The following is a 47,103-nucleotide window of genomic DNA, read 5'->3' as shown; positions in this document are numbered from 1 at the left end:
AAATCCGACTTCTGCACGTCGGCAAACTCGACGCCAGGAGGTGGCGCGGGAGGCTCCGGCTTCTTCTCAGGCTGGGGAGGTATCTCCTGCGTGGTGAAACGCTTGACATATATCCGGGTGGGCTTGCTCCGGCACTTATAAACCCAATTCCGATCAGATGCGGGCGCTGGGGAATACCTCTTACACATGGGCCGCTCCTGACAGCCGTTTGCAGGCGGAGCTTCTGCCGCCGTCGGAGCAGCCGTCTTACACCGAGGAGGACGCGCTCCTCAACCAGTATATGAAGCAGTCCCGCATTGACGGCTATTTTGATGGTGATACGTTCGTGCGCACTTCCTCTGAACCTGTAAAGCTGATTTTGAAAAGCGACATCTCAAAAGCGGATTTGGAAAAATTCCGTGGCGAGCTTGCCGAAAAAGGGCTTGACGCAGACATTGACTGGCAAGGTGTAAAGGAAGATTTTGTGCAAATCGGCGTCGGCTTCGATAACATTGAGCGGTTTGAGCAAAAAGCCGATTACCTCGCCTCACGGTACGCGGTTTTGAAGGACCGCATACAAAATCAATTTACAGGAGAGCAACAGGAGGCGGAGTTGCAAAAGCTGGAGCAGATTTATACAGAGGCAAAAGAGGAAATGGCGAACACCTATGCGGAAAGTATCGGCGGCTTTTTCGAGGACCTGGGGCAGTCGGGCGCGGCGGAAGATATGCGGAACAGCGTTTCGGCGCTGGTAGATCAAAAGGCCAATGCTTACACGGATTACATTGAAAACAACAGAGACTATGTGAGCATTACCGATCCCGACAAACAGTGGCTCAAACAGGACGATGCATATATGGCGGCCCAGCTCCGGCAAAGCGCCTCGTCCGCAGAATTGCAAAAGCAGCCGGTCAATGAGCAGGCCCCCTATGATGGAAAGGATTTGGCGTTTGCCGGTATCTATGCGAAAACCCTTTCCCAACAACTGCAAAATCCAACCTGGAATGTCAATGAAAGTGACGCGGCCCTGGGCCAGCACCTTGCGGAGCAGTACGGCGCATTGAAAACCAGCGCCGGGAGCGCCGGTATCAGCGAAAAGCTGTCCAATATGCTTAATTCCTCCTTTGACCCGTTTATGGACCGGCTGATGGACTCGCTGGACGCGCTCATAGACCAGAACCGGGGATGGGTGGCGGAAAAGCCCTGGATGTCCGGCACGATTAGAACAAATTATATTGACCGGGAAAGCGTTTATCGCTCTTTCCAAAACGCGATTACCAAAGCGTAATATCCAGATTTCATAAGCCATTTAGCCGCCAACGGAAACGGCATATAAAAAAACCGTTGGATGGGCGGCTGTCTATTAACGCGCTCTGAATAAATACCAAACGGCGGTTTTGAAACAACGATTTCAAGACCGTCGTTTTTTACTGACACGGCGGCAAAAGGAGGTTATGCCGTGCCATTTTATATTATTTGTCCCCTTGATCTGTCAAAAAAAGCCCTCCCCCTCTAAAGGGAAGCCCTGACCGCAAATGCGAAAATTGTAAAATCCTGTCGCCCCGACACGTCCGTATGGCCTTGCGCCATGCGGACATTTTTATACCCCGGAGCCTCTGGACACCGTGTCCAGAGGCCCGCTGTCGTTCCCCGCCCTCCATTTCGATCTGTCCCTTTCCGCCCCGTATCGAAATGGAGGTTACATATGACGACCATCAAATTGAACAACTACTACCCCCATCTGACCGAGTGCGTCACCCTGGAAGTGTCGGAGGAGATTGCCGTGACCCTCTCCATTGGGGGCCGTATGTGCGACAGCTACAAGCGGCGCAAGCGGGACCATGACGAGTGCTCCCTGGACGGGACCCCCGGCTTTGAGGCCGACGTGACCTATCCCCCGCTGACCCCGGAGGAGATCATGGAGCTGGCCGAGGACCGCGCCGCCCTCTATGCCGCCCTTGACCGCCTCCCGCCCGTCCAGGCCCGGCGCATCTATGCCCACTATATCCTGGGCAGGAGCAAGACGGGAATTGCCAGGGCGGAAAATGTGACGGAGAACGCCGTCCGGGACAGTATCAGCCGGGGCATGGAAAAGCTCAAAATTCTTTTGGGGAATTTGCGCTGACCCTCTGTGAAATTCCCATAATTCGGCCCGCATGAGCGTATAGCCGTAAACATGAAAAACTGGCCTGGAGATTTGCTCCAGACCAGTTTTTCCTATGCTTTCATATCTACGCCCTGGCGGTATTCATCTAAGATGCTGGTGTCAAAGGGCTGCCCCACCTGCCAGCCGGGAACACGGGATTTTACAAAATCCTGTAATCTGACGGCCTCCTCACGATGGATTTGATTAAGTGTATATCCTGCATTAGCCCTATCCTTGGGAGGGAGTGTCAAGACATACGCTTTAATTGTATCCCCCATATCATTTCCGCTTGATGCAGTCATGCCGTAATATTTCTTCATATTATTAAAAGTCATATCTCTGATTCGTGTCTCTACTTCTTTCGATACTGGAATGATCTTAAAATCAGATTCTTTCATCCCAGTAATATCCATACCTTCGGGACAATAGGGATTTACATGGCCTTTTGGGGGGAGTGAACCATTGGGAAGGTTTGGTGTCGCGCTTTGCTGTTGATACCGGTCTCTGTTTACCATCATTCTTGCAAGAGCATTGATTGTCATATCGCCGCCTCCTTTTTGTGCTGATTGCAAGCCTATTTTTTATTTATATCGGCAGATTTAGGAAAAAATAAAGTCCTTTTCCAAAGAAAATTTGAGTTTTTAGAAATTATTTAGATGAAATTTTTTGATATTTTGTTCCATTGGCGTCACGGCCTTTCCAGATTATAAAAACACTCAAAATTCTTTTGGGAATTTGCGCTGACCGCCTGCGAATTGTGCTTATAACCCGCCTGATAGGTGAGGAGGGACAAGTCCCTCCCGCCGACAACTGAATATACAGTATTCCAGGCACAAAACCCGCGTGAATAGCGGCAAAAGGCGCGCCGCCAGGATGGGAGCTCCGAGGAGGTGAACAGGGAGCGGACCGAGCGATCAACGCGAACCTTTGACCCGGCTGTGGCAGGCCGGGCGCGACGACAGCGCGGGGGATTATGAAACTTGCTCACGCCCTCCCACGGACTTGCGGGGGAGCCCTGCGGTACGCGCCAGCCATAAAAGGGTTCCCAACGGATCAATGATCCGTTGGGAAGAGCCGGAACAGCGAAATGAACGAATTTTCGCCGCAAGGCGGAAATGAGCGATATGGAGCTTGTGACGGCGAGGCAGCGGTGCTGTGGAGCTATGACAGCCGGAGCCACCGGCGGCCTGGAATACTCCCCGCGCTGGGGGTGCGTGGCAAATACAGCGTACAACAAAAACTATGGGGGCCGCCCGCCTGGGGCCTGTCTGTCTTACGGCAGCCCAAACTTCCCCCGGCGCGGCGGTCCCGTTCGTGGATCGAAATGGAATACCCTGCTGGCCTCTGGACACCGTGTCCAGACGTGGAGCAAGGTTGAAAGGCAGCACTTCCAGGTGCTGCCTTTCTGCGTTTCCCCACTACCCAGCGGGAAACTTGTACGCATAGGAACCCCCGTTTTACATAGGAGGGCAGATTATGGCACACACGAGGACCAGCTACCACAAGGAAGTGAAAACGGCCTCTTTCCAGGGCCGGACGATTACCGTTGAAAACCTGACCCCTATTCTCGCCCCCAAGGTGCGGGACAAGCGCAGGCGGGAGATCGAGACGGGGCTTTATTCCGTGTTCCGCAAGTACGCTCCAGGCCGCGCGGAAATGCGCTGACCGGGTGACATCCTTGTGATTTGGGGCTGTCTTTGGTATAATATACTTGTAAAGGTTGACAGCTCCATTCCGATACGGAAAGGAGCCGACAATGGAAAATCGCATTGACGCTATCTACGCGAGACAGTCTGTGGACCGTAAAGACAGTATCAGCATTGAAAGCCAGATTGAGTTCTGCAAGTACGAGCTGCGGGGAGGGAATTTCAAGGACTACAAAGATAAAGGATTTTCCGGCAAGAACACGGACCGCCCCCGCTTCCAGGAGCTCATGGCCGACATCAAGCGGGGCCTGATCCGCCGGGTGGTGGTTTACAAACTGGACCGTATCAGCCGTTCTATTCTGGACTTCGCAACCATGATGGAGCTGTTCCAGCAGTACAATGTGGAGTTTGTTTCCTCTACGGAAAAGTTTGACACGTCCACCCCAATGGGCCGGGCCATGCTGAATATCTGTATCGTGTTCGCACAGTTAGAGCGCGAGACGATCCAGAAGCGAGTGACCGACGCCTACTATTCCCGGTGTCAGCGGGGCTTCCACATGAGCGGCGCGGCCCCCTACGGCTTCAAGCTGGAGCCCACCACCATCCAGGGCATACGCACGAAAATGATGATCCCGGACCCCGACACGGCGAATATCGCCCGGTTGATGTTTGAAATGTACGCCGAGCCGTCCACGTCATTCGGAGATATTGCCCGGTACTTCGCCCAGGAGGGCATCCTGGTGTATGACAAGGAGCTGCGCCGGGGCTTCATTTCTCAAATGCTCCGCAACCCCATTTACGCCCAGGCGGACCTGGAGCTGTACGAGTTCTTCAAGGGGCAGGGGGCCGTGGTGGTAAACGAGGCGGCGGACTTCGCCGGGACCAACGGCTGCTATCTCTACCAGGGCCGGGACGTGCAGGAGCGGAAAAACAAGGACCTGAAAAATCAGATCCTTGTGCTGGCCCCCAGCGAGGGCATTGTTCCCGCCGATACCTGGCTGCGGTGCCGGAAAAAGCTGATGGCAAATATCACGTTCCAGGGCGGGCGCAAGCCGAAAAATACCTGGCTGGCCGGGAAAGTGAAGTGCGGCCACTGTGGGCGGGCGCTGAAAAGCATGGGCAACCGGGCGGGAACGCAATATCTTCGCTGTACCAAGCGGGCGGACAACATGAGCTGCGAGGGCTGCGGGACGCTTCGGACGCCGGAGTTTGAACAGTTCGTCTATGAGGCTATGGTGCAAAAGCTGTCCGAGTTCCAAACCCTGACCGCCCAGGCGGAGACGGTCAATCCCAAATTGACCGCCTTAAACGTGGAGCTGGCCCAGGTGGAGGACGAGATTGAAAAGCTGCTGAACACCCTGACCGGGGCCAGCGCGGTTTTGATGTCCTACGCCAACGGGAAGATTGAGGAGCTGGACGCCCGCCGTCAAGGGCTGATAAAGGAGATTGCCGCGCTGAACGCCGAAAGCGTCTCCCCGCAAAAAATCGAGTACCTGTCCTCCCACCTGGGAAATTGGGACAACATCGACTTTGACGACCGGCGGCAGGTGGCCGACATCATTCTCTCCCAGGTCCACGCCACGGCTGACCGTGTGTCGTTTGAGTGGAAAATCTGATTTCTTACCCCCAGCGCCCTATTCAATGGTGTGTTTACCATTGTCAAGCGATGTTTGCGTTTTACAATGGCCTCACCAAAGAAAGCGAGGTGCGGTCTATGAGAAAAATATTGCTGGTTGACGACAGCAGCGCCATTGCACAAGAACCGGCAAAACTATTGAAGCGCAGAGGCTATGGGGTGCAAACAACAGTTACCGTGGCCGGGGCCAAGGAGGTCATTGAAAAGGAGCGGCCTCTTTTTATCAGCTCCGACCTTGATTTACCGGATGGTTCCGGCCTGGAGCTGTTGGACATGGTTCAGGCTGCTGACGCTGATTTTCCATCATCTCACCTCTCTTTCTTCGTGTCAATAGAAAAATGAAATAAATGAAATATTTGTCTCTTTCTATTCCGGGTGCTTCGGAGTGACCATTGCAAAACATTTCGTGACATTCAGAGAGCATTTCATAATAAACAGGCGGATGGCTGCTTGCCAGTGCAGGACAGCCGTAGTATAATATTTTGTCATAATAATATGGGAGCCCTGCAAACAAAAGTCAAGCCCTAAAACGAGAAAATTTTAGGGGGATGAAAAAGGGGCCAACAAACTAAGCCTGCAAAGTCGGATTTTTGCAGACCGAAATATGCAGCTTCACAGTTCCAATTACGGTTAAGCGGTCTCCTGGTTGTCAGCGGCGTTGAGGCATTCTTTGACCCTGGCGTAATAAATGCGCAGGAACTGGTTCTCGGCGGCGGTCATGTAGACGAAGTAGGGCTTGCCCTTGGAGCGTTTCTTGTTCAGGAACTGGTAGACCGGCTCTCCAAGAGTAATCCAACCACCAAGCGCGGCTCTCCCCATCTGCGCAAGACCTTGTACCAGATCGTCTGCACCCATCTGCGCAAGGCCCCCTCTGACGAGCCGCTTGCCGGAGTCATCCACGGTCGGATCAACGCCGGCGAAAGCGGAGATAGAGCTGCGCTGGGGAAAACGGCGCACATCGCCAATCTTCGCAATCAGCGGAGGAGCGGTTTTCTCACCCACACCGTATATGGCCCGGACGGTATCATACTCCGGGAGCTGCCTAGCAAGCCTGTCCATCTCAGCGCGGAGAACGGCCAGTGCGGACTTGGCCGAGGCCAGTTCTTTCGCTGCGGTGGTGATGAGCAGCCTGGTATTGCTGTTCCTGGGTAAGGTGGTGATATGACCTGCGCTGTCCATATACAGTTCCGCCGTTTTCTGTGGGCTGAAATGGTAGCCCTTCCGTTTGCACCACTTGCGGCAGCGCTCGGTGAACGCGGCTTCGCTGGCCAGGTTGATACACTCGCAGTGCCAGAAGGTCATGACAAAATCGACCCATTTCGCACTTCCGTCTGCCCGCTCCGGGCTGGAGAACAGTTCGTTCACCCCCCGGAAACACCTTGTCGGTGAGAGGAATGAGGTTGTTTGTCAGCGCCGCCGCCACCGGCTCATGATACCGGCCTGTGGCCTCCATGACCGCCCAGGTATCCTCCCCCAGCGCAAGAATAGCAAGCGCCATCTGCTCCAGGCCAGCCTCGGTATGCGGATACTCTTTTGTCCGAAGAGCAACTTCACCCATTGGCCGCAGAGCCGCCATCATGCTCTTTCCTTTTGATACGTCGATTCCTACTGCGTTCATGTTTTTCCTCCTGTGTGATTGGATATGGCGTCCGCCTCTTTTTCTCGCCGCTTGTTCTATCTCCTGGTTGACACGAGCGCACCAATATCGGGGCCCCCGACGAGATGGCTCTGCCTGCGCAAATCGAATGCTGCGAATGAGAGAGACGGCTGACGGACTCCCATGCGGGCGTGTTAGCCCAAGGTGATTTGTGTCAGGCCATTTATTCTCCTATTCTACAGCTTCAGCTTTGAGACGACAAAAGACACGGCTGGCTGCCGTGCCTTATACCGTAATCTATATTGTAGGAGGTGGATTACCCCATGCTGCGTATTGCCATCTGCGACGATGACGGCGCTACCGTCCAATCCAACCGAAAAATTGCTGAGGACTGCCTGAAGCAATGCGGAAGCGCCGGCGAGATCGCCGCCTACACCCACAGCGACAACCTGCTTTACGACATCACCGAGGATGGATTTTTCTTTGACCTAATCCTGCTGGACATCGAGATGCCCGGCAGCACCGGGATGGAGCTTGCCGGGAAGATCAGGCCCGTTTTGCCCAATGTGAAGATCATCTTCATTACCTCCCATGTGGAGTACGCCATCGACGCCTTTGAGCTGTCCATCTTCCGGTACGTTCCCAAGAATGACATCGCCCGGCGGCTTCCCGGGGCAATCTGCGACGCCATTCGGCTGATCGAGCTGGAGGAGGGGCAGTTCTATACCATCCAGACTAACAGCCGTCTGGAGAAAATTCCATACAAGGATATCCTTTTCCTCTCGCGGGACGGGAAAAACACCAGCATCACCACCGCAGGCGGCGCGGCAAAGGTGCGCAAGAGCTTACAGCAGGTCTATGAGGAGCTGGCCGCAGAGGAATTTATCTTCATCGACCGGGGCTGCATCGTCAACATGATCCATGTCATGCAGGTCAGGGAGGGTACGGTTGTGCTGAAAAACGGCGCCGCCCTCCCCATCAGCCGCTCCCATCTGCAAGAGGTAAAGGCGCAGATCAACGCCTACTGGGGGGCGCACATATGACGGATGTGTTTCTGCTGCTCTCCAGTATGTTGACCGGGGCGGTGCGTGTGCTTGTGGGACTGACTCTCGTTCACCGGCTGCTGTCCGTAAAGAGGCCAGACCGAAAAAGCATCGCGGCAGGGCTGGCCGGGGCGCTGGCCCTCACGGTTCTGCTGTCCCTGCTCCATGCGCCGGATTTCTACCGGATGGCCCTGGAGGCGGTTCTGATTGCCGCCTGCGCCCCCCGGCTGCAAGGGGCCGGGCTGAGAATGGGCCTGTTTGTCGGTATCTTTTACGAGATTGGCGTCTCCTTCTGGTCGTTTCTCTTATCGGCAGGGCTGGGTGTGCTGCTCCGCTCCCAGGATTTCCTCAATACCGGAACGCTGGCCGGACAGTCCGCCCTCTGGCTGCTCCACGGGCTCCTGACCGTTTTGGCGGTCTGGCTCTCCAGAGGCCGGGAGATCAACCGCAAATCCGCGTTCCGGGCCGTCTCCGCGCTGACGCTGGCGGGATTCCTCGGGGTCATCACGCTGTCGGAGCAAACCGTTCTGGCGATTCCCGACGATACCCTCTATATGTGGACCATCCTGGCGGTGGTGCTGATGATGTCGGTGCTGGTGTTCAACATCAACCGGCAGTACGAGGTGGAAAAGGAGCTGGCAAGGCTGAAATCGGAGCAGGCCGAACTGCTGGAGCGGGACTATACCGCCGTCAACCGGGCCTATCAGGTCAACGCCAGGCTGTTCCACGACTTCCACAACCACATCGGTGTCCTGCGGCAGTTCCTCACCCATGAGAAGTACGGGGAGGCTGTCCGCTACCTGGACGAGCTGCAAGCCCCTGTGCGGAACCTGACCGCCGCCGTCTGGACAGGGGACGAGACGGCGGACTACCTGATCAACAGCAAGGCGGCCGCAGCGGAGGCTGATGGTATCCGGTTCCAGGTCCAGGTGGAGTTTCCCCGCCGCACCAATATCCGCAGCGTGGATCTGTGCGCGATTTTGGGCAACCTGCTGGACAACGCCATCGAGGCGGCCCGGCAGGTAGAAAACCCAGAGAGGCGCACGGTGGCCCTCACCATCCGCCGCATCCACCAGATGCTGGTCATCAAGGTGGAGAACAGCTTCGCCGGCGCCCCTGTCCAGGAGAAGGGCGAACTGAAAACCACCAAGACCGAGGGCGGTCTCCACGGCTGGGGCCTGAAAAGCGCCCAGACCGCCGCGGAAAAATACGACGGAATGGTTCGGGCCGGTGTCTCCGGGGAGGTTTTCCGGGCGGTGGCTACACTGTCCTTTCAGGGAATGGAGGATATTCATGAGTAAATACGACGCTTTGTGGACCTATGTGCAAAAGGATGGAAGCCCGGCCCGGAAATTGACCTTCGGGCAGATCCAGGAGATCGCGGGGATACCCATTGACCACTCTTTCCTGAAATACAAAAAGGAATTGACGGACTACGGGTATCAGGTTGGGAAAATCTCTATGAAGGAGCAGACGGTTGTTTTTAGAAAGATTTAGCGGAGGAACTATATGATTATTTTAATAATGGGAGCATCACACAGTGGAAAAACAGTTCTTGCTCAGAAGCTGCTCGAAAAATATAAATATCCCTACTTATCAATAGACCATCTGAAAATGGGGCTGATTCGGAGCGGACATACGGAGCTTACTCCACTGAGCGCGGATGCTGACCTCACGGCATATTTATGGCCCATTGTTCGCGAAATGATCAAAACCGCCATCGAGAACAGACAAAACCTTATTGTCGAGGGATGCTACATTCCCTTTGACTGGAAAAAGGATTTTGAGGGGAAGTATCTCGACCACATCAAATATGTTTGCCTGATTATGAGCGAGAACTACATAAGAAATCATTTTCCCGATATAAAGGGATACGCAAGTGTGATTGAAAATCGTTTGGATGATGATGGCTGCACAATGGAGGGTGTGCTTGCCGACAATGCACGGATGCTGGAACTCGCTCAAAAATATGCGGTGAACTGTGTGCTGATCGACGATGAATACGATATTCCCCTGGAATTTTAGCCTGCCGGGCGCTTACCCTCTGCGGGCAAGCGCCCCTTTTCGCGGTCAAAAACCTGCCGTTTGCGGACATTCCCGCACAGCGCCCGGTTTTCTGCTATGATGCAGGTACATCAAAGGAAGCACTGCTTCAAGGAGGAAACTGTTATGCGTCATGCCTATATTCGTGGTATCCTGGCTCTGATCTGGCTGGCGGCGGCGGCCGTCAGCGGCGTGTCCGGCAATCTGGAGTGGGCCGGGCTTTATGTCCTGATGGGGGCGGCCTTCGGGTTTTCCGCCTGGGCCTCCTGGAAAAAGGCGAAGAACGATAAGAGGGGGAGTTGACCATGGGCGAAAACATCCTGGAGCTGCAAAACCTCCGCGCCTGGTACAGCGAGGGGAAAAACGTGCTGTCCGGCTTCTCCCTCCAGCTGCGGCCCCATGAGGTGGTGGGGCTGATCGGCCTGAACGGGGCGGGCAAGACCACCTTCTTAAAAACCCTGTCCGGTCTCCATGAGGGCTTCCGCTGCGACAGCATCTATCTGAACGGCCAGCCGATTACTTTTCGGGACAAGGGCTTCAAGCTGTGCCGGTACACCGTCTTTGCCGAGGACAACTCCTTCCAGTATTTCACCTTTCGGGAGTACCTGTCCTATGTGGCGGCGGCATACAAAACGAAATTGCCCGATGTGGCAGAACTGGTGCGGGGCTTTCACTTTGAGGACTACACCGGCACTCTGCTGAAAGACCTGTCCACCGGCAATAAGAAAAAAGCGTTTCTGATCACCGCCTTCGCCCTGAAACGGCCGCTCCTCCTGTTGGACGAGCCGGTAAACGGGCTGGACTTCCAGAGCACGGAGTACCTATACCAACTGATCGCCGGGTACAAAGAATACGGGACAGTCCTGTTCTCCTCCCACATCCTGGAGAGTATTACCCTGACCTCCGACCGGGTGCTGGTACTGGAGGAGGGCCAGATCCGGCGGAGCTTTGAGGGTGGCGAAATCAACGCCGCCAACATTCGGGAGGCCCTGCATGATGAAAATGAGCTTTGAAGTCACCGCCAAAAAGCTGTTTGGCGTGAAATATGAGCGGCTGATTCGGACGCTCTTTCTGGAGCTGGTGGTCTTCTGGGGGCTGCACATCTCCGGGTTCCGGGTGGAGATCGCCCCCTTGATCCTGTACCTGATGACGGTTGCTTTCTCCGCCGGGGTCATGTGGCAGGCCCTCTCCGCCGGGGACAACCGGGCCAACTTGGAAAATATGTTCATGCTTCCCTTTGAGGGCCGAACCCTGGTGTTTTCCTATGCAGCCGCCCTGGGGGCCTACACCCTGCTGACCAAGACTGCCGGACTGCTTGCCGTGGTATGGGCAGTCGGCCACTGGAGCTGGGCGGAGATTTTGGGGAGTATCCTCTGCGCCCTGGCCGCCATTGTGATCGTATCCTGTCTCTACCCCCTGCGCCTGGGGCGCACGGATGCCTACGCCTTTTATGTCCAACCTGCCAGCCGCAGGCGGACAGTCAAATCCCACCGCCGTTACTCCGTGTGGCGCTACCTCTTCCGCTACCTGATGGCCCACAAGAATTATCTGGTCAACACAGCGGCCATGTGGGGCGTGGCCTGCGTCCTGCCGGTGCTGCTGGGGCAGATGGAGGCCCGGTTCGTCCTGCCCATCGGCTTTGCCATCCTCTCCCTGAACACCCCTATCTGCATCCTGCTGTCCTGCGACCGGGCACTGGAGCGGGCGGTGCGGTTTCTGCCGGGGCAGGGAAGGGCATTCTGTGTCCCCTATTGCCTGTTCATTTTCGGGTGCAATCTGGCGGCGGACATCGTTTTCCTGTGCAGCTGGCAGATCCAACTCGGCGGGATCGGCCCGCTCCATGCTTTGACGGCGGCGGCCTTCGCTCTGCTGAGTGCGGTTGGCTCCGTCCTGCTGGAGTGGTACTTCCCCCTCCGGGGGTGGAAGATCGAGAGCGACCTCTGGCACCACCCGCGGAAATATATTGTGCCCGCTGTCATGCTCCTGCTAGCCGGGCTGGTGAGTATGATTTGAACAGATTTTCTGCCTGGGCGGACGGGATCACTCAGGCAGAAATTTTTCAAAAAAACAGTCCGCTGCAACATTTTGCCGCTTTGTCTGTCCTGCTGGTGGGACTCTCAATCGCGGTTGCGGTGTGCCGGGAAGTCAGCCGGCAATCCTTTGCCGGTGAGATCGTGCCGTATCAATTTCCAATTTTGGAAACGAGCCTGTTTCTTCTGGTGCTGTTCGGTCTGGAATTTCTCCTGTCCGCCTGGACGGCCGGCCGGCAGAGAAAGCGGTCCTTGGTCGAGCAGATGCGGGAGATGGAATCGTGATTTCAAAGAACATTTCATGACATCCAGGGAGCATTTCATTACAAGAGCCTTGAAATGGCGTCCTTTGCTCTATAGACTGATAAAAGCAAAGAAGTTTCTTCGCAATTCAGTCATAGAAAGGGGACGCAAACATGAACGTACAGATGATGGATGGGCTTCTGGGCGCCAGCTCCAATATCAAGCTGTCGGGTACGCCTATGAGCGTGTACCGGCAGGCCAGCGCCGAGGGCGACACGGAAAAGATGAAGCGGGCGCTGGGCTACACCGGCGAGTGTGCCGAAAAAGCGGTCAAGTACCAGGAGAAGCTGGACAAGGGCATGAAGGCCGAGGCGAAGGCAGAAAAGGAAAAGGCAGAGCTGGAGCAGGAAGCCGCCATCGAAAAGCGCCGTGAGGAGCGCAAGCGGGCGGAGGAAGGCACAGAATCGGGCCGCCCCCAGGAAACTGATTCGGTGCAGATCAGCGAGGCGGCGAAAGCGGCGCTGAAAAACAATACGCCCGTCGAGGCGCCGGAGTCCATTGACAGTGAGCCGGTCACCTATACGCCGGCCGGTGAAATTGCCGCCGCTCCGGTGGAAACCGAACCCACAGTTTCATTTACTGCGTAACATTTCAAGGAGGAATGCGTTATGATGCCGATTTCTGGTGTAAACACCGGCGCAGTCCAGCCTCTAACAACGGCTGAGAAGGTGCTGGGAGCGCCCAAGGTCCAGAAGCCCGAAGAGGAGGGCCGTCCGCTGAAGCCCGTGATGGACGAATACATCCCGGAGGAGCCCCAGGAGCCGTCGGGCCGCTACTGGATGGGCAAGGACGAAGACGGTCAGCCCAAAATCTATTTTGACGACCCGGAGCGGGCGGCAGACGCGCCCAAGCAGCCGGAGGACGCCCCCAACCAGCCGGAGGACGCCCCCGAAGCCGAGGAACCCGATCCGGCGGGCCAGGGCGCGAAGGGCCCTGAGAGGAAGAAGGACAAAGACGAGGTCTGGGAAGCCAATACCGACAAGGTGGACCGTGAGATCGAAAAACTGAAAAAGAAGAAAGAAGAGCTGGAGCAGCGACTCAATACCGAGACCGACGAGGCCAAGATCAAGGATCTGGAGCGTCAGCTGGCCCAGGTGGACAGGGAGCTGATGCAGAAGGATAACGATACATACCGGCGTCAACACACCACAGTCAGACAGCTCTCTTAATTTTTGAAAAGCGGCGGTTTGCGCAAACCGCCGCTTTTTCCGTTTTGACACATTGCTTTAAGGAAGGCAGAAATTTTCGTTCCAGGAGGGAGAACATGTATTGTACTCCTGCAACTGCGGAAAATTCATAGTCCCCCTGCCGGCTCAAAGCGTAGGAGCTTTCCAGCCGTCGATTTTCAGCGTCATCTTGTTGCGCTCTTGCTCGGTGATGAGTCCCTTTTCATAGAGTACCCGGTTATAGTAGGACAGCCAGAGCTGTCCGGCCAGGTCCCGCCGCTGCTTTGCGCTCTTCTCGGACAAGGGCTGTCCTCCTCTCTTTGTTTGGTAGGTTTGCCAGATTTTGCTTGGCTTATACCGTTTGAGATTTCTCACATAGTCTGCTGTTGGATCTGCTCATCCTCGGACGACTTTACATCATGAAGTGATCTCGGGAAGGAATCGGTTATAGCAGGCAAAAAATTCCCCGGCCTCTGGACAGAGGTCGGGGCTGACGGGGAAATATGTGTGCTGATGGTCGGTGGGGACGGACAGGAGGAGCGTTCCCCACTCATTGACCCGGCGGAATTGAACTACGCGGTATACCGCCGGGAAATTTAGCGCCCTTATGACGAGCACCCGGTGTTTGAGGAAAGGCTGGATATCCCTGAGTCCGATTTAGAGCAGCACCCAAAAATCATGAGAAACGTTCAGCGGTCCAGAAACCGCAGGGCCGCGTTGCCGTCCTTGACGGGCGTCGGCCCGCCTGCGTCCTCCGCCTTGCCCCGCGCTCCCTGCCCCTGCTTCCTTTTTTCTTATGATTTCTGGGTACTGCCTTTCCGGACTATTTTGTAAAGGCGGGCAGCTATTTCACGCTTAGGAATTTCCCATTCAAGCCCCCGTTTCCTCAGCAAAGACCGGATCGCATCCGCAGGATCATCTGGGCGGCCTGGTACAGCTCCGCCCCCCGCTCCGCAAAAAAACGCCGGTACGCCGCACAGTAATAATTGTGTCCCGCCGCTCCCTGCGGTCCGGGCAGACGGTCTCTCCGGCAGCCATTGCGGCAAAGAGGGTAGGCGGGACACTGCCGACATGCCTCCGGAACTTGGCAGGAGGACTCGATGAAACAGCGGGCTGTGCCGCCCCGCGCCATCTCGGCGAAGGACTGCCGCCCTACAGTGCCCAGACGCCATTCATCCAGCACGTAGAAATCGCAGGGATAGACACCCCCGTCCCCCTCCACCACAAACTGGACGGAGCAGCGGCCCCGCATGCTGCACGCCTCCGGCTCCTCGCCCAGCAATATGCCCAGCCAGTTGTCCAGGTGCCGGATGCTGATGTAATCCCCTCTTTTCAGATCCTGAAACCACAGGTCGAAAAGGCGGATGAGAAATTCCCCATACGCATCGCGGGAGAGGTGGTACGCCTCCGCGCCCCGCTCCTGATCCATAGGCTCCAGGCAGGGAATGAATTGAAGCCACTTGAAGCCCTGCTTCCGGTAAAAACGGTAGATGCTCTGGATGGAGCGGGCGTTTTTTCCCGTCACTACACAGAGAATGTTGTATTCCACATGAAATTTATCAAACAGGCGGGCCGCCCGCATGACACGGTTGAAGGTCCCCTTGTCCTCCGCGTCCCTGCGGTTGCGGTTGTGGAGCTCCGCCGGGCCGTCCAGGGAAAGGCCCACCAGAAAATGGTTCTCCGAGAAAAAACGGGCCCATTCCTCGTCGACGCAGAACCCATTGGTCTGGATCGCATTGCGGACCTCCACGCCGACCCGGCGGTGTTTCTCCTCCAGAGCTACCGTCCGGCGGAAAAATTCCAGTCCCGCTAAAGTGGGCTCGCCGCCCTGGAAGGCAAAGGAACAGACGCCTTCGGCGCATTCCATCGCGGCGATAATGACTTTCTCCATGTCGGCCAGAGACAACATCCCCTCAAAGGCGTGCTCCCGGTGATCCGACACGTCCCGGTAAAAGCAGTAGGAACAGCGCATATTGCAGGCTGAAGAAGCCGGTTTGATCAGTACGTTGACAGCTGGCATGGCACACTCCTATCGCCTAGGCAAACCGCCAGGCGTTATACAGACAGATGAGAACAATCCCGCACAGGAGGCCTGCAAAGAGCTTGTCCGTGGCCTCCGCTGAGATCCGCTTGTTGACCCTGGAGCCCAGAATACCGCCCAGCACACCGGCTGCCGTCATCAGGAGCAGGTAGTGCCAAGGGAAGACCGGAATGGTCCCCTGGACGCAGGAAGTGAGGAAGCTGGAGAACTGGGAGAACATGATAATGTACAGGGAGTTGGCCGCCGCTTTTTTGGTATCCATGGAGAAGGCAAAGTATAACACCGCCAGATTGACGGGGCCCCCGCCAATCCCCAAAAAAGCGGACAGCAATCCCATAATCCCGCCGATCCCCACGCAGGCCAGCGGATTTTGCACCCGGAAAGAAGGCAGGCGGTCCCGAAGGAAGGCGCTGTACACCAGCGTCAGCAGGGTCACCAGGGCCAGCACCAGAGCTTGCACCACGCCGGTGAAACGGTCGCTGCCCGCCATGGCCTTGACGGCCTGAAACGCCGCGTTGCCCGCGATGCCGCCGGCAACCGCTCCCGCCGCCAGCAGGCTCCCAGTCCCAAGCTCCACCAGGCGGGCCTTCCTCTGCCGGAAAACCGAGATCACAGACATGGATAGCACCGTCAGCCCCGACAGAAAGCTGATAGCGCTGACGCTCAGGACTCCAAGGGCATCCAGCACCGGTTTGATGATCACGCCTCCTCCGATGCCGCAGATGCCGCCGGCGGCCGAGGCGGCCAGACAGACGAAAAAAATCAGAAGCTCCATGCTCCGCCTCTCCTTAGAATAATAAGGGCCCTATGCTTCTCCCGGCACCGCTTGCTCCGCCAATGGGGGATCGAGAATTTCCTCTGGTCCGACGCGTCTTTTCTCTTTGCATTTCTCCATAAGAAACTGACCGCTCCGATACGCCATTTTTACATATTCTATCTGCAGTGTGCCATAAGCGTTGGCGGATACATTTCCGGTCTCATAATTCAGGGCCCCGTCATATCCAATGTCCGTCAGTCCCTGGACAACGTCGTCCCAATCGATGTCTCCCATATAAGGCAGTACATGCTCATCCCTGAATCCGGCGTGATTATCATTGATATGCAGGACCTTTAGCCGTTTTCCCATGGCGCGCAGGGCCCGCGACTGCCGAAGTCCCATGAGGTTTCCGTGTCCCGTATCCCAGCAGATCCCCACCTGCGGATCCGCAAAGCTGTCCACCAGCTCGATCAGCTGCTCATAATGCTGGCAGTAAACCGTGCCCAGCTTCCGGTCCATGCTGGGCGGCATGTTCTCAATGGCAGTCCCCACGCCGAGGCGGAGGCCTAAGTCGATATATTGATCGTAACAGGTGTGATTGCCGTCGAGGGACGCCCTGGTTTCATAGTTGTATTCCGGGAACGTCAAGGGGTGCAGCACCGTCCACGGTATACTCAGCATCCGGCTTGCGAGATAGGCCCTCCGGGTGCATTCAAAGAAGAACTCGGCATATTCCGGCCGTTGAAACTCCGGGCAGGTCCGCATACTGCATCCGGGAACGAAAGGCAGATGGGACTGGGCGAAAGTGATTCCCAATTTTGCGGCCGTATCGCCCACTTCTTCCACCTTGCGCTCCCAACGGTCGCCCAGCAAAATAAAATTCGGCTGGTCCAGCGAGGCTAAGGAAAGGTCGAACGTATCATACCCAATACTGCGGAGAACGGTAAGCACTTCCCCGAGCTCCCTGTGAACGCTGGAATCTCCCCGGCGCTGGTATATACCGGTAGCTACAGATAGTTTCATAAGCCCTCCTGCAGCTATATTATATGGTATATCCGCAAAGGGCTTCCACGCTCTCCCGATCCGGCATGGCGGGGATGCCGCCGCGCTTTTGGACACACAGGCTGGCAGCGGCACAGGCAAAACTGCCATAAGCATGGAGATCTTCCAGACTCAGCTCGCCGCCGCGCTTCCCGCTCTTGGATACACAAGCCAGAAACGCGCCCCAGAACGCATCGCCCGCGCCAGTCGTATCGACTACGGCGCTGACCGGGAAGCTGTCTGCCTCACACTCGCCTTGCCCGGCAGAAATATAAGCGCCCTTATCGCCAAGAGTGACCACGACGCAGGAAATGCCCTGGTTCCGCAAAATCTGGGCGGCTTTCCGATAGTCTGCGCAGCCGGTCGTGATCGCGCACTCCTCGTCCGAAATCTTGATGACATCAACATACGGGAGCAGAGAGCGGATTTGCTTTTGCGCCTCGGACGCATCCTTCCACAGCAGGGGACGGTAGTTTGGGTCATATGAGATCGTAGCCCCGGCCTTTTTCGCAGCCTCGACGGCTGTGAGCGCAGCATTCCGCGCCGGTTCGTCAGTCATGGACAGGGAACCGATATGGAAAATCCCGGTGTTTTGCACCATATCCATATTCAGCTCGTTCACATCCAACTGTGTATCGGCTCCCGGCTTCCGGGCGAAAGAAAAGGACCGCTCGCCCTGCTCGTCGATTGTGACAAACGCCAGCGTGGTGAAAAAGTCGTCCGTAATGACAAGGCCGCCGGTATCCACGCCCGCGCTTCGGATGGTCTCCTCCAGGAACCGCCCCTGCATATCCGCGCCTATCTTCCCAATGAATCCGGTCCGGCATCCCATATTGGCGGCACAGACCAGCATATTGACGGGCGCTCCGCCGGGGTTGCGCTCAAACAGCAGCATACCCGCCGGGGAACTTCCGGCTGGAGTAAAATCGATCAGGGTTTCACCCAGGGCGATTATATCATATTTTTTCATCTCGTACACTCCTTTTTTCAATATATCCCTCAAAGTGCCCGGTGCTTTTCAAGCTGCCACTGGCCAAGCTGATTCATCTTGCAGTACCACGGCGCCGCGTCGTCGTTGTGGTGGTACATCGCCGCCGCGAGACCCTCCCTCAGCTCTTGAAGCTGAGATCTGTAATTCGGATCGTTCACAAGATTCCGCAGCTCATAAGGATCCGCGTCCAGATCATACAGCTCATCCGCGCCGCCGCAGTTAAAGATGTATTTCATCGCTCCGCTCCGGTACATGCGCTGCATGGCAATCAGTGGAAAGGCGCTGACACATTCGCAGACCACGTAATTCCTCACGGCAGATCCGGGATCCTTCAGCAGCGGCAGCAGCGAATGTCCCGCCTGCCAATCCCCTTTTTTATATCCGGCAATATCCAGCACGGTGGCATAGATATCCACTGTGGACGCAAGCTGGTCCGTAACGGCGCAGCGGTTTCCGTGGGGCGGTTTGATCATCAGGGGAATCCTGGTGGTTTCGTTGTACATATGGCCGGATTTGTTTTCCATACCGTTGTGACAGCCTTGAGAATCTCCGTGGTCGGCGCAGAAGATGATATAGCTGTCGTCATAAGCGCCGGAGTCTTTCAGATACTGGAGCAGGCGTCCAATCTGGCGGTCAATGCCAGTGAGCGCGGCGTAGTAATGCCGGAGGTTGTTCTCAAAAAAGCTCCAGTCCTGTTCCGGCCGCTGCACCAGGCGGTGGAGCTTGTTCTCCACTTCTTTGCCGTCCGTGAAACTGGGCCATGGCGGAATGTCCATATCACGGTAAAGCGCGTAGTCTTCCGCCGTCACGTAATACGGTTCGTGGGGCCCCCAGAAATTCAGCGACAGGAAAAACGGGCCGCCCAGTTCCCGAAGCTGATCCGCGATCTGCCGGGCGCGCAGGGAAATAAAGTACTCCGGCGTCGTCTCCTCGCCGGACGTGATGACGCCTCCCTTGGAGTGATCGCCCGGACGGCAGCCCCGGTATACGCCAGTCAGAGTTTGTGTCAGGCCGTTTTCCCGCAGATATCTCTGAAACAGCTGCGTCCCGTGCCCGCCGTTTCCGTGTCCGGGAAAATCATCCCCGATGAATCCAACGTCCGTGGGCAGGGTGCCGCGGTCCAGATAGGCTTCCGCTCCCATGTACCCGCCTTTTCTGCGCTCCAGGAGCTCCCGGCCCTCGGGAGACGCGGATTTGTCCTTTCCAATGCCAAGGTGCCATTTGCCGGTATATCCGCAGTGAAAGCCCGCGGCGTTCAGTCTCCGGCTCAGCAAAAAAGGCGCGTCCGCCAGCTCGTGGGTGCTGCAGCCGTGCTGGTAGATATTCGTGCACATGCCTGTAACAGACGGGTAGAGCCCCGTATACAGCGCCGAACGGGCGGGGGTGCAGACAGGGGCGTTGGTATACGCATTGGAAAAGCAGAGACTATCCGCCGCAAGCGCATCCAGCGCGGGAGTCCGGCACGGCGCAGCCGGGTTCATGTAGTGCATGGTATCCAGGCGGTGCTGGTCTGTCATGATCAAGATCACGTTGTGTCCCACAGTGGTATCACCTCTCATATTCCTGTATGTTCATAGATCCACTGGAAAACGCTCGGCAAGGAAGGTCTGGAACTTTTGCACAAGTGCGGGAGCTTCATCCGTGATATTGTGCATTTCCCGCCCGTCCAAAAGCAGATCGTATAACTCCCGCCGTCCGCTTTCCAGATACTCCACATATTTGAACCGCTCCGTGATCACGCTGCGCCAGCCGGAGGGCCCCCTTTGCGTTGGAAAGGGCTCCGCCATGTCAGACCGTTTTTGGAATTCGGCGTACTCCTCATAGCCGGCCGCCGGCCCGCCGGACTCCCGCATATGTGTGTAGAGCGCCGCGTATTGATAGCCGCGCACCGGCGGGGCGCCGTCATTTGCCGCCAATGGGAGCAGACTTTTGGAATCCACATCAGGCGGCATGGACAGGCCCGCGAAGCCGGTGATTGTAGCCGCCAGATCATGCAGCTGCACCAGCGCACCGCACCTGTTGTTTTGAAGGACGCCCGGCCCGCTGATGACCAGCGGGATATGCACGGCGGGCTGATAGGGTACGGATTTAAAAAAGCGGTTCCGGTCTCCCAGCATCTCGCCGTGATCTGCGGAATATATGACGACAGTTTCCCGGCCCAGTTTGAGACGATCTACCTCGTCCAAAACCACGCCTATGCACCGGTCAATATTTTCCAGCATAGCCGCATAATTCTGTCTTACACCCGTCAGCGCGTCCGCCGGGCCTTTGAGCTCCTCTGGAATCGGAAAAGGCGTATGCTCCCATCTCCGTTTCATATCCTGGGTAACATCCCAGGGGTCGTGAGGACCGGAGAAGTTCACCATCAAAAACCAGGGACGGTCTCCCTCCGCCAGGCATCGCAGCTCCGTCAAGGCGTTCTCGGTGACCCAGTTGTCCGCGTAAGCGTCCTCTGGAATTTCCGCCGCCCAGGACCCGAGCGGGTCCTTCACCCTGCGCAGATGGTCCGCGCAGTATTCCTCCATCAGGCCCCGTTCCTGGAGAAAACTTCCATAAGGGCCCGCCCCTGTATGCTGAAAGGCCCAGACGGCGTCGCCCTTCCCCTCATTTTCCAGGGCGCGGGTAAACCCCAGCTTTTCCAGCTGGGGAATCCAGCCCTGCTCTCCCCAATACAGGATCGGCTTATGCAGGTCGAATTTTCCAACGCCGGACACCGCGTAGCCGCCCTCGCGCAAGACCCGGTAAAACGTAACACGGTCCAGAGGACAGCAAAAATCGTTGTTCCATGCCCCGCAGTGCTCATAATCCTGCCCCAGGGCCAAACAGGCCCTGGCGGGCACGCACAGCGGCGAATTGGTCGCCGCCCGAGTGAAGGTGGTTCCCCGGTCCATGAGCGACCGGATATTGGGCATCCGAAGCGGCGGCGCGTCTCCTTCCGGACTGGAGCTGGGCTGGGCATAGGGCATCCAGTCTCCCCGGTGCTGGTCGGAGAAGAAAAACAGTATATTCGGCCTGTCCGGCGCCATCGTCATTCTGCCTCCGGGTATTCATTGCACAAAAGGCGATAAGGAGCTTCGTCCTCCTCAATGGCCGGGAACCGCCCGACCTCCTCAAGAAAGCGGTTGTCCGTATTATCGTCGTTGCACTGGCTGACCTCTCCCAACAGCACGGGGCCGCTTCCAGGCTCCACCTCGAAGTCATGGTACATATAAGGCTGGATGGAGATGCTTTCCCCGGGAGTCAGGCGCACCTGTGTTCCGGCGGGCACTGCGGTCTCGCGGCCGTCTATATGGACGTGGACCTCTCCGGCTTTGTCAAGCTCCTCGCTGGGCAGAGAATTGTATACCCGGATCAGCACGTTTCCTCCGCCCCGGTTGATAATGTCCTCCATTTTAAACCAGTGGAAGTGCATGGGGGAATACTGCCCCTCTTTTATGTACAGCAGCTTCTCCGCATAAGTTTTAGAGTACTTTTCCGCCAGCTTCAAGTTGCCATTCCGGAGAGTAATCAGCGAAAAGCCAACCTTCTCAAAGCTTCCAGAACCATAATCTGTGATGTCCCAGCCCAGCATGTTCTCCCGGACTTCGTCGTAATCGTGTCCTTTCTCCTGCCATTCCTCGGGCGTGAAGCCGCAGAACGGAGGCAGCGCAAACCGATATTCCCGAATCATGGCCTCCATTTCTTTCAGCGCGGCATTGATCTCGCTGCGTTTCATAGAATAACCCTCCCTTAAATAAGATAGACTTTCCTCACCGTTTAAGGTCAAACCCATAGACGCCGAAGGGCCTGATGGAAAACTCACATATATCCCTGCTGGGTTCGCCGGCCGCCTGCCCTCGCAGGTCCGCCGGGCTGATCGTCCAGCCGGGGACCCGCAGATGGCCTTCCCGCTCCGTCAGTCCGGTGTCCCTCAGTGTCAGCCGCCATGCTTCTCTGCCACAGGGCTTTAGTCCTAAGATCTCCATTCCATCGGGGAGAAACAGCTTTGGCTCAAAGGGCTCCAGTGGAAGATAGTACGCGCCGCGGTCCAGCGCCAAGGCCCGGTCCATGATTCTGCCGTCGCAGGTCCCCTCATAGCTGAACAGGGTGAAGTCCCACCGCAAGCTCCCCCCGATCCACTGGGGGAAATTTGTACCCCACATGTTGTTGAACAGGTTGAAATAGAGGACCGCCTCTCCTGGCTGGTACTCTCTGCGGAAGCGGTAGATCCCGGTCTCTCCGATCGCGCAAAGAGGTGCGTCTCGGCTGACCACACAGACACCCGCGCCCTCGCTCTCCGCGCAAGCAAAGGCTTCCAAGCAGTACAGAGCATGATTGGCTCCGGCCACAATATCCCGGGCCGGATCAATCAGATCCCCGTTCTTATTGAACAGATATCTGGGTGCGTCCGCCGCGAGGGGCAGGCAAAGGGAACCGGATTCCACAAAGGGCGTCTCTTCCTTTTCGTCCATCTCCACCCGGAGGAACAGCTCCCCGCCTTCCGGAGGGAGGGAAACCAGGACCCGGATCTCCCGGCCATCGCCATATGCGTCAGCGGCGGAGCGGTAATGCAGGGCCAGCGTACAGCCGTCTGCCGTGTACCGAAGCAGCTTAGGATGGAATGTCCGGCTGGATATCTCCGGGTAGTTGTCCTTGCCATTGTCGCGGATTCCCCAGTCGGAAAAGCGGTAGGCGTAAGCGCGCAGATACTCCGTCATCTCCTCTGCACCGTAAATATCGTACTGATAGGAGAATACTCCCACGCCGGACCGTTCCCGGGCCAGGGCCCGTCTCAACGTTTTGTCGTAAAGCTCGGTGATCAGCCCCCGGTCCCGGTCAAAGGTCAGGCGGTAGCGGTGGTTTTCCAGGACGTTTTCCGTAGGAGGATACCGTCGGCCGCACAGAGGCGCCGTTCCCAGGGGCGGCACCTCCCGCACATAGACCATGTCCCGCCCCCCAATCTTCACGGATCCGGGAGTGTTCTCCGCTTCCACCCATCCGCTGAAGGTCCCGCCGTTTGGGTTAAAAACCCCGCCTGGACCCTTCTTTACGCAGGCCAGGGCTTCCTTCGCCGCCGCCGCAGCAGCATCCGCCCGGTCCCTCTGCTCCTGCCATGATGCTTCCATGCGGCGGTATTCGCCGGAGTTCTTGGCGGCCAGGAAATCCCGCTTTTCGTAGACCCGTTCGGGGGCCATCCAGGTTTTTACGTCCAGCCCCCAGGTGTGTTCGCCAAACAGGGACAGCGCGTCACAGGCCCGTTCATAGGCGCCGGAGAACCTCTGCATATCTCCCCCCGCCGCAAACAGCGCGGCGGCGGCCGTTACGATATCTCTGCGTGACTGGCGCACCGAACGCACCTCCGCCGGATAACTTCCGGTCCCGTGTATCCAGCTGTCCGCCAGGTCTCCTTCCACCACCGGCAGGCCGGAGAGATCACAGGCCGCCAGTTCGCGGTAGAAATCGTCCATCGTGCCGCAGACGACCTCTGCGCCGGGACAGGACTCCCGCGCCTTCGCCGTCAAGGCGCGGATCCGCTCCGCGCTCTGGGGGCCGCAGTTATCATGTGTGTGCATCAGAGCCATCCACACAGGGAAGGGCCAGTCCTCCGGCGGGGTCATGGAGGAGCCGTATCCGCCCTTGGAATACATCGTCAGCAATTGACTTTCGTCACTGCCCCGCCAAAAAAACAGCGGCGGAACATCCGGCGGCGTGGCAAAGGAATTGCAGCCCAGATGCAAAAATCTGACTCCCGCCTTTGCCAGCAGCATTGGCAGGGCCCGCCCATGCCCGGGGACGTCCGTCATCTTGGCACTAAGCGGCAGTGGGAGGCCATACAGTTCAGAGAGTCCGACGCTATACCGCAGCCCTTCGATCACATCCAACATACCGCAAAAATCCGTGTGCAGAGTATAGGGCATCGCATGGAAAGCAATTTGGCCCTCCTTTACCAGGCGGTCCAGCGTTTCCCGCTTCTCCCTGTTCTGCCGCATGACCGTTAGAGGCCAGGAGGGCATGGTCCAGACATATCGGAGAAGTCCCATATCGGAGGTGCCCTCGCAGGTCTGTATCACATCGGAAAGCATCTTTCCTGAATACTGACGAATCACATCCTCCGCCATTTGCGTAAAACCAATATCAAAGTGTGTCTTAAAAACCAGAATAATCTTCATGTCATTCACCCGCTCAGGCAAAATAAATGGGGTTGGACAGCAGGATCAGGCTGCTTCGGCGCAGCACCTCGAACCGTACGAACCTCGCGCCTGGAAAACGGCGCTCCAGCTCCAGGCGGAACGTGTCCGGCCCGCAGAGGATATCCTCGCGTTGCAGGTCCGTTATCAGGCGGATTCTGTCGCCGCCCCGAAGGCCTTCCAGCCTGATCCGTGTCTCGGCTCCGCGCCTGGCAGTCCCGCCGAGAACCGCGCCCTCCGCCTCTGCCCAAAGGACCGGGGCGCCGGGCCACGCTATGATGTAGCTCTCGCCCTGTCGCAGCGCCTCCAGAATATCCGCCGGAGAGCGGGACATGGCGTATACAGCCGTAGACGGCTGCCCCATGTGTCTGCCCGGTTCCGGGCGGTGGTAATCGCTGCCTCCGGCAATGGGATAACGCTTTCCCCGGCACAGCTGCTCGTGCCACCAGCGGAGGCATTTCCTGTTGGCCTGCGGAACCGTGCCGCCGTTGACCGCTTCGATCAAATCAAATCCCTTGTCCTTGAAGCCGAAATGCCAGCCGCAGCTGGGGCAGAAGGGATGGTTCAGTACCAGAAGCGCTCCGTTCCTTCGGGCCTCCGCCAGCTTTTCCCACGCCTCTTTGCGGGAGTTGACGCAGAAGGCGCTGCTGAGGGGACGGGAAACGCCCAGCATCCCGGCGTGGCCCTGGTAATGGGTCCACTCCGAGCCGGGCAGGACGGTCAGTCCTTCCACCTCGGGCAGCATCCGGTTGTGCGCATAGCCATTGTGGTCCGTCAGGAATAGAAAATCCAGACCCGCGTCTTTCGCCATAAGGGCTGCGGCCCTGGAGGGGAACGCGCCGTCGGACGCCGTAGTGTGAACGTGGATATCTCCTATCAGCAGCGTCCGCTCCCGATATGTAAAGGTAACTGTGTATAAAACGGATACGCCTTGGTCCGGTACTTTGTATGCACCTACGATTACCGCCCAGTCTCCGGCCCCGATCTCCGTCCGCGCATATCCCGGGGAGCTGTCCCAGGGGGAGAGATGAATGTTCCCCCGGCCGGCTCCGGACGCACCCAGGTAGTTCCCGCGTCCGTCGCGCAGCGCTAGGTCAACGACGCTCTCCTCCGTACGCAGGCATACGCCCGGGGGGGCCTCCGCTTCCCGGTAACGCCGGTATTCATAATGGATATCCAGGCGGCAGACGTTTTCCGGCACAGAAAACACGCGCTCATAATAGGAGCCCTCTTTTTCTTTGGAGATATCCTCCCGAAAGGAGATCTGAGACGTTTTCATGAAAGCACCACCCGTCTCCTGCCAGCTCTTTCCGCAGAGACCGGCATATTACTCACCGCTTCCCTCTCCGTCCGGGGACAGGTTCCAGCAAGCCGCAAAGTGTCCCTTCCCATGTTCTTCAAAAGGAGGATATTCCCGCTCACACCGGGCGGTTTTATAGGGGCACCTGGGATGGAAGTGGCAGCCGGTGGGAGGGTCGGCGGGATTCGGCACCTCGCCATCCAGCATGATGCGGCTGACTTTTACATCCGGGTCGGGATGAGGCGCGGCGCTTAGCAGCGCCTTGGTGTAGGGATGGAGCGGAGCGGAAAAGAGGTCCTCTGTGTCGGCAAACTCCACCGCCCGACCCAAATACATCACCAGCACCCGGTCAGAGATGTGACGCACCACCGACAGCGCATGGGAAATGAACAGGTATGTCAGCTTGAACTCCCGCTGGAGATCCTCCAAAAGATTGATGATCTGCGCTTGGATGGAGACGTCCAGAGCGGAAACCGCCTCGTCGCAGACAATGATTTTTGGTTGCAGGATCAAGGAGCGGGCAATGCCGATCCGCTGACGCTGGCCGCCGGAGAACGCATGGGGATACCGCCGCAAAAGCGCCTTGTTCAGTCCCACCTGTTCGGCAATTTGGTTGACGGCCTGCTCAATCTCCGATTTACTCATACCGCCGTTATAGCGCAGGGGCTCGCTGATGATATCAAACACCGTCATACGGGGATCCAGGCTGGCATAGGGGTCCTGGAAAATCATCTGGATATCCCGGCGGTATTTTTTCATCTGCTCCCGGGTCGCCTTCAAAAAGTCGATGACGCCATCCTCCGTATGAAGAAGGACTTCGCCTCCAGTGGCGTCGATGCCCCGGACGATCGAGCGGCCCAGCGTCGTCTTTCCGCATCCAGATTCTCCCACAATGCCGATAGTCTCCCCCTCGCGGACCGTAAAGGAAACGCCGCTCAGAGCTTTTACTTCCGTTTTCTTCGTCGTGTAAATCTTGCTCAGGTTTTTTACTTCCAGAATGACCTTGCTCGTATCCATTCGCTCACCCACCTTTTTTGACCAGCTCACAACGGACAAAGTGTCCGGGCTCCACTTCCACAGGCTGGGTCTCCGTACAGTCGCACTTGCCAGGGACGCACTGCTCACAGCGTTCATGGAAACCGCAAGAAGGCTTTAGTCCCACAGGCAGGGGGACCACTCCCCTGATGGCATACAGACGCTCATCCCGGTTCTGGTCCATTTTGGGGAGAGAACGCAGCAGACCGCGGGTATAGGGATGACACGCATTGTGAAAGATCTGGCGGACGGAGCCTGTTTCCACGATCTGCCCAAGGTACATCACCGCCACACGGTCGCACATGCCGGCCACCGTACCCAGGTCGTGCGTGATAAACAGGATCGACATACTAAATTCTTTTTGCAGCCCTTTCATCAGCTCCAAGATCTGCGCTTGGATGGTCACATCCAGTGCCGTCGTCGGTTCGTCGGCGATCAGCAGCGTAGGGTTGCAGCAGAGCATCATGGCAATCAGGGCGCGCTGCAGCATCCCGCCGGAAAACTCGTAGGGATACTGGTCGACGCGCCGCTCCGGGTTGGCGATGCCGACCTTTTTCATCATCTCCAGCACCCGGGCGCGGGCTTGCCGTTTATCCGCCCCCGGAGTGTGCAGCAGGACCAGCTCGGCCATTTGGTTCCCCACAGTATAGAGCGGGGAAAACGCGGTCATGGGCTCCTGGAAGATCATCGCGATCTCGGAGCCCCGGAGAGCACGGTAAACGGCGCCGTCCTTCTCCAGAGTCAGCAGATTCACGGTCTCGCCGGACTTTGTGCGGAACAGCACCTCCCCGGAGGAAGCGCAGTTTTTGGGGTTGATGCCCATAATCTCCTTACTGGTGACGCTTTTCCCGCAGCCCGATTCTCCCACCAGGCCCAGGGTCTCTCCCCTGCCCAGCACGAAATTGACGCCGCGCACGGCGTGGAGCGTATCTTCCTCCACGCGGATATTCACGTTGAGGTCCCGTACCTCCAGCAGATGATCCCCGGACATTTCCACCGGGCGGTCCGGGCCTTTTTTCTTAGTCTTTCCAAACATCTCGCACCCTCCTTACTTGTAAGGATCGGCCGCGTCCCGCAGGCCGTCCCCCAGGAAGTTGAACGCCAAGACCGCCAGAAACACAAACAGCATCGGGATTAGCTTCCAGCCGTAAAACATGATCGTCTCCAGCTGGTTGGTTTCCTGCAGCAGCACGCCCCAGCTGGTAGCGGGAGAGCGCAGACCCAATCCCAGGAAGCTCAAAGTCGTCTCACCCACGATCAGCTGCGGGATCGTCAGGGTCATATTGACGATGATATAGCTGAGGAAGCTGGGAATCATATGGCGGGTCACGATGGCGGGCGCCGGCGCGCCAGAGATACGCGCCGCCATAATGAAATCCTCCTGTTTGACGGCAAAGAACTGGCTGCGCACGGTGCGGGCCAGGTTAGGCCAGGAAATCAGCGACAAGATCACCGTCATCAGCATAAATACCTGGGCGGGTTTCAGCGTTGCCGGAAGGGCGGCGGACAGGGCCATCCACAAAGGCACGTTGGGGAAGGACCGGACCACCTCGATGGCGCGCTGGATCACCATATCCACCCAGCCGCCGAAATACCCCGCCAGAGAACCGATCAAAAGTCCAAGAGCCACGGTCATCAGCATACCGACGACCGGGATAAACAGGGATATCCGCGCTCCCAGAAGCACGCGGGAGAACAGATCGCGGCCCATGGAGTCCGTTCCGAAGAGAAAGACCTGACCGTCCCCCTCCGCCTGAAAGAGGTGCAGATTACAAGGGATCAGCCCCAGAATCTTATATTCTCCGCCCTTTCTGCCCTGGGCGAAAAAGCGGATGTGGTACACGTTATCCGTGTCTTCCGTGAATACGTTCATGTAGGTCTCAGGATCGCGTTCGCGCTGCAGGCCATAGACGAAGGGGCCCTCCCATTTTCCCTCGTGGAAAAAGTGGACCGGCGTGGGGCCGCAGTTTACATACTCACCAGAGAACTGCTCCGTGCCCTGAGGCGCGATAAAGCTGCCCAACAGCGCGCAGAGGTAGAACAGGATCAGCACGGCGGCACTGACCATGGCCAGCTTGTGCCTGCGGAATTTCTGGTACATAAGCTGCCATTGGGAGGCGTAATAGTATCGGTCATCCCGTTCAGCCTTTTTTTTGAATAAGGACATAAGCTCACCCCTTCAGATACTCCGCCCGCGCCCTCGGATCCAGCCACGCCAGCAGCAGGTCGGAAATAAACGTGCCGACAACGGTCATGATCGCCATCAGGAACAGCCAGCTTCCAGCTAAATACATGTCCTGGTCCAAAAGCGCGTTGTGCATCACACGGCCCATAGAGGGAAGGTTCAGCACGATCGCCACGATAGTAGTACCCGTAAAAATGTTCACCAGAGACCAGCCGATGGACGAGACGATCGGGTTGATCGCGGCGCGCACACAGTACTTATAACGAATAGCCCTGGCCTTCATACCCTTTGCCCGGGCGGTCATCACATAATTTTTTCCCAACTCGTCCAGCATCTGACCCCGCATGGTGCGCATCAGGCTGCATGTGTTCATCAAGCCGATAACCAGCACGGGAATGATGCTGTGCTGAAGCAGATCTATCATCTTGGCCATGGACCAGGGGGCGTTTTCCATCCCGGGAGAGTAGAGACCCAGCATAGTATTCCCTGTCAGCTTAAAGGAAATGAACATCAGGATAATGCCCATTAGGAAGTTGGGAACGGCCATTCCGATGAAGCCGACCGAGGTAAACAGGTAGTCCCCTACGGAATACTGGTGCACGGCGCTGTAAATTCCAATGGGAATCGCAATCAGGTAAGTGAATATCATCGTGACCAGAGAGAGCACCATCGTGGGGACGATATACGCTTTGATTACCGCGCTTACAGGCATGGACAAAGCAAAGGAATAACCGAAATCACCGTGAAAGATAATGTTAGATATCCATTTCCAATACTGTACGATAAAGGGCTGGTCCAGGCCGTAGTTCGATTTCAGCTGCGCGACAAGTTCCGGGGAGACCGTCTCGCCCGCTGCGGACATCCGGCCGATATAGTTGGTCAGAAAGTCGCCAGGAGGGAGGGTGATGATAAAAAACACGAAGAACGAGATCAAAAACACGGTCAATATCATGATGCCAAGCTTGCGCAAGGCAAAGCGCACAAAATTTTTATACATATTCGCTTCTCCATACCCATTATTTTCCGTCCAAAGCAGCGGTGCGGACCCACTGGCGCAGGATGGGCCTGCGCCGCCTATCCAGCTTTTGCGCCCGTTGAAAAGAGGCGCTCTGCCGGCCGCCGCCCCGCAGAAAAGCGGCGCCAGCCAACAGCCAATGCGGACAGTTGGCTGGCGCGCGGCAGATCCAGGGGCAGAACGCCGGGCCTTTTACTGCCCTATATACCAGGTATAGGGCTTGGCGTTGCCGTAAAAACGAAGCTCGTCGCAGGAAATGAAGTTGGGGTCGAAATTCTTCACCTTGTTGGACATGGCGGTATACTGGTCCGGCACGCTCAAATACCCGATGATCCAGGTGTTTTCCACATGGTTCTCCAGCAGCGCCCGTCCTGCCGCCTCCGCTTCCTCTGTGGTGGTGACGGTCTGCAGTTTCTTGGTCAACTCCACGATCTCCGCAATCTCAGAGCCCGCTTCCGGCGTCCAGGCGTCCTGATGCTCCAAGCTGTACTTGCCGATCCAGGTGCTGATGTTGCGGTTGGCCCCGACCCGATCGGGACGGACGGCGGCGTTGAAGACGTTTAGCTTCTCTTCGTAGAGAGCCATGACCTCGTCTCCGTTGACGACCTTTTCCTGCCGCTTGGGACGGGTGGTGTTGGAACCCTCCACCACCTGGATGCCGATCTCCTTATAATACTGCGCCAGCAGGGCCACCGCTTCGGCGGAGTTGCTTCCCTCGTGACCCTCGATGGTGATCAAGATCCCTTTGCCCGCGTTGCCGCCGGAGGTAAAGGTTCGGTATCCATCCGCGTTGCGGGTGCTGGAGATTATCTCGATCCCATCCAGCAGGGCGTTCGCGGCAGCGGGGTCATACTCGGTCCATTTTTCCCGGGCTCCGTCGATATACTCTGCCGTCCCCTCGGGTGCGGCGGCCTGAGCGGGAACGGCCAGCCCGGCGTAAAGGATCTCGTTCATTTCATTGCGGTCCACTGCGATGGACATGGCGTGGCGGAAGTCCGGTATGGAGAACAGTTCCGCGTACTGGGGATCCTTATAGGTCTGGTTCAGCTCCATGGAGCACACGGTCCAGTTGGGCTGGGGGCTGGTGTAGATACTATAGCCGCCCGTGGCCTCGCCGGCCTTGTAGGTGGGGAAGAGGCCCACGTCGAACCCGCCGGACATGTCCAGGTTTCCGGCTATCATCTCCTGGGCATAGAGGCCGGTATCCATAGTAACCATCTCGACCTTGTCGATATAAGGCAGCTGGCGGCCCTCCGCATCTGTCTTCCAGAAGTAGGGATTACGTGTGAAGACGTAGGACTGGTCGGTTTTTTCAGAATCCATGTTCCAGGCGCGCAGCGTGGGCCGGTCCTTGTAGTTCCAGTACATATAACCAAGCTGATTGCCCAACTGGGTATAGTCGTCAAAGACAAAGCGGGCATTCCGGGCGGCTGCGTTGGCAACAGCCTGCTCCTCGGTGATATCCGTTAGGCCCTCGCCACCCAAGACGGAGGCATCCAGACCACTCCAGTGGGGCTTGGTTGTGTCATGGGCGACGATATCCTGATACCAGTGCTTGGGGGCAAACATCCACTTGTTGTCGATGGCGATGTTTTGGAGAATCAGGGGCTTGGGGCTGTACAGCTTGATCTGGAAGGTGCAGTCGTCCACGACCGTTACAATGGCGGGCTTCGTCAGACCATCGGCGGGGTCCGTGGTCTTATACCAGTTGTAGTAATTCCCGTTATAAGATTTTGTGACCTTGCCTGTCTCATCCACGTCGGAAACCAGCATGTAATTATAATAGTATGCGCAGTCCTGAGCGGTAAATGGCTCTCCGTCGGACCATTTCATGCCTTCGCGCAGATGGATGGTATACGTCAGGCCGTCTTCGCTGACCTCGAAGCTCTTGGCCACATTGGGCGTGATACCTCCGTCTTCCGTCAGGCGGAACAGCGGCTCTTCGCAGAAGGGGCCGTAGTCCCACTCTCCCGTATGGCTGCGGCGCAGGGTTCCGCCGTATTGGGGGGCTTCCGGCGTTTTGTCCGTTTCCACCATGATGTCGCTCTCTACAGGCAGACGCTCGCTGAGCTCCGGCAGCTCTCCGGCCGCGACCATCTCCGCCAGCATGGGGGCTTCCTTGAGCGTCACTTCTTCCGCGGGGGGCCCATCAGAAGGGGCCTTGGGCGTCTGGTCTTTGCCGCAGCTGACCAGTATGCCGGATATCATGACGAGCGCGAGGGACAATGCCAACAGTTTTTTCAGTTTCATTTCCATATCCTCCAGTAGTTTATTTTGATACCCGGGCGTGAGCCGGATATTGCCACACAACAGCGGATTGAGAACGCATGGTCCAGATTCAAGTGGTGGCCTTATACGCGGCCGCAAATTTCTTGTCCCAGTTTTCCTCGAGCCCGGTGCGCCATTTTAAAGCTTTTTCCCGCATCTGTGCCGTGAGCTCCGGCATCTGTTCCGCCAAATTCGTAGTTTCACCAGGGTCGGCGGACAAGTCTGACAAAAATACAGGCGCCTGGGGCGGTTCGCCCTCTACCAGCTGCCCTTCCAGTACCAGTTTATAGGCTCCCTGCCGGATGGCGGTCTGCTGTTCCATTTCCCAGTACAGCGCCTCGTGAGGACTAGGGGCTCCATCCGTCAGGACGGAGAATATATCTTTCCCGTCCAGCTCGTATTCCTCCGGCTTGCCGCCCGCCAGCTTCAGCAGGGTGGGAAACACATCCATCGCCGCGCAGGGCTCGTCGATGACCTGGCCGGCGGGAATCCCCTCCGGCCAGCAGAAAATACCCGGAACTCGGATCCCACCCTCAAAGAGGCTGTACTTATGGCCCTTGAGCCCTCCGGGAAGACCGCCGTAATAGGGGTCGGTACATCCGTCCATCCAGTTGCGGGATTCCCGGGAGGGGCCGTTGTCGCTCTGGAAGAAGATGACGGTGTTGTCAAAGATCCCCAGCCGTTTCAGCTCGTCCGTGATCTGGCCGACCCCGTCGTCTACGGCGCTGAGCATCGCGGCCATTATGCGCCGGTCGGGCGGCAGATGAGGAAAACGGTCCAGGTACTTTCGCGGAGCGTGCATGGGATAGTGCGGCGCGTTATAGGCAACATACATTAAAAATGGATCTTTGGACGGACCCAGCTCTCGGATCTTCTCGACCGTTTTGTCCGTAACCATCTCCGTAAAGTACTTGCCGTTATCATAGAATTCCCGGTCGTTTTCCCACAAGTCATGGGACGGATTCGTCTGCCCGTCCGCCATGGACCAATAGAAAATGTGGGAATAGTAGTCGATGCAGCCCGCCATAAAACCGTAGAAATAATCAAACCCGTTTTGGTTCGGGCGACTCCGTTCCTGAAGCCCCAGATGCCATTTGCCTACCATGGCGGTATGATAGCCCAGCCTGCGCACAGCCGCGGCGATGGTAGGCGTTTCCGGTATAAGCCCAGTCGCTTTCCGGTGGCCTGCCAGGATTGCCCGCACGCCTGCATTGCCCGGATACCGCCCGGTCAGCAGGGAGGCGCGGGACGGTGAACACACCGGGCTGTTGGAATACCAGTTGGTAAAACGCGCGCCGCTCTGCGCCAGCTCGTCAATATGCGGCGTTAAAAAATCGGTATTTCCCATGCAGGATAGATCCCCATATCCCTGATCATCTGTCATAATTATAACAAAATTTGGTCTGCGATCCATTTCGCCTCATCCTCCTCCAAGCACAGCCAGCCCGTCGCGTCATGTGTGCTTTTCTGTTTATGCAAGGCAGTTTCTTCACATTGTGTGTCCGGGCACGCATTGCTTATAAAAAATTAACAACTTAATTCTAACAAACTCCCTCTGGTTTGTAAAGGAGAATTTGTCTGAATACCACAATTTCTATCAAATATCTAAAATTCTTTTTTGTTTTTTAGTACTAATCACTTGACTTTTCTTTCAAAATGCCGTATTATTATTGCGTGCACAGGCACACACGACGAGGAGGTGCAACCTTATGGCCCTTACCATCCGCGACATCGCAAAGCTGGCCGGCGTCTCCCGCGGCACTGTGGACCGGGTCCTTCATAACCGTGGGCGGGTAGACCCCGAGGTGGAACAGCGGGTCAAAGCGATCGTGCATGAATGCAATTACCAGCCAAGCCGTGCGGCCCAGCAGCTTTCCATGCGAAAGCAGAAAATCCGCATTGGCTTCCTCTCACGCATAGACCAAAACGGCTTTTGGTCCATCGTGATCCGAAATGCCAACCGGGCGGAACGGGAACTTTCCGCATATGGCATCACTGTGGAGAAGCGATATTTTGACTACTTGTCCCCCAACGCCCAGCTGGAGATGATCAACGAGCTGGTCTCGTTAGAGATCTCGGCCCTGGTGATCGTACCACTGGACGATCCAATCGTCTGCCGCCGTTTGCAGGAGCTGTCCGACAGTGGTATCTTAGTCGTGCTTTTGCAGTCTGAAGTCTCGGGTTTCGAGCCTTTCTGCTATATAGGGAGCGATTATTATGTCGGCGGCAGGACGGCTGCGGGACTCCTGCATAACTTTACTATGGGGCAGCCCTCGAAGATCTTGCTGCTGAACGGAAGCCAGTATTTGTCCAGCAATTATCTGCGCCGCAAAGGGTTTCTGGATGAGTTGGCTGCGTATGGAACTTCTTTTGATACCATTGAAAGCGGGGATATAACCAGCGACCCCGAATACGCATATCATCAGGCCCGGCAGCTTTTAGAGGACCATCCAGAAATCACGTCTGTTTATACCGTCCCAGACAGCGCGGCTTCTGTGAGCCGGGCTATTCAAGACACGGGCCGTGTCGGAAAGATCGTCCATATCGGTTTCGGCATGACGGACGCCACTCGGCCCTATATCCTGGACGGGTCCCTCAGCGCGATCATCGGTCACCGCGCCGAGCAGCAGGGCTATCTTCCGTTCTCTATCCTTCTGGATCACTTTTCAGGCGGTCTGGTCCCTGAAAACCGCCGTATTCTTATGCTGAATGACATTTTTATCAAGCAGAATAGTGTGTTTTGATAATTGCGAGGCCATGCAGCGGTTTTGTAAGCTTCTTTCTAAGCAATATTGCCTGGATCATTTGATGCTGAATCGTAGTCTTGCCTACCCGCCGGGTCCCAGTCAAGATGACGGTGCGCCGCAGGTCCGTCTGTGCCAAACGCTTCATTGCCTCATGGAAGGCAAGTCTCCGGTACGTTTTCGCCATCTGCGGGTTTACTGTGCCTGTTTTCCGCCAAGGGTTAAATGAAGTCAATACTTTCAAGATCCCAGCCTTGCTTGTAATTGCCATATCGACACCTTCCTTTGCAGGCATTGTATCTCTAAGTTTCATTATAGTTAAGAATTATTAGAAGGATACTTACTATAATTTCCTTAATTGATAAAGATCAAGGAGGTTTCCGCATTCGTGAAAACCTCCTTGATCTTTATTAATACAGCTCCGCCCGATATGTAACCGTGACCTGATGTCCTATCGCCGTCCGGTCCGCCCGCTCAAAGCTCATCGTTCGTATGGGCATCATCTTCTTAACCATCTGGCCGCCGACGGAGCCGGCCTCGCGGCTGGTCAGGTCGCCGTTGTAGCCTTCCTTCAGGTTGACGCCCACTTCGGAGGCGGCCTCCATCTTGAACTTATCCATGGCGCTGCGGGCCTCGGGGACATTGAGCTTGTTGGTGTTCTTGCTAGACATAATTGAATCTCTCCTTTTCATCAAATCATGCGTTTTTGTTTGGGTCACTGGGTATCGCGAGCATAGTTTGACTCGAAAAGGGGGGAATATGCCGATTTTTTGACGGTAATTTTTTCTTGACCGGGATCAGCCGAAATATTCCCGCATCCGGGGCCTTTTCAGCGCTTCCGGCTTGTCCAGGCTCTGCATTAGCTTTAGAGAAGGACACGGGTTGCCTTGTAATTTTTCGGGCCGTCATTTTCCGGTTCCGCTTCCCTCTATTCCATGAAGAAGGTCCCGCCAGCAAAATTCGTGCCGCGGCGAAGCGGTTCGCCTGCCTGCCGGGAAAATTCGCCGCCGGAGCGGCAGGAGAACACCTTGCCAGCGGAAGAAAAAAATGTTATAATATCAGCGCTGTGTTTGCAAACGCGAACCGTCCGCCAAAAACGGCCGCGTCCCTGGAATGCGCGCGGCTCAGGAAATCCACCGGAAGGGTTTGATGCTATGAAAAAGTATAGGTTTCTGCTGTTGTCCCTGGGGGCGCTGCTGTGCCTCTCCGCCTGCGGAAAGGAAGCTCCGCCGCCGGGGGACGTGAACCCGGTAAAGGAGAACGTGGAGCTGACCGTCTGGGGCGCGGAGGAGGACGAGGCGCTGCTTCAGGAGATATTTGCCTCCTTCCAAAGCCATTATGCCGGGGAGGCCGACTTCCGCATTACCTATCAGCCCCAGAGCGAGTCTCACTGCAAGGACGCCCTGCTGGAGGATTTGGAGGGCGGGGCGGACGTCTTCGCTTTTGCCGACGACCAGGTGGCCGCCCTGGCCGCCGCCGGAGGGCTGGACCCCATTGAAAACCCCGACGGTGTCCGGGCCGCAAATCTCTCCGCCGCCGTGGACGCGGCCAGCGTGGACGGGACGCTTTACGCCTATCCCCTGACGGCGGACAACGGCTATTTTCTCTATTACAATAAGGCGTACTTCTCGGAAGAGGATGTCCAGACCCTGGACCGGATGCTGGAAATCGCGGCGGAGTCCGGGCGGCTGGCGGTGATGGACTGGTCCTCCGCCTGGTACGTCTACTCCTTCTTCGGAAACACCGGCCTGGAGGTGGGGCTGAACGAGGACGGCCTCACCAATTACTGCACCTGGAACAGCGCCGAGGGCCCCGTTTCCGGCGTGGACGTGGCCCGGTCCATGCTGGACATCGCCGCCGGCTCCGGCTTTGAAAGCCGGACGGACGAGGAATTCCTGGCGGGGGTGCGGGACGGCTCGGTGATCGCCGGGGTCAGCGGCGTGTGGAACGCCGTGGCCATTCAGGAGGCCTGGGGCGAAGACGCCGGGGCCGCTAAGCTGCCCACCTTCACCTGCAAGGGCCAGCAGATTCAAATGGCCTCCTTCTCCGGCTGCAAGCTCATCGGCGTAAACGCCTATTCCAAGCATCCCCAGTGGGCGGCCCGGCTGGCGGAGTGGATTACCAGTGAGGAAAACCAGCGCCTCCGCTTCGAGCTCCGGGGCCAGGGCCCCGCCAACGCCAGCGCGGCGAATTCGCCGGAGGTTCAAGCTGCCCCCGCCATCGCGGCGCTGCTGGCCCAGTCGGAGTTCTCTCAGCTCCAGCGGGTGGGGGGCAAGTTCTGGGACCCGGTGGCGGAGTTCGCCGGGAACATGGCCCGGGGGAACCCTTCCGGCGCGGACCTCCAGGCCCAGCTGGATCGCTTAGTGGAGGGCGTGACGGCGCGATAGCCGCCATTTGATATTCCATCATGTTTCGGGGGGAGAGAGCTATGAAAGGAAAGCTGCAGCAGCGGCTGATTCTGCCCATTATCCTGCTGGGGCTGGTGACGCTGCTGTCCAATGTTTTGGCGGTATTCAGCATCAACAATGTCCACTCCAACGCGGGAACCATTGTGGACGAATATATGGTCAGCGAGGCGAAGCTGGAGGATATCCGGCGCTCCATCATGGACATCCACCGCTTGGCCCTCAGCCATATCGTGGCGGCGGACCACGCCACCATGATCCGCCTGGTCCAGGAGATTAAGGCGGAGGAGGCGGAGCTGGACGGGAAGCTGGCGGACTACGAGCCCTTTGTCTTTCAGGACGACGAGGCGGTCTACCAGGCCCTGCTGGCGGACTACGATGCCTTTAAGCACGCCCTGGTCCGGCTGGTCTGTGCCAGCGCCGACAGCAAAACCCAGGAGGCCTACACCATGGCCAACGGGGAAGTGGCCGACCGGAGCGAGGCGGCGGAGGGAGGTATCAACGTCCTGTCTGCCTCCGTCTCCACCCAGGCGGAGGCGGCGAAAAGCCGTCTGTTCCTGGTGTATGTCACCTCCTTGGCGGTCAGCGCCGGAACGCTGCTGGCGGGGATTCTTTTGGTGTGGGCGGCCCTGCGGATCATTCGCAAATACGTCATTGCCCCCATTCGGGGAGCCATGGACACCCTTCAGGACAGCTCCCAGCGCATCAGCGGCGTGGTGGGTGAGGTGCGGAAGCGGACCCGGACCTCCAGCGGCAGCGCCCGGGAGCTCTCCGGGCTGACGGAGCACCTCTCCGCCGCCCTGGAGGAGATTGCGGGGAACACCGCCGCCATCACCGCCAGCGCCTCCGGCACCCAGGAGGACGCCGTCCAAATGGCGGAGGACTGCGCCGCCATCACCGCCTATTCCGTGGAGATGCGGGGCCGGGCGGAGGAGATGGAGCGGTCCGCCCGGGAGGAGATGGAGACGGTCCGGGCCCGGACGGAGGAGATCACGGCCTCCCTGGACCGGGCCATCGAAAAGAGCCGGAGCGTGGACCGCATCAGCGCCCTGACCAAGGACATCCTGTCGATTTCCTCCTCCACGGATCTGATTGCCATCAATGCCGCCGTGGAGGCCACCCGTGCCGGGGAGGCGGGAAAGGGCTTCGCCGTGGTGGCCCGGGAGATTCGCCGTTTGGCGGACTCCTGCGCGGAGACCGCCAGCCATATTCAGGAGGTCAGCGGCGTGGTCACCGGAGCGGTGGACTACCTCTCCGGCAGCGCCCGGGAGCTGACGGAATATCTGGGGAAAGCCCTCCGGGACCAGCTGGAGCAGTCTGTCCGGTCCGGGCGGCAGTACCGGGAGGACGCGGCCTACATCCAAGGGACCATGGACTCCTTCAACGGTCAGGCGGAGCGGCTCCGGGAGTCCATGGAAGACGTGGCCGCCTCCATTTCCAGCATTTCCAGCGCGGTGGAGGAGGCGGTGGCCGGGGTTACCGGCGCGGCGGACAGCACCCGCGCCCTGGCGGGAGACATGGCGGGCATTACCTCCGGCATGGACACAAACCAGGAGATTGTGGGCGAACTGCAAAAGCAGGTGGACGTGTTCGCGAACCTCTGAGAAGCATACATAAGAAACGGGCGGCGGACGCTTTGCGTCCGCCGCCCTTGATTCATTTGAGTGCTGATGTAAAAGTCCCGCTGTCACGGTCTCCGGCCCGTTTCCGCCAAAACGGGTTCCTCATGCCCGACGGTTTCGTCCAGCCGGGCCTCTTCGTTCTTGATCTCCCAGTGAATGATAAAGGTCAAGGCGCCCCGGAGCAGAATCACCAGACCCAGGACCATAAGCTCGCTCAGCTCCCGGACCAGCACGGTCCGCAGCACCTCGCCGCCCAGCTTGAACTCCAGGGCCAGGGAAATGCCCTGGGCCAGGGAGAGGCGGATGTGGGGCTTGCGCTTCGCGTAGCCGATGATGCTTTTCACCGCCGTGATCAGCAGAACGGCTACGCCGGCACACTCCAGCAGCAGCACGCCGTATTGGACGATTAGCTGGAAGATCGCTTCGATTTGGTGGAGCAGCGCCATAAGCGGAATCCCCCTTTCGTAAATGGAGCGCTTGGAGCGGGACGGAAACCCTTGCGGCCTTGGGCTTATCGCCGCCCCAGCTCCCGCCGGACGGCCTTGGCCAAAAGCTCCTGCCCCTCGGGGGAGCGGAGGGCCTCCAGGGCCGCGTCACGCATCAGGGCCTGGAAGGAGGGGCTTTTCAGCAGCGCGCCGAAGACCGCGCCGTCCTCCTGCACCGCCGCCGGGCGGGGCTTTTTTGAAACGGGCGGGGCCGCCGGAGTCCGGACGGGCTCCTCTGTGGGCACATTGCCGGAGAGCCAGCTGTCTCCCCCGGCGGGGTTGTCGCTCTCGCCCCGGAGATAGGGGAGGGTGACGGAAAAGTAGTCCGCCAGCTTCCGCTGCTGGTCCTGGGTGGGCGTCTGCCGCCCGGTTTCAAACTTCTCCATGGCCGTCTTGGGGAAGCCCAGGGCGGCGGAAAGGGCGGGGCGGCTGATTCCCCGCTCCATGCGGAGCGCCTCCAGGCGCTGCGCCATTGTTACCATGATGAAAACCTCCGTTTGAGGCGCGGCGAAGGCCGCGCCTCTGGTTTCTTATCCCCGCCGGTCCGGCAGGAGGACGGCGCTTCCCGCCGCCCGGGTGGCGTTCAGGTCGATGAGCCGCTGGTTGGAGCTGCCCCGGAAGCGGAGGGAGATGTCCTTCAGCGCCTCCACAAAGCGGCCGTCCACCAGCACGTCCAGAAGGGACAGCAGTTCCTCTGTGGCCTCGCAGCGGGGATAGCTTCCCTCCGTCAGCAGCTCCTCGTAGGTGAAGCCGCTGAACGCCCAGATGTTCTTTTCCGGGTACGCCGCCCGCACCTTTCGCAGGAAGGGGAGGAGTGCCCGCTGGTTTTCCGGCTCAAAGGGCTCGCCGCCCAAAACCGTCAGGCCGCTGACATAGCTGGGGGAGAGAAGGGCGAGAATCCGGTCCTCCGTCTCCTCCGTAAAGGGCTGGCCGTAGTCAAAGGCCCAGGTTTGGGGCTGGAAGCAGTGCTCACAGTGGTTGGTGCAGCCGGAGACGAAGAGGCTGACCCGGACGCCCTCGCCGTTGGCGACGTCGCAGTCTTTGATTTCTCCGTAATACATGGCCCTTACAGGTGCAGCACCCGGTCCCGGATCTCCTGGGTCCGGCCCTGGTTCCAGTACTGGGTCCCGATGTAGCCGCAGGTCCGCCGGGCCACGTTCATCTTGTCCTGGTCCGTGTTGCCGCACTTGGGGCATTTCCAGACCAGCTTGCCGTGCTCTTCCTCAATCTGGATTTCCCCGTCCCAGCCGCAGACCTGGCAGTAGTCGCTTTTGGTGTTCAGCTCGGCATAGATGATGTTGTCGTAGATGAATTTCATCACCTGGAGCACCGCCTCCAGATTGTTCTGCATGTCCGGCACCTCCACGTAGCTGATGGCACCGCCGGGGGAGAGGTGCTGGAACTGGGCCTCGAACTTCAGCTTGTCGAAGGCGTTGATCTGCTCCGTCACATGGACGTGGTAGGAGTTTGTAATATAGCCCTTGTCGTTGATGCCCTCCACAATGCCGAAGCGGCGCTGGAGGCACTTGGCGAATTTGTAGGTGGTGGACTCCAGGGGGGTGCCGTAGAGGCTGAAATCGATGTTGTGCTCCGCCTTCCACTTCCGGCAGGCGGCGTTCATGGTTTCCATGATCTCCAGGGCGAAGGGGGTGGCGGAGGGGTCCGTGTGGCTCTTGCCGGTCATGTACTTTACGCATTCGTAAAGCCCGGCGTAGCCCAGGGAGATGGTGGAGTAGCCGCCGTAGAGCAGCTTGTCGATGGGCTCGCCCTTCTTGAGCCGGGCGCAGGCGCCGTACTGCCACAAAATGGGGGCCACGTCGGAGGGCGTGCCCTTCAAGCGCTCGTGGCGGCACAGCAGGGCCTGGTGGCACAGCTCCAGACGCTCCTCAAAAATCTCCCAGAATTTTTCAATGTTCCCGCCGGAGCTCAGGGCCACGTCGGGGAGGTTGATGGTCACCACGCCCTGGTTGAACCGCCCGTAGTACTTGGGCTTCCCGGTCTCCGGGTCCACGTAGGGCGTCAGGAAGCTGCGGCAGCCCATGCAGGTGTAGCAGTGTCCCTCGCCGTTTTTGTCCACCTTCAGCTCCAGCATCTTCTTCTCGGAGATATAGTCCGGGACCATCCGCTTGGCGGTGCATTTGGCCGCCAGCTTCGTGAGGTACCAGTAGGGGGCGTCCTCGCGGATGTTGTCCTCCTCCAGCACGTAGATGAGCTTGGGGAAGGCGGGGGTGATCCACACGCCGTCCTCGTTTTTCACGCCCTCATAGCGCTGTTCCAGAGTCTCCTCGATGATGAGGGCCAGGTCCTTGCGCTCCTGCTCGTTCTTGGCCTCGCCGAGATACATGAAGACCGTGACAAAGGGGGCCTGTCCGTTGGTGGTCAAGAGGGTCAGCACCTGGTACTGGATGGTCTGGACGCCGCCCCGGACCTCCTCCCGGAGGCGGGTCTCCACCAGCTTGGAGAGGCTGTCCTCGTCCAGGATGACGCCGATTTCCTTCAGCTCCCGTTCCACAATAACCCGGAGCTTCTTCCGGCTCACGTCCACAAAGGGGGCCAGGTGGGCCAGGGAGATGGACTGACCGCCGTACTGGTTGGAGGCCACCTGGGCCACAATCTGAGTGGCGATGTTGCAGGCGGTGGCGAAGCTGTGGGGCCGCTCAATGAGGGTCCCGGTGATGACGGTGCCGTTTTGCAGCATGTCCTCCAGGTTCACCAGGTCGCAGTTGTGCATGTGCTGGGCGAAATAGTCGGAGTCGTGGAAATGGATGATGCCCTCCTGATGGGCCTCCACAATCTCCTTGGGCAGCAGCAGCCGCTCGCTGAGGTCCCGGGAGACCTCGCCGGCCATGTAGTCCCGCTGGGTGGAGTTCACCACCGGGTTCTTGTTGGAGTTTTCCTGCTTGGCCTCCTCGTTGCAGCATTCAATGAGGCTGAGGATGCGGTCGTCCGTGGTGTTGCTCCGGCGGACCAGGGAGCGGGTATAGCGGTAGGTGACATAGTTCTTGGCCACCTCGAAGGCCCCGTGGGCCATAATCTGGTATTCCACCAGATCCTGAATCTCTTCCACAGAGGGGGAACGGCCCAGCTCCTGACACGCCAGCTCCACGGATTCCGCGATGCGCCGGACCTGGGTGGCGGTCATGCGCTTTTCCGCGTCGATGCTCTCGTTGGCACGGGTGATGGCCGATAAGATCTTGGTGATGTCGAACGAGACCTCGGTGCCGTTTCTTTTGATAACTTTCATTTGTATCCCCCTAGCAGTAATTATACACGCAGTAGTAATCGCGCCCGCGATTACCACAATACTTTGGCAGTAGGCCAAGCATAACACACAAGATATAGGGGGCGCAAGTGCTTTTTGCTACATTCTTGAAAAAAATTCCGAACCGGCGGAGGCCGTAATCCCCCAACGCCAGGCGCGGCAAGGGTTTGCGGGTTAATGGAAAAATTTGTTAATTTTTTTAGGAAAATTTTACAAATCGCCGGGCCGTTACTCGCCCTCCGCCAGGCGGTAGCCCACGCCCACCTCGGTGAAGAGGTACTCCGGCTCGGCGGGGTTGCGCTCAATCTTGCGGCGGATGTTGGCCATGTTGACCCGGAGGATCTGGTTGCCGCTTCCCGCCCGGGGGCCCCAGAGCTCCTTGATGATGGCATCGTAGGTCAGCACCTTCCCGGCGTGCTTGCCAAGCAATGCCACGATGCGAAACTCGCTGAGGGTCAGCTTCACGTTTTCCCCCCGGACCAGCACCTGGTGCTTGTTGTAGTCGATGACCAGCTCCCCCACGGAATAGGTGCCCTTCTGGGCGATTTCGTCGTTGCCGCTGGCGGTGCGGGTGTGGCGGATGGCCGTGCGGACCCGGGCCAGCAGCTCGGCGGTGCCGAAGGGCTTGGTCAGATAGTCGTCGGCCCCCTGGTCCAGGGCCGTCACCTTGTCCCGCTCGTGGGAGCGGGCGGAGACCACCACCACCGGCAGGCTGGACCAGCTCCGCAGCTGCCGGAGGATGTCCAGCCCGTCCATGTCGGGCAGGCCCAAATCCAAAATTACCAGATCCGGGCAGTGGGAGGAGATCATGGAAAGCCCCTCCGCCCCGGTGCGGGCCTGGATGGTCTCATAGCCCTGGCCGTCCAGCACGGCGGCGATGAACTGGGCGATGCCCTTCTCGTCCTCGACGACCAATATCTTTTCCCGTATATTCATGTGGATACCTCCTGCAGGGCCTGAACGGCGGTGGGCAGGCGGAAGGAAAGCTCCGCCCCCCGGAGAAGATTCCGGGCCGTGATGCTCCCCCCGTGGGCCAGGACGATGGCCCGGCAGACGGAGAGGCCTAAGCCCATGTTGCGCTTCCCGTCCCCGTCCGCCGGGCGGCGGGACTTGAGACGGCCGTCAAACAGGTGGTCCAGCTCATCCCGCGAGATGCCCCTGCCGTCGTCCCGGACGGTGATTTTCGCGAAGTCCTCCTCCGCCTCCAGCAGCAGGGCGATGTTGGCGGCCCTGCCGTGGACGGCGGCGTTTTCCAGGAGGTTGGCCAGCACCTGCTCGATGAGGATGGGGTCCATGGGGACCATCAGCAGCTCCTCCGGCGCGGAGACGGTGACGCTGACCTGGGGGAAGCGGCGGCGGAACTTCTGGGCCGCGGTCCCCAGCACCTCCTCGGCGGGCTCCGGCTCCTTGGCGATGCGGGCCTGGGCGTCCCCCATGCGGGTGATGGAGAGGAGGTTTTCCACTACCCGGATCAGCCACTGGGCCTCCTCCCGGGCGTTCTCCAGCAGCTCCCGCTGCTCCCGCTCCGAGAGGCCGGGGTTTTCCAGCACGGCGGAGGTGGACCCCACAATGGAGGTCAGGGGGGTGCGGATGTCGTGGGAGACGGAGCGGAGGAGGTTGGCCCGCATCTTCTCCCGCTCGTTCTCCGCCAGGAGCTGGGCCTGCCGCTTGGCCTGGGCGGTGAGGGTGCTGGTGATAAGGGAGATCATCAGCAGGGTGAAGAAGGTGAGGGGATAGCCGGGGTTGTGAAAGTCAAAGGCCCAGTAGGGGTAGGTGAAGATGAAGTTGACGAAGATAACCCCCAGGATCACGGAAATGGACCCGTAGAGGTAGCCCCTGGTAAGCCGGGAGATCAGCAGCACCGCCAGCACGAAAACCGGGGCGGCGAAGCCGTCGATGCTGCCCGCCAGCCAGAGAATGAAGCACAGCCCAACCGCGCAGAGGAGGATGACGGCGGTGATGAGGAAGTCCCGCCGGGAGACGGGGAAGAGAGGCGAGGCCCAGGGCTTGCGGAAGGTCATGGCGGAAGCTCCTTTCCGTTGGTTTTCTCTATTATAACAGAAAGTCCGGCAAAATTCAATCTCCCGCCTTCCGCCCGCCCCCCAGAAGGCCCCAAAGCCACTTTAGGTCCCTCCGCCCCGGCCCCCGGACCAGGGGCCCCAGGGGGCCCAGCTCCACGGAGCGCCCCAGCCGCCGGAGGCTCAGGCCGAAGTTTACCAAATGGGAGGCGGCGAAGCTGAAATAATAGCCCCCCATGCCGAACCGGGGCAGCAGCAGCCAGAGCAGGGCCACGTCCATGAGGTTCGTCAGCAGGTTGTACCGGGCGTTGGCGCTCTGCTGGCCCAGGCCCTTGCACATGGCATCCACCACAATGTCCAGATAGAGGATGGGGACCAGGGGAGCGTACAGCCGGAGGCAGGCCCCGGCGGTCTGGCTGTGGTAAAGCAGATCCCCCAAGGGACGGGCCGCGAGAAAGAGGATTCCCCCGGCGGTCAGGCCGAAGAGCCAGGAGACTCGGAGCCCCTGCCGGGCCAGATACCGGACCCGGACCCGCCCCGGGCGGCGGGCGCAGCGGGAGAATTCCGCCACCAGCAGGTCCGCCAGGGAGGCCAGGATGGCGGCGGGGAACATCAGCACGGGGAAGACCATACCGTGGAGGACGCCGTAGTCCGCCATGGCGTTCACCGTCCCGGCGCAGAGGGCCAGGCGGCGGGGGATGATGAGGTTTTCAACGGTATTGAGCCCCGCCCGGAGGTCGTCCGCCAGGCCCACGGGCAGGGACAGGCCGAAGACCCGCCGCCAGGGGGGGCGGTCCTCCCGGCCCAGGGGGGAACCCTCCTGCCGGAGGAGCCACAGGGCCCCCAGGGACAGCGCCGAGGCGGCGGAGGACCCCAGCGCCACGGAGAGGCAGGCCCGGGAGGGGTCTTCCCCCGCCCATCGGGCCAGGAGGGCAAAGGTCGCCGCCATGGCGCAGCCCTGCTCCAAAAACTCCACCGCCACCAGCGTCCGCAGCCGCCCGGCGGCGGTGAAGAGGCCCGTCATCACCCCGTTCAGGCAGCTGACAGGCAGGAACAGGGCGAAGGCCCGGAGGGCGGATTCCGCCGCGGCGTCCCCAATCCACCCCCCGGCGATTCGAGGCGTGAGGACCCAAAGCCCCGCCCCCGCGGGCAGGGCGAAGAGGAGGCAGTACCGAATACTGCCGGACAGGGCGGGCCGGACGCTCCGCCGCCGTCCCAGGGCCTCGGCGGAGAGGTAGAGGGCGCAGGTCCGGGCCCCGGAGGAGCCCAGGGTGAAAGCCAGCATCCGCACGGAGAGGATCAGCTGCAAAAGGCCCACCCCGGCGGCCCCCAGGCGGCCGGAGAGGCAGACCTGAAAGCTCATGCCCGCAAGACGCAGGGCCAGGTTGGCCCCGGTAAGCAGCAGAGCGCCGTAGAACATGGTGCTTCCCTTTTTCAAAACAACACCCCCGTCCTACACTATATGGACGAGAGGGGGCGGGTAGGACAAAAGGGGGGTTGAACCGGCGGCGGGAAGTGTGGTAAAATAAGACAAATATCGCCGTGTTACAGGGGGAAGAGGCTATGAGGCAGTACATTGCGGACGCCTTCGCGGAGGAGCTGTTTACGGGAAACCCGGCGGCGGTGCTTTCCTGCAAACAGATGCCGGACGCGGCGCTTATGCAGAGCATCGCCATAGAGAACAACTATTCGGAAACCGCCTTCGTGGTGAAAACGGGTTCCGGGGCCTATGACCTGCGGTGGTTTACCCCCGGCGGGGAGATTGACCTCTGCGGCCACGCCACTCTGGCGTCGGCCTACGTCGTCAGTGAGTTTGTGGAGGCCGGCGTTTCGGAGATGCGCTTTCAGACCCTGAGCGGGGAACTGCGGGCCACGCGGGAGGGGGAGTGGATTACCCTGGATTTTCCCGTTGGAAAGACGAAGCCCGTCCCGGTGACGGAGGCGATGCTGGCCGCCACGGACGGCCTGGCCCGGGAGGCGTATTTCGACGGCGGGGACCTGGTGCTCACCGTGGGAAGCGAGGAAGAGCTGGCCCGGTTTGTCCCCAACGACGGGTTGATTTTAAAGCTGGACGGCCTGCGGGACGGGCTGGGGCTGATCCTGACCGCCCCTTCCGCGGAGTACGATTTTGTGTCCCGGTACTTCTACCCCTGTTCTTATCCCAGGGCCCATGTCATG

General features: G+C 58.5%; 45 protein-coding genes and 3 pseudogenes (1 of these 48 cut by a window edge). 19 read left to right on the top strand and 29 right to left on the bottom strand.

What is annotated here, in order from left to right:
* Positions 1-188 (bottom strand): annotated as a pseudogene (locus tag Q1M04_RS03635) (hypothetical protein); the annotation flags it as partial.
* A gap of 20 nt (positions 189-208) precedes the next feature.
* Between Q1M04_RS03635 and Q1M04_RS03630 the strand changes: the two are divergent.
* Entirely contained in the window at positions 209-1,267 is a 1,059-nt protein-coding gene (locus Q1M04_RS03630; protein ID WP_300446549.1) for a hypothetical protein, read from the top strand.
* A 417-nt stretch (positions 1,268-1,684) separates the two neighbouring features.
* Positions 1,685-2,104 carry a sigma-70 family RNA polymerase sigma factor gene (locus Q1M04_RS03625; RefSeq protein WP_300446546.1) on the top strand — a complete coding sequence of 140 codons (420 nt, stop codon included), beginning with the start codon at positions 1,685-1,687 and terminating at the stop codon, positions 2,102-2,104.
* A gap of 92 nt (positions 2,105-2,196) precedes the next feature.
* On the opposite strand, the gene Q1M04_RS03620 is transcribed toward Q1M04_RS03625, so the two are convergent.
* Entirely contained in the window at positions 2,197-2,667 is a 471-nt protein-coding gene (locus Q1M04_RS03620) for a DUF3879 family protein (RefSeq protein WP_300446544.1), read from the bottom strand.
* 934 nt (positions 2,668-3,601) lie between these two features.
* On the opposite strand from Q1M04_RS03620, the gene Q1M04_RS03615 reads away from it, so the two are divergent.
* The 3 genes from Q1M04_RS03615 to Q1M04_RS03605 all read left to right on the top strand — a co-directional run bounded on the left by Q1M04_RS03615 (position 3,602) and on the right by Q1M04_RS03605 (position 5,749).
* Complete coding sequence (locus tag Q1M04_RS03615) at positions 3,602-3,790, top strand: hypothetical protein (RefSeq protein ID WP_300446541.1); 189 nt, start codon at positions 3,602-3,604, stop codon at positions 3,788-3,790.
* Positions 3,791-3,881: 91 nt separating this feature from the next.
* A complete protein-coding gene (locus tag Q1M04_RS03610; protein ID WP_300446538.1) occupies positions 3,882-5,387 on the top strand; it encodes a recombinase family protein in 1,506 nt (501 codons plus the stop codon).
* Between the two features lie 98 nt (positions 5,388-5,485).
* Positions 5,486-5,749, top strand: coding sequence for a response regulator (locus Q1M04_RS03605; RefSeq protein WP_300446535.1), 264 nt, complete (start codon positions 5,486-5,488; stop codon positions 5,747-5,749).
* Between the two features lie 288 nt (positions 5,750-6,037).
* Here Q1M04_RS03605 and Q1M04_RS03600 read toward each other — a convergent pair whose 3' ends face one another.
* Positions 6,038-6,772 carry a transposase gene (locus tag Q1M04_RS03600; RefSeq protein WP_300446532.1) on the bottom strand — a complete coding sequence of 245 codons (735 nt, stop codon included), beginning with the start codon at positions 6,770-6,772 and terminating at the stop codon, positions 6,038-6,040.
* 88 nt (positions 6,773-6,860) lie between these two features.
* Positions 6,861-6,965, bottom strand: a pseudogene (locus Q1M04_RS03595) (hypothetical protein); the annotation flags it as partial.
* A 362-nt stretch (positions 6,966-7,327) separates the two neighbouring features.
* Between Q1M04_RS03595 and Q1M04_RS03590 the strand changes: the two are divergent.
* From Q1M04_RS03590 to Q1M04_RS03545, 10 genes are all read left to right on the top strand, one after another.
* Positions 7,328-8,047: a LytTR family DNA-binding domain-containing protein gene (locus Q1M04_RS03590; RefSeq protein WP_300446529.1), complete on the top strand. Its 720-nt coding sequence runs from the start codon at positions 7,328-7,330 to the stop codon at positions 8,045-8,047.
* Positions 8,044-9,348, top strand: coding sequence for an ATP-binding protein (locus Q1M04_RS03585; protein WP_300446526.1), 1,305 nt, complete (start codon positions 8,044-8,046; stop codon positions 9,346-9,348). The genes Q1M04_RS03590 and Q1M04_RS03585 overlap by 4 nt, the downstream gene beginning before the upstream one ends.
* Complete coding sequence (locus Q1M04_RS03580; RefSeq protein WP_300446523.1) at positions 9,341-9,544, top strand: hypothetical protein; 204 nt, start codon at positions 9,341-9,343, stop codon at positions 9,542-9,544. The genes Q1M04_RS03585 and Q1M04_RS03580 overlap by 8 nt, the downstream gene beginning before the upstream one ends.
* A 12-nt stretch (positions 9,545-9,556) precedes the next feature.
* Positions 9,557-10,072 (top strand): zeta toxin family protein, encoded by a 516-nt coding sequence (locus tag Q1M04_RS03575; RefSeq protein WP_300446520.1) that lies wholly within the window; start codon positions 9,557-9,559, stop codon positions 10,070-10,072.
* 144 nt (positions 10,073-10,216) lie between these two features.
* Entirely contained in the window at positions 10,217-10,393 is a 177-nt protein-coding gene (locus tag Q1M04_RS03570) for a hypothetical protein (protein WP_300446517.1), read from the top strand.
* Between the two features lie 2 nt (positions 10,394-10,395).
* Positions 10,396-11,103, top strand: coding sequence for an ABC transporter ATP-binding protein (locus Q1M04_RS03565; protein ID WP_300446514.1), 708 nt, complete (start codon positions 10,396-10,398; stop codon positions 11,101-11,103).
* Positions 11,084-12,103, top strand: a complete 1,020-nt coding sequence (locus Q1M04_RS03560) for a hypothetical protein (RefSeq protein ID WP_300446512.1) — start codon at positions 11,084-11,086, stop codon at positions 12,101-12,103. The genes Q1M04_RS03565 and Q1M04_RS03560 overlap by 20 nt, the downstream gene beginning before the upstream one ends.
* Entirely contained in the window at positions 12,100-12,405 is a 306-nt protein-coding gene (locus Q1M04_RS03555) for a hypothetical protein (protein ID WP_300446509.1), read from the top strand. The genes Q1M04_RS03560 and Q1M04_RS03555 overlap by 4 nt, the downstream gene beginning before the upstream one ends.
* A 131-nt stretch (positions 12,406-12,536) precedes the next feature.
* Complete coding sequence (locus tag Q1M04_RS03550) at positions 12,537-13,010, top strand: hypothetical protein (RefSeq protein WP_300446506.1); 474 nt, start codon at positions 12,537-12,539, stop codon at positions 13,008-13,010.
* Between the two features lie 21 nt (positions 13,011-13,031).
* Positions 13,032-13,592 (top strand): hypothetical protein, encoded by a 561-nt coding sequence (locus tag Q1M04_RS03545; RefSeq protein WP_297997230.1) that lies wholly within the window; start codon positions 13,032-13,034, stop codon positions 13,590-13,592.
* 144 nt (positions 13,593-13,736) lie between these two features.
* Here Q1M04_RS03545 and Q1M04_RS03540 read toward each other — a convergent pair whose 3' ends face one another.
* From Q1M04_RS03540 to Q1M04_RS03465, 16 genes are all read right to left on the bottom strand, one after another.
* Entirely contained in the window at positions 13,737-13,892 is a 156-nt protein-coding gene (locus Q1M04_RS03540; protein ID WP_297997228.1) for a hypothetical protein, read from the bottom strand.
* Between the two features lie 583 nt (positions 13,893-14,475).
* Positions 14,476-15,609 (bottom strand): anaerobic sulfatase maturase, encoded by a 1,134-nt coding sequence (locus tag Q1M04_RS03535; protein WP_297997226.1) that lies wholly within the window; start codon positions 15,607-15,609, stop codon positions 14,476-14,478.
* Positions 15,610-15,625: 16 nt separating this feature from the next.
* Positions 15,626-16,405 carry a sulfite exporter TauE/SafE family protein gene (locus Q1M04_RS03530; protein WP_297997224.1) on the bottom strand — a complete coding sequence of 260 codons (780 nt, stop codon included), beginning with the start codon at positions 16,403-16,405 and terminating at the stop codon, positions 15,626-15,628.
* Between the two features lie 30 nt (positions 16,406-16,435).
* Positions 16,436-17,410 carry a sugar phosphate isomerase/epimerase gene (locus Q1M04_RS03525; RefSeq protein ID WP_297997222.1) on the bottom strand — a complete coding sequence of 325 codons (975 nt, stop codon included), beginning with the start codon at positions 17,408-17,410 and terminating at the stop codon, positions 16,436-16,438.
* Between the two features lie 19 nt (positions 17,411-17,429).
* The gene (locus Q1M04_RS03520) at positions 17,430-18,398 is read right to left on the bottom strand and encodes a carbohydrate kinase family protein (RefSeq protein WP_297997220.1); all 969 of its coding nucleotides are present in this window, start codon (positions 18,396-18,398) and stop codon (positions 17,430-17,432) included.
* 29 nt (positions 18,399-18,427) lie between these two features.
* Positions 18,428-19,960: a sulfatase-like hydrolase/transferase gene (locus Q1M04_RS03515; protein WP_297997218.1), complete on the bottom strand. Its 1,533-nt coding sequence runs from the start codon at positions 19,958-19,960 to the stop codon at positions 18,428-18,430.
* A 30-nt stretch (positions 19,961-19,990) separates the two neighbouring features.
* Positions 19,991-21,451, bottom strand: a complete 1,461-nt coding sequence (locus Q1M04_RS03510) for a sulfatase (protein ID WP_297997216.1) — start codon at positions 21,449-21,451, stop codon at positions 19,991-19,993.
* Positions 21,448-22,134: a D-lyxose/D-mannose family sugar isomerase gene (locus tag Q1M04_RS03505; RefSeq protein WP_297997214.1), complete on the bottom strand. Its 687-nt coding sequence runs from the start codon at positions 22,132-22,134 to the stop codon at positions 21,448-21,450. Before Q1M04_RS03505 ends, Q1M04_RS03510 begins: the two co-directional genes overlap by 4 nt.
* A gap of 34 nt (positions 22,135-22,168) precedes the next feature.
* Positions 22,169-24,568: a DUF5054 domain-containing protein gene (locus Q1M04_RS03500; RefSeq protein ID WP_297997212.1), complete on the bottom strand. Its 2,400-nt coding sequence runs from the start codon at positions 24,566-24,568 to the stop codon at positions 22,169-22,171.
* Positions 24,569-24,581: 13 nt separating this feature from the next.
* On the bottom strand, positions 24,582-25,865 hold the full coding sequence (locus tag Q1M04_RS03495; protein WP_297997210.1) for a CehA/McbA family metallohydrolase: 1,284 nt from the start codon (positions 25,863-25,865) through the stop codon (positions 24,582-24,584).
* Positions 25,866-25,913: 48 nt separating this feature from the next.
* Positions 25,914-26,903 carry an ABC transporter ATP-binding protein gene (locus Q1M04_RS03490; RefSeq protein WP_297997208.1) on the bottom strand — a complete coding sequence of 330 codons (990 nt, stop codon included), beginning with the start codon at positions 26,901-26,903 and terminating at the stop codon, positions 25,914-25,916.
* Between the two features lie 4 nt (positions 26,904-26,907).
* Positions 26,908-27,957: an ABC transporter ATP-binding protein gene (locus Q1M04_RS03485; protein ID WP_297997205.1), complete on the bottom strand. Its 1,050-nt coding sequence runs from the start codon at positions 27,955-27,957 to the stop codon at positions 26,908-26,910.
* A gap of 12 nt (positions 27,958-27,969) precedes the next feature.
* Entirely contained in the window at positions 27,970-29,088 is a 1,119-nt protein-coding gene (locus Q1M04_RS03480; RefSeq protein ID WP_297997202.1) for an ABC transporter permease, read from the bottom strand.
* Positions 29,089-29,092: 4 nt separating this feature from the next.
* A complete protein-coding gene (locus tag Q1M04_RS03475) occupies positions 29,093-30,103 on the bottom strand; it encodes an ABC transporter permease (RefSeq protein ID WP_297997200.1) in 1,011 nt (336 codons plus the stop codon).
* A gap of 210 nt (positions 30,104-30,313) precedes the next feature.
* Positions 30,314-32,371 (bottom strand): ABC transporter substrate-binding protein, encoded by a 2,058-nt coding sequence (locus tag Q1M04_RS03470; protein ID WP_297997198.1) that lies wholly within the window; start codon positions 32,369-32,371, stop codon positions 30,314-30,316.
* Positions 32,372-32,459: 88 nt separating this feature from the next.
* Positions 32,460-33,803, bottom strand: coding sequence for a sulfatase (locus Q1M04_RS03465; protein ID WP_297997196.1), 1,344 nt, complete (start codon positions 33,801-33,803; stop codon positions 32,460-32,462).
* Positions 33,804-34,098: 295 nt separating this feature from the next.
* Between Q1M04_RS03465 and Q1M04_RS03460 the strand changes: the two genes are divergently transcribed.
* A complete protein-coding gene (locus Q1M04_RS03460) occupies positions 34,099-35,133 on the top strand; it encodes a LacI family DNA-binding transcriptional regulator (RefSeq protein ID WP_297997194.1) in 1,035 nt (344 codons plus the stop codon).
* Here the strand turns inward: Q1M04_RS03460 and Q1M04_RS03455 are convergent.
* Both Q1M04_RS03455 and Q1M04_RS03450 read right to left on the bottom strand, forming a co-directional pair.
* Positions 35,111-35,404 (bottom strand): hypothetical protein, encoded by a 294-nt coding sequence (locus Q1M04_RS03455; RefSeq protein ID WP_297997192.1) that lies wholly within the window; start codon positions 35,402-35,404, stop codon positions 35,111-35,113. The two genes, Q1M04_RS03460 and Q1M04_RS03455, sit on opposite strands and share 23 nt — an antisense overlap.
* Before the next feature lie 226 nt (positions 35,405-35,630).
* Positions 35,631-35,804: pseudogene (locus Q1M04_RS03450) on the bottom strand (alpha/beta-type small acid-soluble spore protein); the annotation flags it as partial.
* A gap of 483 nt (positions 35,805-36,287) precedes the next feature.
* Between Q1M04_RS03450 and Q1M04_RS03445 the strand changes: the two are divergent.
* Positions 36,288-37,520: an extracellular solute-binding protein gene (locus tag Q1M04_RS03445; RefSeq protein ID WP_297997190.1), complete on the top strand. Its 1,233-nt coding sequence runs from the start codon at positions 36,288-36,290 to the stop codon at positions 37,518-37,520.
* 41 nt (positions 37,521-37,561) lie between these two features.
* Positions 37,562-39,142, top strand: a complete 1,581-nt coding sequence (locus Q1M04_RS03440; protein WP_297997188.1) for a methyl-accepting chemotaxis protein — start codon at positions 37,562-37,564, stop codon at positions 39,140-39,142.
* 83 nt (positions 39,143-39,225) lie between these two features.
* On the opposite strand, the gene Q1M04_RS03435 is transcribed toward Q1M04_RS03440, so the two are convergent.
* The 7 genes from Q1M04_RS03435 to Q1M04_RS03405 form a co-directional block, all read right to left on the bottom strand.
* Positions 39,226-39,606 (bottom strand): DUF1622 domain-containing protein, encoded by a 381-nt coding sequence (locus tag Q1M04_RS03435; RefSeq protein WP_297997186.1) that lies wholly within the window; start codon positions 39,604-39,606, stop codon positions 39,226-39,228.
* Positions 39,607-39,671: 65 nt separating this feature from the next.
* On the bottom strand, positions 39,672-40,127 hold the full coding sequence (locus Q1M04_RS03430) for a helix-turn-helix transcriptional regulator (protein ID WP_297997184.1): 456 nt from the start codon (positions 40,125-40,127) through the stop codon (positions 39,672-39,674).
* A 48-nt stretch (positions 40,128-40,175) separates the two neighbouring features.
* The gene (gene nrdG / locus Q1M04_RS03425; protein WP_293279266.1) at positions 40,176-40,706 is read right to left on the bottom strand and encodes an anaerobic ribonucleoside-triphosphate reductase activating protein; all 531 of its coding nucleotides are present in this window, start codon (positions 40,704-40,706) and stop codon (positions 40,176-40,178) included.
* 5 nt (positions 40,707-40,711) lie between these two features.
* Positions 40,712-42,889, bottom strand: a complete 2,178-nt coding sequence (gene nrdD / locus Q1M04_RS03420; RefSeq protein ID WP_293279268.1) for an anaerobic ribonucleoside-triphosphate reductase — start codon at positions 42,887-42,889, stop codon at positions 40,712-40,714.
* A 246-nt stretch (positions 42,890-43,135) separates the two neighbouring features.
* Positions 43,136-43,843 carry a response regulator gene (locus Q1M04_RS03415; RefSeq protein WP_297997181.1) on the bottom strand — a complete coding sequence of 236 codons (708 nt, stop codon included), beginning with the start codon at positions 43,841-43,843 and terminating at the stop codon, positions 43,136-43,138.
* On the bottom strand, positions 43,840-44,928 hold the full coding sequence (locus Q1M04_RS03410) for a DUF4118 domain-containing protein (protein WP_295754685.1): 1,089 nt from the start codon (positions 44,926-44,928) through the stop codon (positions 43,840-43,842). The genes Q1M04_RS03415 and Q1M04_RS03410 overlap by 4 nt, the downstream gene beginning before the upstream one ends.
* A 55-nt stretch (positions 44,929-44,983) precedes the next feature.
* Complete coding sequence (locus tag Q1M04_RS03405) at positions 44,984-46,363, bottom strand: polysaccharide biosynthesis C-terminal domain-containing protein (protein WP_297997178.1); 1,380 nt, start codon at positions 46,361-46,363, stop codon at positions 44,984-44,986.
* A 125-nt stretch (positions 46,364-46,488) separates the two neighbouring features.
* Here Q1M04_RS03405 and Q1M04_RS03400 point away from each other — a divergent pair, with 125 nt between their 5' ends.
* Positions 46,489-47,103: the 5' portion of a PhzF family phenazine biosynthesis protein gene (locus Q1M04_RS03400; RefSeq protein WP_297997176.1), read on the top strand. The gene runs 195 nt beyond the window's last position; only the first 615 of its 810 coding nucleotides appear in the window; it begins with the start codon at positions 46,489-46,491; its stop codon lies beyond the right edge, outside the window.

It is taken from the genome of uncultured Oscillibacter sp. (assembly GCF_950073225.1).
Taxonomy (GTDB): domain Bacteria; phylum Bacillota; class Clostridia; order Oscillospirales; family Oscillospiraceae; genus Oscillibacter.
Note: the sequence above shows the minus strand (reverse complement) of the source record. Positions and strands in the feature narration are given on the sequence as shown.

Coding starts and splice junctions, on each gene's coding strand:
- Q1M04_RS03625 (WP_300446546.1), top strand. CDS start 1,685: ATGACGACCATCAAATTGAACAACTACTACCCCCATCTGACCGAGTGC.
- Q1M04_RS03620 (WP_300446544.1), bottom strand. CDS start 2,667: ATGACAATCAATGCTCTTGCAAGAATGATGGTAAACAGAGACCGGTAT.
- Q1M04_RS03615 (WP_300446541.1), top strand. CDS start 3,602: ATGGCACACACGAGGACCAGCTACCACAAGGAAGTGAAAACGGCCTCT.
- Q1M04_RS03610 (WP_300446538.1), top strand. CDS start 3,882: ATGGAAAATCGCATTGACGCTATCTACGCGAGACAGTCTGTGGACCGT.
- Q1M04_RS03605 (WP_300446535.1), top strand. CDS start 5,486: ATGAGAAAAATATTGCTGGTTGACGACAGCAGCGCCATTGCACAAGAA.
- Q1M04_RS03590 (WP_300446529.1), top strand. CDS start 7,328: ATGCTGCGTATTGCCATCTGCGACGATGACGGCGCTACCGTCCAATCC.
- Q1M04_RS03585 (WP_300446526.1), top strand. CDS start 8,044: ATGACGGATGTGTTTCTGCTGCTCTCCAGTATGTTGACCGGGGCGGTG.
- Q1M04_RS03580 (WP_300446523.1), top strand. CDS start 9,341: ATGAGTAAATACGACGCTTTGTGGACCTATGTGCAAAAGGATGGAAGC.
- Q1M04_RS03575 (WP_300446520.1), top strand. CDS start 9,557: ATGATTATTTTAATAATGGGAGCATCACACAGTGGAAAAACAGTTCTT.
- Q1M04_RS03570 (WP_300446517.1), top strand. CDS start 10,217: ATGCGTCATGCCTATATTCGTGGTATCCTGGCTCTGATCTGGCTGGCG.
- Q1M04_RS03565 (WP_300446514.1), top strand. CDS start 10,396: ATGGGCGAAAACATCCTGGAGCTGCAAAACCTCCGCGCCTGGTACAGC.
- Q1M04_RS03560 (WP_300446512.1), top strand. CDS start 11,084: ATGATGAAAATGAGCTTTGAAGTCACCGCCAAAAAGCTGTTTGGCGTG.
- Q1M04_RS03550 (WP_300446506.1), top strand. CDS start 12,537: ATGAACGTACAGATGATGGATGGGCTTCTGGGCGCCAGCTCCAATATC.
- Q1M04_RS03545 (WP_297997230.1), top strand. CDS start 13,032: ATGATGCCGATTTCTGGTGTAAACACCGGCGCAGTCCAGCCTCTAACA.
- Q1M04_RS03535 (WP_297997226.1), bottom strand. CDS start 15,609: ATGCCAGCTGTCAACGTACTGATCAAACCGGCTTCTTCAGCCTGCAAT.
- Q1M04_RS03530 (WP_297997224.1), bottom strand. CDS start 16,405: ATGGAGCTTCTGATTTTTTTCGTCTGTCTGGCCGCCTCGGCCGCCGGC.
- Q1M04_RS03525 (WP_297997222.1), bottom strand. CDS start 17,410: ATGAAACTATCTGTAGCTACCGGTATATACCAGCGCCGGGGAGATTCC.
- Q1M04_RS03520 (WP_297997220.1), bottom strand. CDS start 18,398: ATGAAAAAATATGATATAATCGCCCTGGGTGAAACCCTGATCGATTTT.
- Q1M04_RS03510 (WP_297997216.1), bottom strand. CDS start 21,451: ATGACGATGGCGCCGGACAGGCCGAATATACTGTTTTTCTTCTCCGAC.
- Q1M04_RS03505 (WP_297997214.1), bottom strand. CDS start 22,134: ATGAAACGCAGCGAGATCAATGCCGCGCTGAAAGAAATGGAGGCCATG.
- Q1M04_RS03500 (WP_297997212.1), bottom strand. CDS start 24,568: ATGAAGATTATTCTGGTTTTTAAGACACACTTTGATATTGGTTTTACG.
- Q1M04_RS03495 (WP_297997210.1), bottom strand. CDS start 25,865: ATGAAAACGTCTCAGATCTCCTTTCGGGAGGATATCTCCAAAGAAAAA.
- Q1M04_RS03490 (WP_297997208.1), bottom strand. CDS start 26,903: ATGGATACGAGCAAGGTCATTCTGGAAGTAAAAAACCTGAGCAAGATT.
- Q1M04_RS03485 (WP_297997205.1), bottom strand. CDS start 27,957: ATGTTTGGAAAGACTAAGAAAAAAGGCCCGGACCGCCCGGTGGAAATG.
- Q1M04_RS03480 (WP_297997202.1), bottom strand. CDS start 29,088: ATGTCCTTATTCAAAAAAAAGGCTGAACGGGATGACCGATACTATTAC.
- Q1M04_RS03475 (WP_297997200.1), bottom strand. CDS start 30,103: ATGTATAAAAATTTTGTGCGCTTTGCCTTGCGCAAGCTTGGCATCATG.
- Q1M04_RS03470 (WP_297997198.1), bottom strand. CDS start 32,371: ATGAAACTGAAAAAACTGTTGGCATTGTCCCTCGCGCTCGTCATGATA.
- Q1M04_RS03465 (WP_297997196.1), bottom strand. CDS start 33,803: ATGGATCGCAGACCAAATTTTGTTATAATTATGACAGATGATCAGGGA.
- Q1M04_RS03460 (WP_297997194.1), top strand. CDS start 34,099: ATGGCCCTTACCATCCGCGACATCGCAAAGCTGGCCGGCGTCTCCCGC.
- Q1M04_RS03455 (WP_297997192.1), bottom strand. CDS start 35,404: ATGGCAATTACAAGCAAGGCTGGGATCTTGAAAGTATTGACTTCATTT.
- Q1M04_RS03445 (WP_297997190.1), top strand. CDS start 36,288: ATGAAAAAGTATAGGTTTCTGCTGTTGTCCCTGGGGGCGCTGCTGTGC.
- Q1M04_RS03440 (WP_297997188.1), top strand. CDS start 37,562: ATGAAAGGAAAGCTGCAGCAGCGGCTGATTCTGCCCATTATCCTGCTG.
- Q1M04_RS03435 (WP_297997186.1), bottom strand. CDS start 39,606: ATGGCGCTGCTCCACCAAATCGAAGCGATCTTCCAGCTAATCGTCCAA.
- Q1M04_RS03430 (WP_297997184.1), bottom strand. CDS start 40,127: ATGGTAACAATGGCGCAGCGCCTGGAGGCGCTCCGCATGGAGCGGGGA.
- nrdG (WP_293279266.1), bottom strand. CDS start 40,706: ATGTATTACGGAGAAATCAAAGACTGCGACGTCGCCAACGGCGAGGGC.
- nrdD (WP_293279268.1), bottom strand. CDS start 42,889: ATGAAAGTTATCAAAAGAAACGGCACCGAGGTCTCGTTCGACATCACC.
- Q1M04_RS03415 (WP_297997181.1), bottom strand. CDS start 43,843: ATGAATATACGGGAAAAGATATTGGTCGTCGAGGACGAGAAGGGCATC.
- Q1M04_RS03410 (WP_295754685.1), bottom strand. CDS start 44,928: ATGACCTTCCGCAAGCCCTGGGCCTCGCCTCTCTTCCCCGTCTCCCGG.